Source organism: Streptomyces sp. NPDC030799 (assembly GCF_055572255.1).
This window is the reverse complement of the sequence record NZ_JBVIDS010000002.1, coordinates 152417-208765: the sequence shown is the minus strand read 5'-3', so window position 1 is coordinate 208765 and position 56349 is coordinate 152417. Positions and strand designations below refer to the sequence as shown.

The 56349-nt window shown below is 72.0% G+C and carries 54 protein-coding genes and 1 pseudogene (2 of these 55 only partly in view); 34 read left to right on the top strand and 21 right to left on the bottom strand.

Annotated features, from left to right (window positions below; all coding sequences use genetic code 11):
• From ACZ41I_RS04865 to ACZ41I_RS04840, 6 genes are all read left to right on the top strand, one after another.
• Positions 1 to 57 carry the 3' end of a hypothetical protein gene (locus ACZ41I_RS04865; RefSeq protein WP_468513162.1) on the top strand. 2220 nt of this gene lie to the left of the window's left edge, so 57 of the gene's 2277 nt are visible here — the last part of the coding sequence; its start codon lies off the left edge, out of view; it ends in the stop codon at positions 55 to 57.
• Positions 54 to 1199: a hypothetical protein gene (locus tag ACZ41I_RS04860; protein WP_468513161.1), complete on the top strand. Its 1146-nt coding sequence runs from the start codon at positions 54 to 56 to the stop codon at positions 1197 to 1199. Before ACZ41I_RS04865 ends, ACZ41I_RS04860 begins: the two co-directional genes overlap by 4 nt.
• Before the next feature lie 98 nt (positions 1200 to 1297).
• Positions 1298 to 2197: a hypothetical protein gene (locus ACZ41I_RS04855; protein ID WP_399763132.1), complete on the top strand. Its 900-nt coding sequence runs from the start codon at positions 1298 to 1300 to the stop codon at positions 2195 to 2197.
• A gap of 41 nt (positions 2198 to 2238) precedes the next feature.
• Complete coding sequence (locus tag ACZ41I_RS04850) at positions 2239 to 2742, top strand: hypothetical protein (RefSeq protein WP_399763134.1); 504 nt, start codon at positions 2239 to 2241, stop codon at positions 2740 to 2742.
• Positions 2743 to 2754: 12 nt separating this feature from the next.
• Positions 2755 to 6207: a CHAT domain-containing protein gene (locus ACZ41I_RS04845; RefSeq protein ID WP_468513160.1), complete on the top strand. Its 3453-nt coding sequence runs from the start codon at positions 2755 to 2757 to the stop codon at positions 6205 to 6207.
• Between the two features lie 32 nt (positions 6208 to 6239).
• Entirely contained in the window at positions 6240 to 8144 is a 1905-nt protein-coding gene (locus ACZ41I_RS04840; protein ID WP_468513159.1) for a caspase family protein, read from the top strand.
• Between the two features lie 345 nt (positions 8145 to 8489).
• Here the strand turns inward: ACZ41I_RS04840 and ACZ41I_RS04835 are convergent, their stop codons facing one another.
• The 6 genes from ACZ41I_RS04835 to ACZ41I_RS04810 all read right to left on the bottom strand — a co-directional run bounded on the left by ACZ41I_RS04835 (position 8490) and on the right by ACZ41I_RS04810 (position 14879).
• Positions 8490 to 9869 carry a DEAD/DEAH box helicase gene (locus ACZ41I_RS04835; protein ID WP_468513425.1) on the bottom strand — a complete coding sequence of 460 codons (1380 nt, stop codon included), beginning with the start codon at positions 9867 to 9869 and terminating at the stop codon, positions 8490 to 8492.
• A 349-nt stretch (positions 9870 to 10218) separates the two neighbouring features.
• Positions 10219 to 11205 carry a L,D-transpeptidase gene (locus tag ACZ41I_RS04830; RefSeq protein WP_399763140.1) on the bottom strand — a complete coding sequence of 329 codons (987 nt, stop codon included), beginning with the start codon at positions 11203 to 11205 and terminating at the stop codon, positions 10219 to 10221.
• 228 nt (positions 11206 to 11433) lie between these two features.
• The gene (locus ACZ41I_RS04825; protein ID WP_468513158.1) at positions 11434 to 12051 is read right to left on the bottom strand and encodes a LysE family translocator; all 618 of its coding nucleotides are present in this window, start codon (positions 12049 to 12051) and stop codon (positions 11434 to 11436) included.
• Positions 12051 to 13145 (bottom strand): histidinol-phosphate transaminase, encoded by a 1095-nt coding sequence (locus ACZ41I_RS04820; protein WP_468513157.1) that lies wholly within the window; start codon positions 13143 to 13145, stop codon positions 12051 to 12053. The genes ACZ41I_RS04825 and ACZ41I_RS04820 overlap by 1 nt, the downstream gene beginning before the upstream one ends.
• Before the next feature lie 9 nt (positions 13146 to 13154).
• Positions 13155 to 13928, bottom strand: coding sequence for an alpha/beta fold hydrolase (locus tag ACZ41I_RS04815; RefSeq protein WP_363218648.1), 774 nt, complete (start codon positions 13926 to 13928; stop codon positions 13155 to 13157).
• A 36-nt stretch (positions 13929 to 13964) separates the two neighbouring features.
• Positions 13965 to 14879 (bottom strand): phytanoyl-CoA dioxygenase family protein, encoded by a 915-nt coding sequence (locus ACZ41I_RS04810; RefSeq protein ID WP_399763144.1) that lies wholly within the window; start codon positions 14877 to 14879, stop codon positions 13965 to 13967.
• Between the two features lie 254 nt (positions 14880 to 15133).
• Between ACZ41I_RS04810 and ACZ41I_RS04805 the strand changes: the two genes are divergently transcribed.
• The 7 genes and pseudogenes from ACZ41I_RS04805 to ACZ41I_RS04775 form a co-directional block, all read left to right on the top strand.
• Positions 15134 to 16165: a hypothetical protein gene (locus ACZ41I_RS04805; RefSeq protein WP_399763146.1), complete on the top strand. Its 1032-nt coding sequence runs from the start codon at positions 15134 to 15136 to the stop codon at positions 16163 to 16165.
• Positions 16166 to 16707: 542 nt separating this feature from the next.
• Positions 16708 to 17997: a helix-turn-helix domain-containing protein gene (locus tag ACZ41I_RS04800; protein ID WP_468513156.1), complete on the top strand. Its 1290-nt coding sequence runs from the start codon at positions 16708 to 16710 to the stop codon at positions 17995 to 17997.
• 90 nt (positions 17998 to 18087) lie between these two features.
• Entirely contained in the window at positions 18088 to 18945 is an 858-nt protein-coding gene (locus tag ACZ41I_RS04795; protein ID WP_399763149.1) for a fumarylacetoacetate hydrolase family protein, read from the top strand.
• A 35-nt stretch (positions 18946 to 18980) separates the two neighbouring features.
• Positions 18981 to 19754, top strand: a complete 774-nt coding sequence (locus ACZ41I_RS04790) for an SDR family oxidoreductase (RefSeq protein ID WP_468513155.1) — start codon at positions 18981 to 18983, stop codon at positions 19752 to 19754.
• 108 nt (positions 19755 to 19862) lie between these two features.
• On the top strand, positions 19863 to 20498 hold the full coding sequence (locus ACZ41I_RS04785) for a DedA family protein (protein ID WP_468318340.1): 636 nt from the start codon (positions 19863 to 19865) through the stop codon (positions 20496 to 20498).
• Positions 20499 to 20561: 63 nt separating this feature from the next.
• A complete protein-coding gene (locus ACZ41I_RS04780) occupies positions 20562 to 20702 on the top strand; it encodes a hypothetical protein (protein WP_399763151.1) in 141 nt (46 codons plus the stop codon).
• 231 nt (positions 20703 to 20933) lie between these two features.
• Positions 20934 to 21362 (top strand): annotated as a pseudogene (locus ACZ41I_RS04775) (WD40 repeat domain-containing protein); the annotation flags it as partial.
• A 209-nt stretch (positions 21363 to 21571) separates the two neighbouring features.
• Here ACZ41I_RS04775 and ACZ41I_RS04770 read toward each other — a convergent pair.
• The gene (locus ACZ41I_RS04770) at positions 21572 to 22060 is read right to left on the bottom strand and encodes a hypothetical protein (protein ID WP_468513154.1); all 489 of its coding nucleotides are present in this window, start codon (positions 22058 to 22060) and stop codon (positions 21572 to 21574) included.
• Positions 22061 to 22216: 156 nt separating this feature from the next.
• Here ACZ41I_RS04770 and ACZ41I_RS04765 point away from each other — a divergent pair, with 156 nt between their 5' ends.
• Entirely contained in the window at positions 22217 to 22576 is a 360-nt protein-coding gene (locus ACZ41I_RS04765; protein WP_363219009.1) for a DUF779 domain-containing protein, read from the top strand.
• A 108-nt stretch (positions 22577 to 22684) separates the two neighbouring features.
• Positions 22685 to 23923, top strand: coding sequence for a phosphodiester glycosidase family protein (locus ACZ41I_RS04760; RefSeq protein ID WP_468513153.1), 1239 nt, complete (start codon positions 22685 to 22687; stop codon positions 23921 to 23923).
• 12 nt (positions 23924 to 23935) lie between these two features.
• On the opposite strand, the gene ACZ41I_RS04755 is transcribed toward ACZ41I_RS04760, so the two are convergent.
• The 5 genes from ACZ41I_RS04755 to ACZ41I_RS04735 form a co-directional block, all read right to left on the bottom strand.
• On the bottom strand, positions 23936 to 24130 hold the full coding sequence (locus ACZ41I_RS04755) for a hypothetical protein (RefSeq protein ID WP_363219008.1): 195 nt from the start codon (positions 24128 to 24130) through the stop codon (positions 23936 to 23938).
• A 194-nt stretch (positions 24131 to 24324) separates the two neighbouring features.
• Positions 24325 to 25398, bottom strand: a complete 1074-nt coding sequence (locus tag ACZ41I_RS04750) for an acyl-CoA dehydrogenase family protein (RefSeq protein WP_399763158.1) — start codon at positions 25396 to 25398, stop codon at positions 24325 to 24327.
• Entirely contained in the window at positions 25395 to 26576 is a 1182-nt protein-coding gene (locus ACZ41I_RS04745; protein WP_363219006.1) for an acyl-CoA dehydrogenase family protein, read from the bottom strand. Before ACZ41I_RS04745 ends, ACZ41I_RS04750 begins: the two co-directional genes overlap by 4 nt.
• Entirely contained in the window at positions 26573 to 27538 is a 966-nt protein-coding gene (locus tag ACZ41I_RS04740) for an NADPH:quinone oxidoreductase family protein (RefSeq protein ID WP_363219005.1), read from the bottom strand. Before ACZ41I_RS04740 ends, ACZ41I_RS04745 begins: the two co-directional genes overlap by 4 nt.
• A gap of 107 nt (positions 27539 to 27645) precedes the next feature.
• Positions 27646 to 28221, bottom strand: a complete 576-nt coding sequence (locus ACZ41I_RS04735; protein WP_363219004.1) for a helix-turn-helix domain-containing protein — start codon at positions 28219 to 28221, stop codon at positions 27646 to 27648.
• A gap of 196 nt (positions 28222 to 28417) precedes the next feature.
• Between ACZ41I_RS04735 and ACZ41I_RS04730 the strand changes: the two genes are divergently transcribed.
• The 7 genes from ACZ41I_RS04730 (at position 28418) to ACZ41I_RS04700 (ending at position 35236) form a co-directional block, all read left to right on the top strand.
• Positions 28418 to 29956, top strand: a complete 1539-nt coding sequence (locus ACZ41I_RS04730; protein ID WP_468513152.1) for an ATP-dependent DNA ligase — start codon at positions 28418 to 28420, stop codon at positions 29954 to 29956.
• Complete coding sequence (locus ACZ41I_RS04725; RefSeq protein ID WP_468513151.1) at positions 29953 to 30426, top strand: NUDIX hydrolase; 474 nt, start codon at positions 29953 to 29955, stop codon at positions 30424 to 30426. The genes ACZ41I_RS04730 and ACZ41I_RS04725 overlap by 4 nt, the downstream gene beginning before the upstream one ends.
• A 76-nt stretch (positions 30427 to 30502) precedes the next feature.
• Entirely contained in the window at positions 30503 to 31888 is a 1386-nt protein-coding gene (locus ACZ41I_RS04720) for an NADP-dependent succinic semialdehyde dehydrogenase (protein ID WP_399763170.1), read from the top strand.
• A gap of 25 nt (positions 31889 to 31913) precedes the next feature.
• On the top strand, positions 31914 to 32147 hold the full coding sequence (locus ACZ41I_RS04715; protein WP_031160188.1) for a DUF6213 family protein: 234 nt from the start codon (positions 31914 to 31916) through the stop codon (positions 32145 to 32147).
• A 281-nt stretch (positions 32148 to 32428) separates the two neighbouring features.
• Entirely contained in the window at positions 32429 to 33493 is a 1065-nt protein-coding gene (locus ACZ41I_RS04710) for a type III polyketide synthase (protein WP_363218999.1), read from the top strand.
• A complete protein-coding gene (locus ACZ41I_RS04705) occupies positions 33490 to 34707 on the top strand; it encodes a cytochrome P450 (protein WP_363218998.1) in 1218 nt (405 codons plus the stop codon). The genes ACZ41I_RS04710 and ACZ41I_RS04705 overlap by 4 nt, the downstream gene beginning before the upstream one ends.
• Positions 34708 to 34714: 7 nt before the next feature.
• Positions 34715 to 35236, top strand: a complete 522-nt coding sequence (locus ACZ41I_RS04700) for a cupin domain-containing protein (protein WP_363218997.1) — start codon at positions 34715 to 34717, stop codon at positions 35234 to 35236.
• A gap of 6 nt (positions 35237 to 35242) precedes the next feature.
• Here ACZ41I_RS04700 and ACZ41I_RS04695 read toward each other — a convergent pair whose 3' ends face one another.
• Positions 35243 to 36469, bottom strand: coding sequence for an acyl-CoA dehydrogenase family protein (locus ACZ41I_RS04695; protein WP_399763177.1), 1227 nt, complete (start codon positions 36467 to 36469; stop codon positions 35243 to 35245).
• A gap of 168 nt (positions 36470 to 36637) precedes the next feature.
• Between ACZ41I_RS04695 and ACZ41I_RS04690 the strand changes: the two genes are divergently transcribed.
• Positions 36638 to 37282 (top strand): TetR/AcrR family transcriptional regulator, encoded by a 645-nt coding sequence (locus ACZ41I_RS04690; RefSeq protein ID WP_363218993.1) that lies wholly within the window; start codon positions 36638 to 36640, stop codon positions 37280 to 37282.
• Between the two features lie 70 nt (positions 37283 to 37352).
• Here ACZ41I_RS04690 and def read toward each other — a convergent pair whose 3' ends face one another.
• A complete protein-coding gene (gene def / locus ACZ41I_RS04685) occupies positions 37353 to 37892 on the bottom strand; it encodes a peptide deformylase (RefSeq protein WP_363218992.1) in 540 nt (179 codons plus the stop codon).
• 152 nt (positions 37893 to 38044) lie between these two features.
• Here def and ACZ41I_RS04680 point away from each other — a divergent pair, with 152 nt between their 5' ends.
• The 9 genes from ACZ41I_RS04680 to ACZ41I_RS04640 all read left to right on the top strand — a co-directional run bounded on the left by ACZ41I_RS04680 (position 38045) and on the right by ACZ41I_RS04640 (position 48071).
• Positions 38045 to 39283, top strand: a complete 1239-nt coding sequence (locus ACZ41I_RS04680; RefSeq protein WP_363218991.1) for a MurT ligase domain-containing protein — start codon at positions 38045 to 38047, stop codon at positions 39281 to 39283.
• A 20-nt stretch (positions 39284 to 39303) separates the two neighbouring features.
• Complete coding sequence (locus ACZ41I_RS04675; RefSeq protein WP_363218990.1) at positions 39304 to 40032, top strand: type 1 glutamine amidotransferase; 729 nt, start codon at positions 39304 to 39306, stop codon at positions 40030 to 40032.
• Positions 40033 to 40232: 200 nt separating this feature from the next.
• Positions 40233 to 41258 carry a 6-phosphofructokinase gene (locus ACZ41I_RS04670; protein ID WP_363218989.1) on the top strand — a complete coding sequence of 342 codons (1026 nt, stop codon included), beginning with the start codon at positions 40233 to 40235 and terminating at the stop codon, positions 41256 to 41258.
• A 163-nt stretch (positions 41259 to 41421) separates the two neighbouring features.
• Positions 41422 to 42372 carry a cytochrome c oxidase assembly protein gene (locus tag ACZ41I_RS04665; RefSeq protein ID WP_399763183.1) on the top strand — a complete coding sequence of 317 codons (951 nt, stop codon included), beginning with the start codon at positions 41422 to 41424 and terminating at the stop codon, positions 42370 to 42372.
• A gap of 254 nt (positions 42373 to 42626) precedes the next feature.
• Positions 42627 to 42794 carry a hypothetical protein gene (locus ACZ41I_RS04660; RefSeq protein ID WP_399763186.1) on the top strand — a complete coding sequence of 56 codons (168 nt, stop codon included), beginning with the start codon at positions 42627 to 42629 and terminating at the stop codon, positions 42792 to 42794.
• A 37-nt stretch (positions 42795 to 42831) separates the two neighbouring features.
• Positions 42832 to 43317, top strand: coding sequence for an Lrp/AsnC family transcriptional regulator (locus ACZ41I_RS04655; RefSeq protein WP_363220966.1), 486 nt, complete (start codon positions 42832 to 42834; stop codon positions 43315 to 43317).
• Between the two features lie 154 nt (positions 43318 to 43471).
• Positions 43472 to 44281, top strand: coding sequence for a dimethylargininase (gene ddaH, locus ACZ41I_RS04650; RefSeq protein WP_363220967.1), 810 nt, complete (start codon positions 43472 to 43474; stop codon positions 44279 to 44281).
• Positions 44281 to 45501: an ornithine--oxo-acid transaminase gene (gene rocD, locus ACZ41I_RS04645; protein ID WP_468513150.1), complete on the top strand. Its 1221-nt coding sequence runs from the start codon at positions 44281 to 44283 to the stop codon at positions 45499 to 45501. The genes ddaH and rocD overlap by 1 nt, the downstream gene beginning before the upstream one ends.
• Before the next feature lie 116 nt (positions 45502 to 45617).
• On the top strand, positions 45618 to 48071 hold the full coding sequence (locus tag ACZ41I_RS04640) for a SpoIIE family protein phosphatase (RefSeq protein ID WP_468513149.1): 2454 nt from the start codon (positions 45618 to 45620) through the stop codon (positions 48069 to 48071).
• A gap of 67 nt (positions 48072 to 48138) precedes the next feature.
• Here ACZ41I_RS04640 and ACZ41I_RS04635 read toward each other — a convergent pair whose 3' ends face one another.
• A complete protein-coding gene (locus ACZ41I_RS04635; protein WP_399763193.1) occupies positions 48139 to 48771 on the bottom strand; it encodes a DUF305 domain-containing protein in 633 nt (210 codons plus the stop codon).
• A 96-nt stretch (positions 48772 to 48867) separates the two neighbouring features.
• Positions 48868 to 49275, bottom strand: coding sequence for a DUF6153 family protein (locus tag ACZ41I_RS04630; RefSeq protein ID WP_468513148.1), 408 nt, complete (start codon positions 49273 to 49275; stop codon positions 48868 to 48870).
• Positions 49276 to 49485: 210 nt separating this feature from the next.
• Here ACZ41I_RS04630 and ACZ41I_RS04625 point away from each other — a divergent pair, with 210 nt between their 5' ends.
• Positions 49486 to 50214: a lysophospholipid acyltransferase family protein gene (locus tag ACZ41I_RS04625; protein ID WP_468513147.1), complete on the top strand. Its 729-nt coding sequence runs from the start codon at positions 49486 to 49488 to the stop codon at positions 50212 to 50214.
• A gap of 58 nt (positions 50215 to 50272) precedes the next feature.
• The gene (locus ACZ41I_RS04620) at positions 50273 to 51295 is read left to right on the top strand and encodes an NAD-dependent epimerase/dehydratase family protein (RefSeq protein ID WP_468513146.1); all 1023 of its coding nucleotides are present in this window, start codon (positions 50273 to 50275) and stop codon (positions 51293 to 51295) included.
• Between the two features lie 62 nt (positions 51296 to 51357).
• On the opposite strand, the gene ACZ41I_RS04615 is transcribed toward ACZ41I_RS04620, so the two are convergent.
• The 5 genes from ACZ41I_RS04615 to ACZ41I_RS04595 form a co-directional block, all read right to left on the bottom strand.
• Complete coding sequence (locus ACZ41I_RS04615; protein ID WP_363220058.1) at positions 51358 to 52953, bottom strand: alpha/beta hydrolase; 1596 nt, start codon at positions 52951 to 52953, stop codon at positions 51358 to 51360.
• Positions 52954 to 53104: 151 nt separating this feature from the next.
• Positions 53105 to 53863 (bottom strand): urease accessory protein UreD, encoded by a 759-nt coding sequence (locus tag ACZ41I_RS04610; RefSeq protein WP_468513424.1) that lies wholly within the window; start codon positions 53861 to 53863, stop codon positions 53105 to 53107.
• Positions 53860 to 54537: an urease accessory protein UreG gene (gene ureG, locus ACZ41I_RS04605; protein ID WP_363220056.1), complete on the bottom strand. Its 678-nt coding sequence runs from the start codon at positions 54535 to 54537 to the stop codon at positions 53860 to 53862. The genes ACZ41I_RS04610 and ureG overlap by 4 nt, the downstream gene beginning before the upstream one ends.
• A 178-nt stretch (positions 54538 to 54715) precedes the next feature.
• Complete coding sequence (locus ACZ41I_RS04600; RefSeq protein ID WP_468513145.1) at positions 54716 to 55390, bottom strand: urease accessory protein UreF; 675 nt, start codon at positions 55388 to 55390, stop codon at positions 54716 to 54718.
• Positions 55391 to 55402: 12 nt separating this feature from the next.
• A protein-coding gene (locus ACZ41I_RS04595) for an urease subunit alpha (protein WP_468513144.1) crosses the window boundary here: on the bottom strand, positions 55403 to 56349 show its 3' portion. Its footprint extends 775 nt past the window's final position; only the last 947 of its 1722 coding nucleotides appear in the window; the start codon falls outside the window, past its right edge — the gene reads right to left on this strand; its stop codon occupies positions 55403 to 55405.

Genomic DNA, 56349 nt, shown 5'->3' with positions numbered 1-56349 from the left:
GCGGTGGAGTCGGCGTGCCGGACCGTCCAGAAGACACTGGAAGGAGCGGCGGCATGAGCCCGACCGACCACCCGGCACCTGAGTTCAAGATCGGCGTACTGGGTCCCAGCCGGGTCGGCAAGACCTCACTCATCGCGTCCATCCTGGCTGACAGCTCTCGCTTCCTCGGCGGGACCAAGGTGACGCTCAGGCCGCGGACCACGGACACCGAGATCCGCATCACGAACCGGCGCGACGATCTGGACGGTGCCGTACTCGCCGGGCACTTCGACCATGTCGCACTGGCCGGGACCCAGGAAGCGACCCGCTTCGACCTGGCGCTGGAGACCGGGGCATCGGGTGCCGGCCTCCGGCTGACCCTGCTCGACTTCCCCGGCGGTTGGCTGAAGGCAGCCAACCGCCCGCCTGAGCAGGAGGAAGAGTGGCAGAAGTGCCGCGAGTTCATGGCGGAGAGCAGCGTGCTGCTCATCCCGATCGACGCGACCGTGCTGATGGAGGCGTCCACCCCTCGGCACCGGCGGGCGCTCCCCGCCACACTCAACACCGCCGAGGTGCAGTCCGTCGCCGAGGCCTGGGCCACGGAACGGCTGATGCGGCCGGACGAACCCGCACTGGCGATCCTGGTGCCGGTCAAGTGCGAGAGCTACTTCGCCGACAACGGCGGAACCGTCGCGGCCGGCCATGTGCTGCTCGAGACGGTGCAGCAGGTGTACGGGAACGTCCTGGACGTCATACGAGCCAACGACCCCAACGCGAAGATCTTGTACTGCCCCGTGGACACCCTGGGCTGTGTGGAGCTGCGCAGCGCCGAGTGGGAACCCGCGCCCAAGGGGCCGGGCGGACTCTCGTTCGAAGCCAGGTTCAGCATCCGCAAACCGGCCAGGATTTCGGTGCGCGGCGCGGAGGACGTGCTGATCGCCATATGCCGGCTGCTCACCTCCGCCCGCCGGGAGACGGAGCAGGAAGAAGTCATCCGACGGCAGGAACTGGCGCTCCGTGCCGAGGCGCTCGCCCGGCAGCCGGAAGGCTTCCTCCGCAGCATCTGGCTGTGGGCCAACGGCACGATGGCCGCCCGGCGGGAGGACGCGGACGACAAATCACGGCTCGCCGAGATCAGCCGGAGGCGGGCCCTCCTCCTCGCCGAGGCCGTCGACGCATTGGCGAGGCGCACGTACAGCGACCGTGTCAGGAGGCTCTAGCCGGTGCGTCAGCCCACACAACAGCCCGTGCGAGAGCCCACGCGGCACCCCACGACGCCAAAGCCCACGCGACGACGGCCCTCCGGGGAAGGGAATCGATGGACGGATATGTGATGTCCCGCGGCCGGGACCGGGATCGGGACTACGGCTTCCTCGGCGCCGCGCCCCCCGTCGCATGGTGGCGGTCCTATTCGCGCGTCGCCGACTTCGAGTACCCGACACTCCTCGTCGAGTCGGACGCCCGCGGCTGGCGAGCCTACTTCAGCGGCATCCGCTCGGAGCGGACGGACGCGGTGGGCACGCCCCTGCGCTTCACTCTGGTGCTGTCCGGCGGCCCGGCGGACGAAGCGGCCCCGCGGGTCGCCCGGTTCGCCACCCAATGGCTGGAGGACATCGCCGCCCGGCGGCCCGCGGGCGCGGTGGCCGGGTGTCTGGACCGCCACTTCCCGGCCGACGACGTCGACCGGTTGCTGGAGCTGCGCGACGCCGCCGCGGTGGACGAGACCCGGCGGCGCCTGGAGGAGGCCCTGGCCGAACCGGCCGGGCCGGCGGGCAGTGAGAGGACCGGAGACGGCGATCCCGGCCACGGGACGCCTCGCTCCGGGCCCCCGTCCTGGATCAACACGGTGCGGGACGGCCTGTCGCGGGAGTGCTTCGCCGTACGCGTCGGGGAGTTGCTCTCCGGCACTCGGGGCCGTGCCCTGCTCCTGAACCTGGCCACAGAGGCGGGGGATGTACCGGACGCCGGCCCGGACGGCCGGGTGGCGGCGCTCGTCGTCCACGCGAAGCAGGACTTCGGTCCGGGGCCGGTGGCGATTCCGGGAAAAGTCCGGGGCCTGGTGGAGGCCGGGCCGGTGCGCGGGACGCCTCTCGGGTTCTGGCGGAGCAGGAGCACCGGGCAGAAGGCACTGATCGCGCTGGGGGCGATCGTACTGGCGGCGGCCGTGGGAGCGGCGGGCCACGCCGTGGGGACCTGGAACCTCTGGGACCTGTTCTAGACGAGGGGCCGGGAGACGGCCCGGCCGGGTCGCGGCGCCTGGTGATTCGGCTCCCGGAGGACGGCGTCTCCTGTGTGTTCACCGTGGACTGGCACCGTCCGCCACCGGAGGAGGGTACCGGGCGGGCGGAGTTCGCGGCGCGGCAGGACTGCCCGGCCGCGGCCGGACTGTCGGGGGTTCTGGAGGTCGTGGTCCATTCGTGTCTGCCCGGCGCCGGCCCGGTCCTCGGCGGAGTGGGCAAGCTCCTCTCGGCGGTCCACAGCGCCACCCAGATGCGCCCGGACAAGGCGCTCGACGAGGCGGCGGACGGCCTCGGCGAACTCATGAAGCTCGCGGACCTGCGGACCAGGGTCGACCTGACGGTGCGCTTCCACGCGGCGAACGGACGGCCGTCCACCGCGCACCGGCTGACCGGCCGGGCGGCGCCGCCGCTGGCGGACACCGACCGGGCGGTGGAGTGGGACGACTTCCACATCCGGATACCCGGCTCCCCCGCACGCCGGCGGGCCGTCCTGACCCTCTCCCTGCCGCCGATACCCCGATGAGGAGGCCCCCGCGTGGTGGTGGTGACCCGTGACCTTCTGCTGTCCCTTCTCCTCGCCGGGCACGGCACCACCCCGCCCGGCGGCGTCCCGCCGGCGGAACGCCCCCTGGCCGAGGCGGCAGCCGCGCTCGCCGCAGGCGAACCGAAACACGCGCTGAGGGCCCTGGGCTCCGGCGCGGGACCGGCCACCGCCGCCCCGCGCACGGCCGTCCACGACGTGGCGAACGCGCTCCGCGTCGCCGCGCTCGCCCAGGACCTCAACTGGTTCCCGGGCGACGGCGGGGCGGTGATGTCCGAGGAGGACATCGACCGCGCCGCCCGCCCGGTGCCCCGTCCGGTGGCCGACCCCGACGCCGTCCTCCTCTTCCTGGTCGCCGCCCGACTGATACCCGACATCCGGAGCGCCCGGGCCGTCGCTGACAACTCCCGGGCCACCCAGGACGTCCTCTCGGCTCGGAGGGCGCTGGACCAGCTCACGGCGCGGGATGCCCAACTGGCCACGCTCGCGTCGCCGTCAATACGCGCCCATCTGTGGATCGCCGCGGCGGACGTGGCCCACCGTGCCGGGCTCGTGGACGAGACGGCGGCGGCCCTGACGACCGCCCGGTCCCTCGCGGGCGCCGAGCCGGCGGCCCTCGCGCGGCTGGCCACTCTTGAAGGCGACATGGCGCTGGAGCCCATGTCCCGGCCCGAACTGCTCGGCCTGCGCCTGGACATGGACCTCCCTTGCCTCGTCCCGCCCGATACCGAATCGGCGCGCGCACACTACGCCCGTGCCGATGCCCTGTTCAGCCGGGTCGGCTCCGGCGGTGGGCGCGCCGCCATCGCACTGCGGCGGGCGCATCTGGCCCGTCGTGCCGACGACTTCACGACGTGTGCGGCGTTCCTGGACGCGGCCGGGCGCGCTGCGCGGGAGTCGGGTGCCGGAGCGCTCGCGCGGCTCGTGGAGGCGCACTGGGCCGTCGACCGGATCGGTCGCGGCGAGGACGTCCCGGCCGACGCGCTCGACGAGCTGTCCCGCTGGTCCCGGACCGACGGGAGCGGCAGCTTCGCCCGCGGTCTGGTCCGGCTGCTCGTCGTGCGCTCCCGCACCTGGCGGGACCGGGGTGCGGCCCTGCCGGCGCTGCGCTGTCTGCGGCTGGCGCGTCGCCTGTCCGTGTCGCTGGACGCGGCGGCGGAACGCGAACTCGTCGAACGGGCCCACGTCGAGCTCGCGGACCGGCTCAACGTCCGCCGGGCATCGGCCGTGTTGCTGGCCGCCGACACCGCGGAGGCGATCGCCGGGCTCGGCGACGGGCCCGTCGCCGAACTCGCCTTCGGGCGCGCCGCGAGCCTGGCGATCACCTTCGACAACACCGCCCAGGCCCTGGGAGACGCCGACTTGGCCGTCGTCGACGCGGCGCGGCTGGAGGAACTGTGCCGGCTGTCGGCGCGCGTCACCGACGTTTCGCCGATGGGCACGCGGATCATCGCCATGGTGCGTGCCGCCGCCCGCGAAGCGGCCCTGATGCTCCCCTACCACGAGGGGCAGCGGGCGCTGGCCGCCGGGTACCGCGACGAGGCCCGCCGGCACTTCGCCCTGGCGCTCGCGGCGGCTGAGCGGGAGGGGAACGACTTGCTGCGGTGCCTCCTGCGATACCTGCTCGACTGCCGGGAGAAGGCCCACGAGGTCGCACTCGACCTGTTCCGCCGTGGTGATCTGCACCCCGACCACGCGGTTTCCCTGTTCCTCCGGCTGGCCGACCCGGCCACCGCGGACCGGGCGCTGGCCGAGCTCGACCGGGTCGGCTGGGCCGGCCCGCCGGACCGGCCGTGGGCGGACCCGGCCCGCCGGGCGGAACTCGCGATGGCCCTGGGCCGGCACCGCGAAGCGGCCCGGCTCTCCGACACGGCCCTCGGCCTGTTCGAGCGGCACGCCGCCCAGCTGGTCCGGGACCCGTTGCGCAGCGCGGCCACCGATCACGTCGATGTGGCCGGGATGTTCCACACGGCCGTCCGCGCCCATCTCGCCCTGGCGTCGGAGCACTCGGACGGTGCCGCGCTCGCCGCCTCCTTCGAACTGTCCGACCGCTGCCGCGGTTTCGCGGTCGACACCCTGCGCTCCCTGGTCGGGCTGGCTCCCGGGCCCGCTCGGGAGGCCGCGCGCGGCTGGCTGCGGGCCGGCTCCCGATGGGCGGCGGCGTACCAGGAGCTGACGGGCGCGGCGCTCACCACGGAGCCCGTGGCCGGCCGCACCGGTTCCGACCTGCGCCCGCGGGTACTCGGCGCGGAGGACGCGCTTGACGCGGCGGAGTCCGAGGTGGGCCGCCACGCGCCCGCGCTGCTCATGCGGCACCAGGAGGAGCGGGGCGCGCTGCTGGAAGAGGTGCGGGCGGCTCTGCCCGCCGACGCGGCCCTGCTCATGTACGAGTCGTTCGACCAGGAGCTGCTCGTCTGGTCCGTCGAGCGGGACCGGGTCCACCACCGGGAACTCCCCGTCCGCGCACGGGATCTCGCCTGTGACGTACGTGCGTTCCACACCGCGTGCGCCACCGGTGGCGTGGACCGGGTGGGGGCGGCGGCCCTCGCGGAGCGGCTCCTCGGGCCCGTTGCCGCCGCGGTCGACGCCGGTCGGCGGCTGTACGTCGTCCCCCATGGAGCCCTGTCCCTGCTGCCGTTCCACGTGCTGCCCCACCGCGGCCGGCCACTCGGTGTGTCCCGGACGGTCTCGTACCTGCCGTCGGCCGCGCTGCTGACCCTGCCCAGGGCCGGCGAGCGGCCCCGGCCCGGCGCCCCGGCGCTGCTCGTCGGCGACCCCGCATACGCCCCGGACCGGGGGCTGGCCCGGTTGCCGGGCACGGCGACGGAGGTGGCCGCCGTCGCGCGCATACTCGGAACGGGTCCTCCGTTGACGGGGGCGGGGGCGACGGCGCGGAACGTGGCCGCCAGGGCGGCGGGCGCCTCGGTGCTCCACTTCGCGACGCACGGTCTGGTGGACGAGCGCGGCCCCGACCTCGGCCGTGTCGTCCTGGCCGGTCACGACCAACTGGCCGTCGGCGACTTGATGGGACTCGACCTGACCGAGGCCCTGGTGGTGCTTTCGGCGTGCCACACAGGGCGCGGCACCGCCACGATCGGCGGTGACGTCGTGGGCCTGACCCGGGCCGCGGTGACGGCGGGCGCCCGGCACGTCGTCGTCTCGCTGTGGCCGGTGGACGACGAAGCGGGCTGCCTGACCATGGTCGCGCTGTACAAGCGACTGGCCGAGGGCCGGGGGGTGGCCGAGGCCCTTGCCGCCGCCCAGCGCTGGGTGCGCGATCAAGGCGCGGCGGGCCGGCACGCCGCCTACGAGGCGCTGCGGGCACAGGAGGGCACTGCGACGGCGGCACCCTGGGCGAGGGACGGCCAGGTGCCGCCCTTCGCACGGGCGGAGGACCGGGACGACCTGCCCTACCACTGGGCACCGTTCGTCCACATCGGCGGCTGACGGGCGGACCGACCGACCCGGAGAGGACGGACATGCACAAAAGGGCATTGCTGATCGGGTGCCAGACCGAGGGCCTCACAGGTGTGGACGCCGACGTGGAGCTCATGGACGGCGTGCTCACCCCCTTCGGGTTCGAGACCACCCTGCTCACCGGCGAACGGGCGACGCGCCACGGCATCGAGGACGCGTACCGGAAGCTGATCACCGACAGCCGGCCCGGGGACGCCGCCCTGGTCTACTACTCCGGGCACGGCGGCCGCGCCCGCAACCCGGCGCCTGCGGACGACCCTTCCGTACCGGCCTGGCTCCCCTACCTGTGCCCCCAGGACCTTGGGGGCACAGGGTTCCGCGGCCTGCTGGCCGCCTCGCTGAGCCGGTATCAGGAGCAGCTGACCCGGCGTACGGCGAACGTCACGACCGTCCTCGACTGCTGCTTCTCGGGACGCATGGCCCGCGGCCGGTCCCTGCCCAAGGCGCACCCACGGCCGGAAGAGACGCCCTGGGAAGAAGTGCGCGGAGCCTGGGAGGCGGAACGTGCCGCGTTTTGCGGGGTCGGTGTCCCTGCCGTGGACGCCAACCCCCTGGCCGTCCGGCTCGTGGCCTGCGCCCCGGACCAGAGCGCGTCCGAGACCGACGTGCCCGGCCTCGGACGCCATGGGGTGCTCACGGCCTCGCTGGCCCGGCTGCTCCGCCGCCCCGGCAGCTCACGCCTGACCTGGCGTCAGCTGATCGAGCAACTGCGTCCCGCCGTCGCTCATCTCGAACCCTTCCAGCGCCCAGACGTGGAGGGTCCGGCGGACCGCTTCCTGTTCGACGTGCGCGAGACGTCGGGCAGCGGCGTCCTGCCCGTACTGACCGCGGGAGACGGAGTGTTCATCGACGCCGCAGAGCTCTTCGCGATCGAGGAGGGCGACGTCTACGCCCTGGTGGGGCCTGACGGAGAGGCCCGCGCAGCGCTCGCGACGGCGGTGGTGGAGCGCGTCACCGACGGCCGGGCCCGGCTGCGGCCGGTGGCCGGTGCCCCGGCGTTTCCTCCGCTGCCCGAGGGGACCGAGGCCCATCCCCTGCGGGTGTCCCTTGGGCGCAGGGCGGTCGCCGTCGTACCGGCGGATCATCCGGACCGCGAACGCACGGCCCGGGCCCTCATGAGCTCGGCGCGCGTTCGGGTCGTGGGGGCGCGGGAGCCCGTGATGGCCACCGTCGTCCTGTCCGAGGACGGCATCGGACTGCTGGACGGGGTGGGCGAGCCGCTGGTGGACCCTCCCCGGGCCCGTACTGCGGAGGCACTCGAACTGACCGGCGCCGACCTGCGGCGTTTCGCGAGGGCCGCACAGGTGCGGGAGCTGGTCTCCGGCACGGGGCCGGCAGCGCTCGACGGCGGACTCGACTTCGGTTACACACGGCTCCTGCCCGACGGCTCCGAACGGCCGCTGGAGCGTTCCGGCGAGCATCTCTTCCGCGGCGACCAGGTGGTCGTCCGAATCCGCAACCGGGGAACGGCCCGAAGGTTCGTCTCCGTCTTCGACATCGGTCTGCGCGGCGCGATCTCGTTGCTGACCACCAGCGAACGGTCCGGGGTCGGCGTCGGTCCCGGCGAGTGCTACGAGCTCTACCGGCACCCGCGGACGCACGAACTGGCCGGCATCACCCTCTTCTGGCCGGACGGCCTGCCCGAAGGTTCCCCACGACCGGGCACCTTCCTGGCCGTCGTCACCAACCGCCCCCAGGATCTCTCCCGGCTGGCGCAGGAGGGCGTCAAGCACACGCCCGAGGCCCGTGACTCGTCCCTGCAGCGCCTCCTGGGTGATCTGCTGGACGGTGTGCGCGACGGGCGCGGTCCCGCGTGGGCCGACGGACAGAACCAGTTGGTCCGGTACCAGGTGGAGCGGTTCGAGGCGTACCTCCACCCGGAGCGGCGCGCGGATCCGCGGTTCTGACCGCTGGGGGGAGGTGCTCACGCAAGCGAGGCGAAACGCCAGACGTACCTCTTCTGCCAGGACGTCTCGACGGCGTGGGAGTCGGCTCGCGGTGGTCGCTCACGCCGGTCGAGACAGTCGGACCGGACCACAGCGGGCGGAGCTGAGTCGCATACCTGCCTGAGCGTCGCATCCTCCTGCCGCTGTTGCCCCACCAGTCTCGCAAGCACGTCCTTGGCATCCGCCGGCTGTCCGGTGCTCGCCTGCCACCGTCGCGGATGACGACGCCACGCCCACTCCGCCAGTGTGCTTCCTCTGTAGCCGCCCGGCCGGGGCAGCGACGCGACCGCCTCGGGAGAAGCGGTCTCAGCCGCCCCGCCGCACCCGGGCCGACTTGCGGGCCTCCGCGAGCTTGCGCGCCTCGCTGCTCTTTCGGGAGGACCTGCCGCCGGAGCCGCCCTTCGCGTCCTTGGTGCTGCCCAGGCCGCGGAAGGGGGTGTTGTGGTTCTTGGGGCGTGGTACGGCCGGCCCGCCGTCGAGAGGATTCCCGGAGGGGGCCCTGGCGCCGGTGATCCGGCTCAGTTCCGCCTCGCCGGACCGCACTTTGGTGACCTTGGGGGCGACGTCGGCGTCCGCCATGACCTGGCTCGTCTCGCGGCGCTGTCCCGACAGGGCGAGTGTCACGACGGTGCCGGAGCGGCCGGCCCGGGCCGTGCGGCCGGCGCGGTGCAGATAGTCCTTCGGGTCGGTGGCCGGGTCGACGTTGACCACGAGGTCGAGGTCGTCGACGTGCAGGCCCCGTGCGGCGACGTTCGTCGCTACCAGAGCGGTGACCTGCCCGTTCTTGAACTGGGCCAGGGTCCGGGTGCGCTGCGGCTGGGACTTGCCGCTGTGCAGGGCGGCGGCGGCCACGCCGCTGGCCCGCAGATGCCGCGTGAGCTGGTCGACGCCGTGCTTGGTGTCCAGGAACAGCAGGACGCGGCCGTCCCGAGCGGCGATCTCCGTGGTCACGGCGTACCGGTCCGGGCCGTGCACGACGAAGACGTGGTGCTCGATCGCGGAGACCGCGCTGGACGAAGGGTCCACGGAGTGGACGGCGGGGTCGCGCAGGTAGCTCTGCACCAGCTGGTGGACGTCGCGGTCGAGGGTGGCGGAGAACAGCATCCGCTGCCCGTCGGGACGCACCTGGTCCAGGATCTCGGTGACCTGCGGCAGGAATCCCATGTCACACATCTGGTCGGCCTCGTCCAGGACCGTGATGCGCACCCGCCCCAGCCGGCAGCCCTTGCGCCCGACGAGGTCGTGCAGCCGACCGGGCGTGGCGACGACGATCTCGGCGCCATCCCGCAGCACGGCGGCCTGCCGTCCGATGGACACTCCGCCCACCACGGTCGCGAGCCGCAGCCGCAGCGCCTCGGCGTACGGGGTGAGCGCCTCACCGACCTGCTGTGCCAGCTCCCTGGTGGGCACCAGAACGAGCGCCAGCGGCTCTTTCGGCTGCGCGCGCCGCCCGGCCGTCCGAGCGAGCATCCCCAGGCCGAAGGCGAGCGTCTTGCCGGATCCGGTGCGGCCCCGGCCCAGGACGTCCCGTCCCGCGAGCGCGTTCGGCAGCGCCGCCGCCTGGATGGGGAAGGGCACAGTCACACCGTGCTCATCGAGCGCCCGCAGAACCTCGGCCGGCAACCCCAGCTGTGCGAAGGACGCCGCCGTGGGCACTGCCGAAGCGGCGCCCGACGCCTCGGACACATCGTTGTGCTGCCGGGCATCGGCACATGCTGATTCGCTCACAGAGAGCCTTCCTCCGAAGGGACCGTACCGGGGAAGGCGCGGCAGGGACGCGGCCACCAGCCAGAGACACCGAACGGAGCACCGACACAGCGACGCCGCAAACGCGCAACGCTAACACGGGGCGCGCCGCCCGGGCCTCCCGTGATCGCGCCGCTCAGCTGACGAACGACAGCCGGGCCTGCCTGTGCGGATCGCCTCGACGTGCCTGGACCCCAGGGCCTCCACCTGTGAGGCACGAAGGCGGCCGGGCGGGGCTGGGAGCCCGGCCCGGCCTCGCCCGCTCCCACCGCGGAGCCTGGGGCTTGCCTCACAGCGTCGAGGTCGTGCCCTCCCCGGACGCGCTGCCCGCGAGCCACTGGTCCCAGCCCAGGTTGAAGGCGGCGTAGCCATTGTCGGCCGAGGCCTTGGCACGGGGCGAGCCGGTGATGGTGACGGGGTCGCCCTGCTTGATCTGGCCGTAGAACCACTTGGCGTCCGACATGGACAGGTGGACGCAGCCGTGCGAGCCGCGGGCGCTGCCGCTGCCCGGGTTGGGGTCGCCGGTCGAGTAGTGCACATAGGTGCCGGACTGGGTCAGGTGGACGTCCCAGGGCAGCGTCAGGTCGTAGTAGTTGGGGCTGCCCTTGTCGCAGCTGATGCCGACGCTGCAGGAGGTCATGTGGACCTTCTCCTGCTTGTCGATGACGGCCATCGTGCCGTTCCACGTCGGATACTGGGCGCTGCCCGCATTGATCGACAGAGTGCGTACCGGCTTGCCGTTCCGGGACACCTTCATGGTGTGGCCGGTCACCGAGACATCCGCGCGCACGTCGTCGCCGATCGTGAAGGTGTGCGTGTAGTTGCGCACGCCGTAGCGTCCGTTGCCGTTGCTGACGCCGTTCATGTCGGCGTCGATCTTCACCTTCGTACCGGAAGGCCAGTACGTCTTCGGCCGCCAGTCGGCGCGCTTGTCGCCGAACCAGTGCCAGGCGCCGACCACCGGCTTCGAGGCGCTCACCTTCATGTGCTTCTCCACGGTGGCCCGTGCCTTTGCCGCCACCGGGTTGGTGAAGACCACCGAGATCGGCATGGCCACGCCGACCGTGGTTCCCGACTGCGGGGTGATCGTCTCCAGCAGCATCGGCGGACCGGCGGGCTTCGTCGGTGACGGGGAGGCGCTCACACTCGGCTTGCCCGAAGCCTTCGCGTCGTCCCCGCCCGCCTTGTCACTGCCACCCCCACCGCAGGCACTCGCGCCCACCAGCATCGCACCGGTGACGAGTGCGATCCCTATGCCGCCCTTGCGCCGTCCCACGACCTGCCCCGCTCTCTCGCTCTTCGCCCCTGAGGGGCCCGACTCTCCTGTCAGACAGCGAGAGCACGGTCCACAGTTGCACGCGTCGCGTAAAACATGTCTCAAAACTCTGCGGACCTGGCGGGCTCCGGGCGGGCCGTCGGACCGGACCCCTCGGGAGGCAGACGAAGCGCCGCCGGAGCCGCCCCGGGCGTACGACGCCGGAACCGCCCGGGCCGGCGCGGGTCGTCAGCCCTCGAACGCGACGCCGACGCCGAGCAGGACCAGCACCAGCCCGGTGACCAGGCGCAGCCCGCGTTGTACGGCCGGCCGGGCCACCAGCGCCCGGCCGCGGCTGACGCCCCAGGTGAACAGCAGGTACCAGCAGGCGTTGACCGCCCCCCACAGCGTGCCCAGCAGCGCCATCGACATGAAGACGGGGCCGTGGGCGGTGACGAACTGGGGCAGCACCGAGACTGCGAAGACACCGGACTTCGGATTGCCGAGCTGGGTCGCCAGCCCATTGCCGAAGGCGCTCCAGCGCCGGTCGCGCCGACCGGCCCGGTCGGCCGGCGGTGCGGTGGAGCGGAACGCGCGGATCGTGTTGATCCCGAGGGCGACGAGCATGACGCCGCCCGCGACGCGGATGGCGGTGTAGACACCCGGGTGGGCCAGCAGCAGGGTGGACAGTCCCGCGGCCGCGGACAGGGCCCAGACGACCAGGCCCAGCGCGTTGCCGACGATGGTGGGCCGGGCGAGGCTCATCCCGCCCTCCAGGGTCTGACGGGTCATCAGCGCCTGTCCGGCGCCCGGGAGCATCGCCAGCAGCCATGTCGTCACGAAGAAGAGCGGCAGGTGAGTGGGCACTACGGCAACCTCTCGCGCACCGCCGCGAGGAACACGTCGTTCTCCTCCGGCGTTCCCACGGACACCCGCAGCCAGGAGGGCACCCCACTGTCGCGGACGAGGGCACCCCGTGCGGTGATCTCCCGCCAGGCCCGGTGGCTGTCCCGGAACCGGCCGAACTGGACGAAGTTCGCCTCGGACGCGGTCACTTCGTAGCCGGCGGCCACCAGCGCCCGGACCATCCGGTCCCGTTCGGCGGTGATGCGCCCGACGTTGGCCAGCAGGGCCGGGGCGTGCTCCAGCAAGGTCAGCGCGATGGCCTGCGCCGGCGCGGACAGGTGGTAGGGCAGACGGACGAGCTGGACGGCGTCCACGATCGCCGCCGTGCCGACCAGGTAGCCCAGGCGCAGCCCGGCGAGGCCCAGTCCCTTGGACAGGGTGCGCACCACGACGAGCAGCGGCCGGTCCTCGATCAGGGGCAGCGCGGAGGGCGTGCGCTGGAAGTCGACATACGCCTCGTCGAGGATCACCAGGGCGGGCCCGGCGGCCTGTGCCGCGTCGTACAGCGCGCTCACGGTGTCGGGCGAAAGCCCGTTGCCGGTCGGGTTGTTGGGCGCGGTGAGGAACACGACGTCCGGCCGGTGCTCGGCGATGGCCGCGCGGGAGGCGTCCACCGAGACGGTGAAGTCCTCGGCCCGGGGGGCGGAGATCCAGCCGGTGCCGGTGCTGCGCGCGATCTCGCGGTGGACCGCGTACGAGGGCTCGAAACCCAGGGCGGTCCGCCCGGGGCCGCCGAACGCCTGCAGGAGCTGTTGGATGACCTCGTTGGAGCCGTTGGCGGCCCATATCCGGCGCTCACTCAGCGGTAAGCCGGTACCGGCTTCGACGTGCTTGGCGAGCGCGGTGCGCAGGGCCACGGCGTCGCGGTCCGGGTAGCGGTTCAGGCCGCGCAGCACGGGACCGAGTCCGGCCAGGATCTCGTCCACCAGCCCGTCGGGCAGGGGGTAGGGGTTCTCATTGGTGTGGAGCCGGACGGGGACGTCGATCCGTGGAGCGCCGTAGGCGGTCAGGCCCTTCAGCTCGGCGCGGATCGGCAGATCCTCGATGCTGGCCATGGAAGTCCTTCAGTCGATGAAGTCCGACACGAGAGGTCCGGCGACCGCCCGGAACTCCTCGAAGTACGCATGCCGTGCCCCCTCCAGCAGTTCGAGCCGCGCCCCCGGGATGCGCCGCGCCAGCAGCGCGGCGTTCGCCGTGGGGTTGAGCAGGTCGTCGCTGCCGTGCACGACGAGGGTGGGGCAGGAGATCCGCGGCAGGGCGTCCCAGGTGTCGTGACCGTCGCTGGCCACCAGGTGCCGCCTGCGTGCGAAAGCCGGCATCGCGGGGTCGCCGAGGGTGCGGTAGGGGCCGGGATGGGCGGCCCGCCAGGCGGGGGTGTACATCAGGTCGAGCAGCGCCTCGCGCCGGGCGGCCGGATCCGGGGCGGCCAGCGCCCGGCGCACGGTGTCGTCGCGCTCGACCGCGTGCGGCCCTCCGGGAGAGGTGCACCCGAGGACGAGGGACCGCACGCGGTGCGGCTGGTCGAGGGCCAGCCACTGCGCGACGCGGCCCCCCATCGACGTGCCGTACACGTCGGCCCGTTCGATCCCGAGCTCGTCGAGGACCGCGCGCACGTCGTCGGCGAGCAGCCTGGTGCTGTAGGGCACGTCCGGCTTGTCGCTGTCGCCGGTGCCGCGGTAGTCGACGGTGAGGGTGCTGCGGGTGCCGTGGAAGTCGTCGCGGACGCCGTCCCACCAGTGGTGGTTGTTGGCCTGGCCGGCGAGCAGGATCAGCGGGGAACCGGTCCCCCGGAGCTGGTAGGCGATGCGTGTCCCGTCCGCGGCCTTGGCGTACGACATGCCCATGGTCCCTTCCCTCGGATGTCCCCGTGGACGCTACAGCGTGGCGCCCGCGGGTGAGTCCGGCTCCGCCTCGTGCGCGAAGTAGCCGGTGGCGACCTTGCGGCCGGAGCGGAGGTGGGCGCCCTCCTGGATCTCGAAGAGCGAGTTGAACTCGGCCGCGGCGAGGGGGAGCCGCCAGGTCCCGGCCTCGCTGCGGGCGGTCTTCGACACCTTGCCGCGGACCAGCATGGCCGTGGGCTCGTTGTGCGCGGCGTGCGGGCCGTAGTAGAGCGGGAAGGCGTCGGCGGCCCGGTAGGCGGGGATGAAGACGCGGCGGTAGCGGTCGGAGGTGTTCTTCTCGGACGCGTGGACGGCCAGCGGGTGCAGGAAGACGACGGTACCGGCGGGTCCGGGGCAGTCCTGGACCGTGGACTCGTCCACGCCGACGCCTTCGAGGGTCGCGATCTTCCCGCCGAAGTGGCCGTCGACCTCGTGGCTGAGCAGCCCCTTCTTGTGGGCGCCGGCGGCCACCTTCAGGCAGGCGTTCTCGGGGCTCGCGTCGTCGAGGTAGATGAGCGAGGCCACCAGGTCGGTGTTGGAGTGCGGGTAGTAGGCGAAGTCCTGGTGCCACTCCACGACGCTGCCGACGCGGGGCGCCTTCACGTTGAGCTTGGAGTACTGCAGGATCAGGTCCTCGCCGATGAGGTCGGCGACCGCGTCGAGAAGGCGCGGGTGCTCGGCCAGTTCGGCGAACACCTTGTCGCGGCTCGTCGGCGCCCAGATGCGACGCGCCTTGGAGGCGTCGCCCGGCTCCGTCTCGGCCACGGAGTTCAGGTCCGGACTTGAGATCAGCTCGCCGACGACCTCACGGGCACGGTCGATGAGGTCGCTCTCGAAGAGTCCTTCGACGACCAGGAAACCGGTGTCCCGGTAGGTTTCGATCTGGCTCTCGGAGAGGACGTTTCCCATGAAATTCGCTCTCTTTCCGGCAATGGCCGCGAGGGATCTGGTGCTGCCCGTTCCATCGACACAGGGACGGAAAGGCTCTGGGGTATCGAGTCTGACACCGCAGGGTGGCGCACACAAGGTTCAACTGGGTTCGTCGGGCGGCACCTTGAAGAAATCGAATGGCATCGAAGCTGCCTCTTGCAGTGCCCCTTCACACCTTTCGCCACGCATAGCGTGAGGTTCTCCACGCGACTTTCCTACGGCTAGGGAGTGCCATGACCGGCGTCTCGCAAGAACCTGCTGTCCGTACGAACGCGACGGCAGTGGAGATTCTTGACTGCACGCTTCGGGACGGAAGCTATTCCGTGAACTTCGCGTTCAAGGAAGAGACCATCAGAGCGGTTCTGGCCGGCCTGGAGAGGTCCGGTATCGGGCTGATCGAACTCGGGCACGGTCTGGGCCTCAATGCGGGGGAGGCGCTGTCCCAGCCCAGCCTGGTGCCCGACGACGAGTGCTTCGTGATCGCGACCGAGACACTGGACCGGGCCTCCTGGGGCATGTTCTGCATCCCGGGGCTCGCCGAGCCGGACCATCTGACGCGCGCCGCCGAGGCCGGCATGGGGTTCGTCCGGATCGGTGTGGACATCACCGACGTGGGCCCGGCCGAGCCGTTCGTCGCGCTGGCGCAAGAGCTGGGCCTGCGGACCTTCGTGAACCTGATGAAGACCAACGTCCTCGGCCCGGACGGGGCCGTGGCGACGGCCCGGCGGTGCGCCGCGTTCGGGGCGGACAGCGTGTATCTGGTCGACTCCGTGGGCGGCTACCTGCCGCACGAGGTGGCCGAGCTGTTCGGGCGCGCCGCCACGGAGGTGCCCGTCCCGCTCGGCTTCCACGGCCACGACAACCTGGGGCTCGCCAACGCGAACGCCCTGGCGGCGGCGACGGCCGGGGCACGCTTCGTGGACACCACCCTGGACGGCATCGGCCGGGGGGCGGGGAACACGGTGACCGAGTCCTTCGCCGCGACACTGACCCGCCACCAGGGTCCGACCGGGTACGACCACCGCGCGCTTGCCCGGCTGAGCGAGAGCGTCGTACGCCCCCTCGCGCGGCTGCACGACGACCGGACGTTCCAGGTGATGGGCGGGCTGACGCAGACCCATTCGAGCTTCTTCCCGCTGATCACGCACTGCGCCGAGGCCGCCGGGGTGGACGTCTTCGAGCTGATGGCGGCCGTCGCCGAGGTCGAGCGCGTCCGCCCCACGGAGACCCTCGTGAAGGAGATCGCCGCCGGCCTGCGGCAGTGAGGACCGCGTTGCGGAACGATGCGATCCGGCCAGCCGCAGGGGCTTCTCAGGCGACCGGTCCGCACTCCCCCGGCGCACCGTACGTACGGAAATCAACAGAACCCTACGACTGGAATAATCAACCATAAGGGACATTTCCCTCTGAGCACTGCCGGCGCGAGGCACTCGGCCACGGTCACAACTGCCGTTGTGCCTCCCGCCGCGCGGGTGGCTTGATAACCGGGGTTTTCCAGAGGCAACCGCTGCCGTTAGGGTCGATACCGTCGGAACAACGACTCGGTCCGCAGCCGCACGGGTCATCGCACAAGGAGTGTGCATGGCAGACCTTTTCGACGATCCCAGTACGGAATGCGTTGCCCTTGTGAAGAGCACCACCGGCCTCGTCGGCGAACTTCTCGGCTGATCCACCGCACCACCTTCATCCGGCTTACGGGGGCCAGGAGAATTCCCTACCGGGAATGGCTGCCGACCGCACCCGAAACCGTCACCCACCCTATTTCCGACGGCGGGCGCAGGTAGACACATCTGGAGCACTTGAGAAGATGATCAACTGGGCGAATGTCGAGGAATTCGGAGTCCAGCTTCAGCGTTATCGCAAGAGAGCCCGACTGAGCCAGAAGATCTTGGCCGACCTCTCCACGGTGAGCGTGCGGGCCGTCCGCAACCTGGAGCTCGGGCAGGTCGCCGCCCCGCGCCGGGAGACCGTGCGGCTGCTCGCCGACGCCCTCCGGCTGACCACGCACGAGCGGCTGTCGTTCGAGCTGGCGGCGGGCGGCGAGGTCGACGAGGCGCTGTTCGGAACCCTCAGTCTGCCGACGGACGTTCTGGCCCGCCCGCTCGTCGGACGCACCCGCGATCTCGACGCGCTCATGCGCCGGCTGCTGAACGACCAGCGGCGTCTCATGGTCCTGTGCGGATTCGCGGGCGTCGGCAAGACTCACCTGGCCGCCGCCGCGGCCCGTTCCGTCCAGGCGGCGACGGCGACGTCCGTGCTCTGGGTCCGGTTGCAGCAGGACGCCGACCGGGGCCCGCTCCAGACGGCGATCGCCGACCTGCTCGTCGGGGAGGGCGCGGGTGCGGGCAGGCTCGCCCGGCAGATCGGCGACCGCGCCACCCTGCTGGTCCTCGACGGCAACGACAGCGGCGAGGTGCGCCGCGAGACCGTGTGGACCCTCATCCGTGAGTGCCCGCGTCTGACCGTCCTGGAGACCAGCCGCGTCCCCCATGACGTCTCGGACCACCACAGGTTCCTGGTGACCCCGCTGGCCATCTGCCGGCCGGGAGCGCCACAGGCCGACGCCGCGAGCGCGCCCGCACTGGACCTCCTGCTGCGGCGCTTCGCCGACATGCGGCCCACCTTCCAGCCGGACGAGGGCGAGGTGCGCAAGCTCGCGGAGGTGTGCGGCAGGCTGGACGGTCTGCCGAGCGCCCTGGAGTCCGCCGCCTTCTGGGCGACGGTGATCTCCATCGACGAGCTGCTGACCATGGCACGGGACGAGCCGGAGGCCGTGGCCAGCCACCCGGCGACGCGCACCGACCCCGTGGCGGCCGCGCAGCGCATCCTGGGCCAGCAGACGCCCGCCGCCCAGGACGTGGCGCTGCGGCTCGCCGGCTGGTCCGAGGGCTGGACCATCGACCAGGTCGTGAGACAGTCCCGGCTGCCCCGGGCGCAGGCGGCCCTCGCCGTGCAGTCGCTGCTGCACGCCGGCCTGATCACGGAGCTTCAGTCGAAGCCGGGCGGCCCCGTCCGCTTCACGCTCCTCCATCTCGTCCGGGTCGCGCTGCACGCCCGTTTCCCGCACGTCCCGCAGCTCACCCTGGCCGCGGGCTGACCGACCGGACCCGCCGGTCCACGCGCCCGCCGATCCGCCTTCGTTCACTGACCGCCCGTCAATTCCTCTCACAGCAACCGGAGTAGTCGCATGCGCCTGTGCACCATGACCCTGGACGGCCAGGAGGACGTCGGCATCGCGGTCGACGGCGGGATCGTCCCGCTCAGCACCGTCGCCGAGCTGACCGGGGCCACGCTCGGCCCGACGCTGCTGGACGTCGTCGTCGGCGACCGGCTCGGGCGGATCCGGGAAGCGCTGGCCGATCCCGAGCTGCGGGCCAAGGCCGTACGGTCCGCCGAGGTGACCTTCGGACCCCTGTACCGGAATCCGCCCAAACTCTGGGGCGTCGGGCTGAACTACCGGCGGCACGCCGACGACCTGGAGGTCGAGCAGCCCAGCGGCACCCCCGGGTCGTACCTGCGCCCGAGCAGCTGCGTCATCGGCCACGGCGACGAGATCGTCCTGCCGGTCCAGTCGGACCGCGTCACGGCGGAGGCGGAGCTGGGTGTGGTGATCGGGCGGACCTGCCGGGACGTCGCGCCGGAGGACGCCGAGTCCGTCATCTTCGGCTACACGACCGTGCTGGACATGACGGCCGAGGACGCGATCCGCATCAACCCGCGCTACATCCCGTGGTCCAAGGCGTTCGACACGTTCTGCAGCCTGGGCCCCTGGGTGGTGACGCCGGACGAGGTGGGCGAGCTGGCCTCGACACGGATCGCCACCGTGGTGAACGGGCGGACGATCGCCACCAACCAGGTGTCGGCCATGATGCGCGACCCGCACTGGCAGGTCGGCCACTTCTCCGGCGGCATGACGCTCGACGCCGGGTCCGTCATCGCCACGGGGACGCCCGGGGCCGGGGTCATCCGGGACGGCGATGTCGTGGAGGCCGTGGTCGAGGGGATCGGCACGCTCCGGAACACCGTGCGCCAGGCCACCCGGTAGCCGAAGAAGCGGCAGGAGCCCGGGGAGGGGCGGCAATGGATCTGGGTGTATCCGGACGGACCGCGCTCGTGTGCGCGTCCACGGACGGTCTCGGCCGTGCGGTCGCCGAGGCGCTCGCGCACGAGGGCGCCGACGTCGTGGTGTGCGGCCGTCGCGCGGAACTGGCTCGCGACATCGCGGCGAAGCTGCCCTCCGCCGTCGGCATCGGCGTCGACCTGCTGGCGCCGACGGGCGCGGCCGAACTGGTGGAGCGGGCCACCGCCGCGTTCGGGCCGATCGGCATCCTGGTCCTCAACGGCCCGGGGCCCCGTCCCGCGCCGGTCACCGGCATCGAGGCCGACGAGCTCGGCGCGGCGGTCGACTCGCTGGTGACGGCGCACCACCGTCTGCTGTCCCGCACGCTGCCGCACATGCGGCAGCAGCGGTGGGGGCGGGTGCTCGCCATCGGGTCCAGCGCGGTGGTCGCACCCATCGCAGACCTGGCGCTCTCCGGTGTCGGCCGCACCGCGCTGGCCGCCTATCTGAAGATGCTCGCCACCGAGGTGGCCTCCGACGGAGTGACCGTCAACATGCTGCTCCCCGGGCGCATCGCCACACACCGTGTGGAGCAGCTGGACGCGGGGCGCGCCGCCCGGTCGGGCCGGACCGTGGAGGAGGAGCGCGCGCAGTCCGCCGCCCGCATCCCGATGAACCGGTACGGCACGCCGGAGGAGTTCGCGCGGTGCGCCGCCTTCCTGTGCAGCGACGCGGCGGCCTACGTCACGGGTACGGCACTGCGCTGCGACGGCGGGCAGTCGCCGGTCCTGTGAGTACGACACCTCGGGGCGGGCGGGTGTTCTCGGGGCGGGCGTTTTCGGGGTGGGCGGGTGATGCTGGTGAGCGGACAGCCCTGCGAGAAGGGCAGGAGGCTCGACCAGGTGACCGCCGTCAACCCGATGAACAGCGCCTCGGTGCTGGCCGCCTTCGGCGCGCTCGGCGTCCTGGTGGTGGTCTTCGCGGAGTCCGGCCTGCTGGTCGTCGGTTTCTTCCTGCCCGGTGACACCCTGCTGTTCCCGGCCGGAGTGCTGTGCGCCGGCACCGCGCAGCAGGCGCCTCGGCTGGCGCTGTGGCAGGTGCTGCTGTGCGCGGCCGTCGGGGCGGTGGCCGGCGGGCAGGTGGGGTATCTGATCGGGCGGCACGGCGGACGGGCCCTGCTGGCCCGTACCTCCAGCCGGCGGGTGAAGGCGGCGGCCGTGCGGGCCGAGAGGCTGCTGGCGCGGTACGGCTACGGGAAGGCACTGGTCATCGGGCGGTTCGTGCCGTTGCTGCGGACGGTGCTGCACCCCGTGGCCGGGGTGCTCGACGTGCCCGTGCGGCCCTTCACGATCTGGCAGACCGTGGGCGGGGTGCTGTGGTCGCAGCTGCTCGTCCTCGCCGGCTACACCCTCGGTGCCTCGGTCCCGCACGTCGACGACTATCTGCTGCCGCTGGTCGCCGTGGTCGTGGTCCTGTCGATGCTGCCCCTCCTGGCCGAGGCACGCCGAGCCCGCCGAGCCCGCCGAGCGCGCCGCTGATAGTGCCCCGTGGCAGTCGGGGCCGCCGCCGGCCAGGCGGTGCCGTTGTCGAAGGTCCCGTCCATGAACAACTGCACCCCGGCCATCCACCGCGGCGCGCCGCCGGTGCCCCGGAGCCGGACCGGCTCGGCCACGGCGTCCTCGTCCGCCCCGGCCCGGCGCCAGGACGCGATCCGCGGCCGCAGGGGCAGGCTGTGCCGGTGAGTCCGGGCGCGGCCAGGGCGCGCGGCACCTCGGCCTCGGTGGGCCGGGGACGACAGCCTCGCCGGGTGCGCAGGCGGCGTCCGCCGGCACCAGCCCGGTGGGCCGGTCATCGGAATCGCAGACGATCAGCGCGCCCTACGTGAACCGGCTGGGACCGCCGATGTCCGCGCGGTGCAGCGCGCGCTCGCCGTCCGGCGCCGAGTGCGCGTCGAACAGGTCGACGAGGCGGAAATGCCGTCGGGCACTGAGCCGGGGTCCAGGCCCCCAGCCGCGCGGCCAGGCGCCCGCCGCAGCCCTCGTACCGCCGTGGCCGGCGCGGTCCGTACGGCGGTCAGACCCTGGCAGCCGGACAGGTCGACGCCCATGGTGCGGTCGGCGCCGGACATCGGATGCAGACGGCCCTCGGTGCGGCCCGCGGTCACCACCGCCCCGCGCAGGTCCACGACCCTGCTGCCGGGTCCGGCGAGGACACGGGCCTCCCGGTCGCCGTCGGACGGCCGCTCACTGGCCGCCGGTGATCCGGGGGGCCTGGTGCGGCTGTCGGACACCGTGACGGGCGCACCACGCGCCCGCCTCGCCGGCCACCACGGGCCTGTGCATGCGGTGGCGTTCGGCCCGGACGGGCGCGTGGCAGCCGCCGGCAGTGACGACCACACGGTGCGGCTGTGGGATGCGGCCACCGCGAGGACCGGGCCCTCTTCACCGGGCGGGAAGCCGATCCGCCCGCTCTCCGCGCCGAGAGCGGTGTGCGTAAGCGGCCCCGCCCCTCCCGGGGCCGAGCAGCCGGAGAGCAGGCCGGCGACATCTGCCTTGGCCCTGCCGGCCGGTCTGGTGGTGCCCTCGGCGGCGTACGCACTGCGCCGCGCGGCTCAGCGCAGGCTGCGGTTCTTGGGGCGTTTGCGGTTGACACGGGCGGGGCGCTGGAGCGTGGCCAGTTCGCCGATCTCCGCGCGGACATGGGGCGGGTCACCCCGGCGGGAATCGCCCGCGCACCACCAGCACGGCCGTCCGTCGGCCTCCCGCGGGTGCATGCCGAGGTCATGGACGGTGCACAGGGGCCACGCCCGCCACAGACACTCCGTCACCGTCTCCTGGACGGCGTCGGCGACGGCCGTCAGGGCCTCGGCGGCGGACTCCGTCGGGAGCAAGGAGGCGCCATGCGCTTCGCCGTCGGCGAGAGCCACATGGACGTGCTCGTCCAGGCCTCCGGCCTCGGGGTAGGCGATCAGGCGCAGCGGACGCTGTCCGGGGACGGTGACCGCCAGATCGCGGTTGACGGTCGCCAGCGCCTCGTCCCACAGCGGATATTCACCGGCGAGCACGAGGCGCGGCTCGGGCAGACCGAGGAAGGCGCACATGAGCACATCCTCACAAACGCACGGCGCACTGCTGCGGCCACCACGGCCGGCATACCGGCGACAGGGCCCAAGGACGCGTGCTGGACGGGCACATGACGAACCGTGAGACTGGACGGATCCGGCACCCCGCGCCCCGGTTCTTCAGGACGGTGACCCATGGATGAGGCACTCCCCCGCGTCGAACTCACCCCTCGGGCCGCGGATCTGGTGCGGCGACTGCACGCCGACCACGGTCCGCTGATGTTCCACCAGTCCGGCGGCTGCTGCGACGGCAGCGCGCCCATGTGCTACCCGGACGGCGAGTTCCGTACCGGCGACTCGGACGTGCTGCTCGCGGAGCTGGCGGTGGACGGGGTGACCGAGCCCGTCACCTTCTGGATGTCCCGGAGTCAGTACCAGGCGTGGAGCCACACCCGGCTGATCGTGGACGTCGTCCCCGGACGGGGCAGCGGCTTCTCACTGGAGGCACCCGAGGGGGTGCGTTTTCTCACCCGTTCTCGCGTAGTCGACGCCTAGTCGGCCCGGTGCTCGCCGCGCTCTGGTCCACTGCCCCGTAGAACCCGTACGGAACCTGTACGGCCATATCCGTACGCAGGGACAGTTGACGAGACATCAGGGGGCACGGTGACCAGACGTCGCAGGTGTTCGGCAGCGGGCAGAGCGGTTCTCACGGTGGTCACGGCGTTCGGTGTGCTGGCCGGTGCGGCCCTGGCGGGGGCGGCGCCGGCCGGTGCGGTTCCGGCCGGCGAGCGGATCGCTCCGGGCGTCACCTACCGGCAGTTCGACGTCGACGCGGCCGCGGGCACGGCACACGCCCATCTGCTCACGGTCGATCTGGCCGATCCGCATGTCCGCGTGGGCCTGCTGCACCCGGGCGCGGTGGCGGCCCGGGCCACCGTCTCCGGGATGGCGGACTCGGCCGGGGCGGTCGCCGGGGTCAACGGTGACTTCTTCCACATCACCGAGACCCAGCATCCGGGCGTGCAGGCCACCGGCGCGAGCGTCGGACCGGCGATCGCGGACGGGCAGGTGCTGAAGGCGGCGGTGCCGGACGGGCAGCGGTTCGGGCCCACGCTGCCGCCGGGGACGAGCACCCGGGACGTCTTCGGCGTCGGCACCGACCGGCGGGCCCGGCTGGACCGCCTCTCCCTCGTCGGCCGCGTCGCCACGCCGGAGGGCACCTTCCCGCTGAAGGGCCTCAACCAGTACGCGCTCGCGCAGAACTCCGTCGGCGCCTTCACCTCACGCTGGGGCAGCGCCTCGCGGATGCGCGCCGTGTGCGGCAGCGACATCGAGCGGTCGGCGCCGTGCAGCACCGACACCCACGAGGTGAGGGTCCAGGGCGGCCGGGTGGTCTCCGCCTCCGACACGCCGGGAAGCGGGGCGATCCCGGCGGACACCACGGTCCTCGTGGGCCGCGAGGAGGGTGCGCAGCGGCTGCGCAAGCTGTCCGTCGGTGACGCGGTGACCGTGACGCACACCCTGGCGGCGGCCTCGTCCAGGGTGCCGTACGCGTTCGCGATCGGCGGGTTCCCCGTCCTGCGGCACGGCAAGGCGCTGTCCGGTCTGGACGACGTCACCTCGACGGTGCGCACGGTCGTGGGCTTCAGGGGCGGCGGACGGCAGTTGCTGATCCTGGCGCTGGACGGGGCCGCCGCCTATCGGACCGGCCTGACGGTCGCGGAGGAGACCGACGTCATGCGTCTGCTGGGCGCGTCCGACGCGTTCAACCTCGACGGCGGCGGTTCGACGGAGCTGGTCACCCGTGACGACGGAGCGCGCGCCGTGACGGTCCGCAACCATCCGAGTACGGGCACCGAACGCCCCGTCGCCAATGGGATCGGCGTCTTCTCGACCCCCTGAGCCAGGGCTGATTCAGGGCCGCAGGCCGCTCACCAGCTCGGCGGTCGTCATGAGCCCGCTGTGGATGGTGGGCGCCATGCTCGTGCCGGCCAGGAAGAAGCCGAGCAGCATGCAGACCAGGGCGTGGGACATCTTCAACGCGCAGTTGCGAATGAAGATCACGGCCAGGATCAGGAGCAACAGCACCACAGAGATGGAAACGGCCATCGGGAACCTCCTCCGCCACGCCCGTTGAGCGCGTTCGGCCGCAAGTGTGGCGTAGCGGAGGGTTTGTCCGGGCGGCTGACGTGTCCCCCAAACGTGTGGTGTCTCGCGCTCGGGCGGGCGTCGGGGAAGGCCTCGGACCTGCCAGACCGGCGCAGAAGCCCACCCCGGGTGGGGCGGGCTTCACGCGCTCGGTGTCAGGGTGCCTGGAGGTCGACCAGTTGGGCCAGCGCCTCCCGATGGGCCCCCGCCGTGCCGTAGGCGATGGAGTCCGCCTTGGCCCGCTTGAGGGACAGGTGGACCGGGTGCTCCCAGGTCATGCCGATCCCGCCGTGCAGTTGCAGCGCCTCCTCGGTGGCGTGGACGGCGACGGGCGCCGCGTACGCCTGGGCGACGGCGACCGACACGTCGGTGTCCTCGCCGGAGGCCAGCGCGTCGGCGGCCGCACGGGCCGCCGCCCGCAGGTTGACGACCTCCAGCCACAGCTGGGCGAGCCGGTGCTTGAGCGCCTGGAATCCGCCGACCGGCCGGTTGAACTGCTTGCGCTCCTTCAGGTAGCGGACCGTCTCGGTCAGCGCCCAGTCGGCCACGCCGAGTTGCTCGGAGGCCAGCAGCCCGGCGGCGGTGCGCAGCGCCCTCCGTACGGCGGGTTCCGCGTCGCCGACACGGCGGCCGGGAGCGCCCTCCAGGCGTACCGCCGCCAGCGGCCGGGTCAGGTCCAGGGAGATCTGCGGGGTGATCGTCACGGCGTCGGCCGGGACGGCGTACAGGCCGCCGTCGTCGGCCGGGACGAGCAGGACGTCGGCCACGGCCGCGTCGGCGATGCCCGTCAACTCGCCGTGCAGGGCGCCGTTCTGCAGCCGCACGGTCTTCACCTCGGCGCCCGGGGCCGTGTGCAGCCCGACCGCGAGGGCGCCGATGGTCCGGCCGGAGGCCAGCTGCCCCAGCAGTTCCTCGTCACCGCAGGCCAGCAGGGCCTCGGTGGCCACGACCGCGCTGGTGAGATAGGGCACGGGTGCGACCGCCCGGCCCAGCTCCTCCAGTACGACGGCGACTTCGCGGGGTGAGGCGCCCTGGCCGCCCTGCTCGTCGGGCACCAGGAGCCCGGCCAGGCCCATGCCCTCGGCGAGGGACTTCCACAGGGCGAGGTCGTGCGGGGTGTCCGACTCGACGCGGGCGATGACGTCCGTCGGTGCGCAGTGGTCCGTGAGCAGGTCGCGGACGGCCGCCCGCAGCGCCTCTTCCTCCTCCGAGTACAGCAGGTCGGTCATCGGGCCAGGTCCTTCCATGCGACGTCCTTGTCGGTGCGCGGCTCGGCGGGCAGGCCGAGGACCCGTTCGGCGACGATGTTCAGCAGGACCTCGCTGGTCCCGCCCTCGATGCTGTTGCCCTTGGAGCGCAGATAGCGGTAGCCGGCGTCACGGCCGGTGAAGTCGACCAGCTCCGGACGGCGCATGGTCCAGTCGTCGTACCACAGGCCCTCTTCGCCGCGGAGTTCGACCTCCAGGCCGCTGATCTCCTGGTTGAGGCGGGCGAAGGCGAGCTTCATGCCGGAGCCCTCGTAGCCGGGCTGGCCGGCGACGAGCTGCTGGCGCAGGCGTTCGGCGGTGAGGCGGGAGACCTCGGCCTCGACCCACAGCTTGAGCAGCCGCTGGTGCAGCTCGTGGGTGCGCAGTTCGGGGCGTTCGCGCCAGGTCTTGGCGACCGGGCCGATCATGCCGCCCTCGCGGGGCAGAGCCATGCCGCCGATGGAGACACGCTCGTTCATCAGCGTGGTCTGGGCGACCCGCCAGCCGTCGCCGACCGCGCCGAGGCGGCGGGTGTCGGGGATGCGGACGTCGGTGAGGAAGACCTCGTTGAACTCGGCCTCGCCGGTGATCTGGCGCAGCGGCCGGACCTCGACGCCCGGGTCGGTCATGTCGCAGAGGAAGTAGGTGATGCCGGCGTGCTTGGGCACGTTCGGGTCGGTGCGGGCGATGAGGATGGCCCAGCGGGCGATGTGCGCGCTGGACGTCCACACCTTCTGCCCGTTGACGACCCAGTCCTCGCCCTCCCGTACGGCCCGGGTGCCGAGCGCGGCGAGGTCGGAGCCGGCGCCGGGCTCGCTGAACAGCTGGCACCAGACCTCCTCCCCGGTCCACAGGGGCCGCAGGAAGCGCTGCTTCTGCTCGTCCGTGCCGTACTTGAGGATCGTCGGCGCGGCCATGCCGAGGCCGATGCCGATGCGCCGGGGGTCGTTGTCGGGGGCGCCCGCGGCCTCCAGTTCGGCGTCCACGACGGCCTGCAGGGCGCGTGGGACGCCCAGACCGCCGAGGCCCTCCGGGTAGTGGACCCAGGCGAGGCCCGCGTCGAAGCGGGCGCGCAGGAAGTCCAGGCGGTCGGTGCTCGCAGGGGGATGCGCGGCCAGCAACTCCCGTGTACGGCGGCGCAGTTCTTCGGCGTCGGTCATGCTGTCTCCTCCATCACCACGGCGATCCGGCCGGTGGAGCGGCCGTCCGCCACCTTCTGCACGGCCACGGCGGCCTCGCTCAGCGGCACCCGCTCGCTCACCAGGGGCTTGATCGCGCCCCGGGCGGCCAGCTCGGTGAGCTGCTCGTGGCACTGCAGGATCAGCTTCGGGTTCTTGGTGTTGTACAGGCCCCAGTGGAGGCCCAGGATCGAGTAGTTCTTCACGAGGGCGTGGTTGAGGGCGGGGCTCGGGATGGTGCCGCTGGCGAAGCCGACGACGACGATCCGGCCCTCGAAGGCGACGAGCTTGGCGGACTGGGCGTAGGCCTCGCCGCCGACGGGGTCGTAGATCACGTCCGCGCCCCGGCCGCCGGTGGCCTCCTTCACGGCCGCGATCACGTCCTCGCTGCGGCGGTCGACGACCACGTCACAGCCCAGCTCACGGGCCACGGCGGCCTTGTCCGCGCCGCCGACGACACCGATCACGGTGGCGCCGGCCGCCTTGCCGAGCTGGACGGCGGCGCTGCCGACACCGCCGGCGGCGGCGTGCACGAGCAGGGTCTCCCCCGCTTCCAGACCGGCCCGTCGGTGCAGGCCGAACCAGCCCGTCTGGTAGCCGATGTGCAGCGCGGCGGCCTCGGCGTCGTCCAGCGACTCGGGCGCGGGCAGCAGGGCACGGGCGTCGGCGAGCGCGTACTCGGCGAAACCGCCGTACGGCAGCGCCGGGTTGGCGATCACGCGGCGGCCGTCCTCGGTCTCGCCGCAGATCTCCACGCCGGGTGTGAAGGGCAACGGCGGGCGCACCTGGTACTGGCCGCGGCACAGCAGCGCGTCCGGGAAGTTGATGTTGGCGGCGCGCACGCGCAGCAGCACCTGCCCGTCACCCGGTGCGGGCCGCTCCACCTCCGCGAGGCGCATCACCTCGCTCGGCTCGCCGTTCTCGTGCACTTGCCATGCCTGCATGCGGGGCCTCCACGGGACTGCTTCGTCTGACCGGGTCCGACGGCATACTAAGCGGTCGCTTGCCCATCAGGGAACAGGCGGCCGCACCCCGGCTCGCGTCGCGTGGGTCACGTCCGGGACGCCGGCCGCGCCCGTACGTGCATCCGCTCGCCCTGCGGCCCGAACAGACTCAGGAACTCCACCGGACCCTCGCCCGTCGACCCGAACCAGTGCGGCACGCGCGTGTCGAACTCGGCGGCCTCCCCCGCGGAGAGCACCACGTCGTGCTCGCCGAGGACCAGCCGCAGCCGGCCCGACAGCACATACAGCCACTCGTAGCCCTCGTGGGTGCGCGGATCCGGCTCCTGCTCGCGCTGCGGCTCCAGCACCTTGAAGGCCTGGAGGCCGCCGGGCTGGCGGGTGAGCGGCCAGTGGGTGCGCCCGCCCCGCACGATCGGCTTCGACCGCACCCGCGGATCCCCCACCGGCGGCGCGCCGACCAGTTCGTCCAGCGGCACCTGGTGGACCCGGGCGATCGGCAGCAGCAGTTCGAGGCTGGGTCTGCGCAGGCCGGACTCCAGCCGGGAGAGGGTGCTCACGGAGATGCCGGTGGCCTCGGACAGCGCGGCCAGGGTCACCTCCCGCTCCTTGCGGATGCGCCGCAGCCGGGGCCCCACCCCCGCGAGAACGTCGTCGGAACTCATGCCGGTATTGCAGATTCGGCAAACACGTTTGTCAATACCGCAGCGCCGGAGCAACGGTCGGGGACGGAGGTGGTCGGACCATCGACGAACGCGGGCTGACGACTGTCGCGGTCAACCACGGCGCACCCGTACGTCTCCGCACACCCGCGCCCACCGAACCGCGCACCCGGCGGAGCGTTGGTGCACCCTTGAGGACATGCTGCTGACCCGGCTCGCCCAGGTGTCCCGGGAGGTCGCCGCGACGGCGGCCCGGTCCCGTAAGACAGCGCTGCTCGCCGAGCTGTTCCGGGAGGCGGAGGCGGACGACGTGCCGATCGTCATCCCCTACCTGGCCGGACGGCTGCCGCAGGGCCGGCTCGGCGTCGGCTGGAAGGTGCTCGGCCGCCCGGTGCCGCCGGCCGCCGAGTCCACCCTCACGGTCCGGCAGGTCGACGCGCTGCTCGGCGAGCTGGGCAAGGTGTCCGGTCCGGGTTCGCAGGCGGAGCGGACCCGGCTCGTCGGCGAGCTGATGGGCGCCGCCACCGAGGACGAGCAGCGTTTCCTGCTCGGTCTGCTCACCGGCGAGGTGCGGCAGGGCGCGCTGGACGCCGTCGCGGTGGAGGGCCTCGCCCAGGCCACGGACGCGGAGCCGGCCGCCGTACGCCGGGCGGTGATGCTCGCCGGGTCGCTGCAGACGGTCGCCCAGGCCCTGCTCGCCGAGGGACCCGGGGCGCTGGACCGCTTCCGGCTCACGGTCGGCCGGCCCGTGCTGCCGATGCTGGCGCACAGCGCCTCCTCGGTCGCCGAGGCGGTGGAGAAGCTGGGCGCCTGCGCGGTGGAGGAGAAGCTGGACGGCATCCGGGTGCAGATCCACCGGGACGGCGACACGGTCCGTGTACACACCCGCACCCTGGACGACATCACCGACCGGCTGCCCGAAGTGACCGTTGCCGCGCTGCAGTTGGGGGGTGAGCGGTTCATCCTGGACGGTGAGGTGATCTCCTTCGACGCGGCCGGACGGCCCCGGTCCTTCCAGGAGACGGCGGGCCGGGTCGGCTCCCGCACGGATGTGGCGAAGGCGGCCGAGGAGGTCCCGGTCTCCCCCGTCTTCTTCGACGCCCTGTCCGTCGACGGCACCGACCTGCTGGACCTGCCCTTCGCCGAGCGGCACGCACAGCTGGCCCGGCTGGTGCCGGAGCCGATGCGGGTACGCCGGACGGTCGCCTCGGGACCGGAGGACATCGCGGTGGCGGAACGGTTCCTTGCCGAGACGCTGGCCCGCGGGCACGAGGGCGTGGTGGTCAAGGCGCTGGACGCGCCGTACAGCGCGGGCCGGCGCGGCGCCTCCTGGCTGAAGGTCAAGCCCGTCCACACCCTCGACCTGGTGGTGCTGGCCGCCGAGTGGGGGCACGGCCGCCGCACGGGCAGGCTCTCCAACCTCCACCTGGGTGCCCGCAACCCCGACGGCAGCTTCGCCATGCTCGGCAAGACCTTCAAGGGCATGACCGACGCGATGCTCGCCTGGCAGACCGAGCGGCTGCAGGAGCTGGCGGTCGAGGACAGCGGCTGGGTGGTCCGGGTGCGCCCCGAACTCGTCGTGGAGATCGCCTACGACGGCCTCCAGCGCTCCTCCCGCTATCCGGCCGGCGTCACCCTCCGTTTCGCCCGTGTGGTCCGCTATCGCGAGGACAAACGCCCCGAGGATGCCGATACGGTGGAGGCCCTGCTGGCGGCGCACCCGGAGGTCAAGCCGTGACGGTGCGTGCGACGCGGCGCAGCGCGGGACTGCTGTTGTTCCGGCACACCGATGAGGGACTTGAGGTGTTGCTGGGCCATATGGGAGGCCCGCTCTGGGCGAAGAAGGACGCGGGCGCCTGGACCGTGCCCAAGGGCGAGTACGAACCGGAAGAGCCCGCCTGGGAGGCCGCCCGGCGGGAGTTCCAGGAGGAACTGGGGCTGGCGCCGCCCGACGGGACGGCCGTACCGCTGGGCGAGGTCGTGCAGAAGAACGGCAAGATCGTCACCGCGTGGGCCGTCGAGGCGGACCCGGACCTGACGGGCTTCAGCCCCGGCACCTTCACGATGGAGTGGCCGCCGAGGTCCGGCCGGGTGCGGGAGTTTCCGGAGCTGGACCGGGTGGAGTGGCTCGGTCTGGAGCGGGCCCGTGAGCTGGTCATCGCGGCGCAGACCGCGTTTCTCGACCGGCTGGCGGAGCACTCGGGCTGAACAGGGGCCTTTCGCGTTGCGGCTTGCCCGGCCGCGCGCGAAGGTCGAAGCAAGCCCGCTCCCAGGGAGGTCAGCCATGCCCATCGCGACGGTGAACCCGGCGAACGGCGAGACGCTCAAGACGTACGAGCCCATGGATGAAGAGGAGCTGGAACGCCGGCTTCAGCTCGCCGAGGCCACGTTCCGCACGTACCGGACGACCACCTTCGCCGACCGCGCCCGGCTGATGAACGAGGCCGCCGGCCTGCTGGACGAGGATCAGCAGGAGATCGCCAGGGTCATGACCACCGAGATGGGCAAGCCGATCAAGCAGGCCCGCGCGGAGGCCGCGAAGTGCGCCAAGGCGATGCGCTGGTACGCCGAACGCGCCGAGGGTCTGCTGGCCGCCGAGGAGCCCCCGGAGTCGGACGTGAAGGACTCCGGCGCCTCCCGGGTCCGGGTCCGCTACCGGCCGCTCGGCCCCGTCCTCGCGGTGATGCCGTGGAACTTCCCGCTGTGGCAGGTGGTCCGGTTCGCCGCGCCCGCGCTGATGGCGGGCAACGTGGGCCTGCTCAAGCACGCTTCCAACGTCCCCCAGACAGCCCTGTACCTGGAGGACCTGTTCCACCGGGCGGGCTTCACGGAGGGCTGTTTCCAGACGCTGCTGGTCGGCTCGGCCGCGGTGGACGACATCCTGCGCGACGAGCGGGTGAAGGCGGCGACGCTGACGGGCAGCGAGCCCGCGGGCCGGGCGGTCGCCTCCACCGCCGGTGAGATGATCAAGAAGACGGTGCTGGAGCTGGGCGGCAGCGACCCGTACGTCGTCATGCCCTCAGCCGACCTGGACCGGGCGGCCCAGGTGGCGGTGACCGCGCGGGTGCAGAACAACGGGCAGTCCTGTATCGCGGCCAAGCGGTTCATCGTGCACACCGACGTCTACGACACGTTCGCCGAGAAGTTCGTCGCCGGTATGAAGGCGCTCAAGGTCGGTGACCCGCTGGAGGAGGACACCGAGGTCGGGCCGCTCTCCAGTGAACAGGGGCGCAGCGATCTGGAGGAGCTGGTCGACGACGCGAAGCGCAGCGGCGCCGAGGTGCTGTGCGGCGGCGAGCGGCCGGACGGGCCGGGCTGGTACTACCCGCCGACCGTGCTGGCCGGGATCACCCGGGAGATGCGCATCCACCGGGAGGAGGCGTTCGGACCGGTGGCCACGCTGTACCGGGCCGACGACGTGGACGAGGCACTGCTCATCGCCAACGACTCGCCCTTCGGGCTGAGTTCCAACGTGTGGACGCGGGACGAGAGCGAGGTGGAGCGGTTCACCCGCGACCTGGAGGCCGGGTCCGTGTTCGTCAACGGGATGACCGCCTCCCATCCGGCGTTCCCGTTCGGCGGGGTCAAGCGGTCCGGGTTCGGGCGTGAGCTGTCCGGGCACGGAATCCGCGAGTTCTGCAACATCACCACGGTTTGGCAGGGTGCGTGAGCGCTGCGCGGCTAGCATCCGGTTTGTGAACGGCGAAGTGACTCTGCCTCTGATCGTGGACGACCGTGGGGCCCTGCAGGTGGCTGCGGCCGACGTGAGTAAGTTGCTGCGGACCGTGGGCGCTCGGTGGCTGCATCTGGTCGACGGCGGGGAGCCGGGGCTGGACGAGGACACGGTGGCCGCTTTGACCATTGAGCTGGCCAAGCTGGCGGACCGCATCGACGTGGCGTGCATCGCGCACAGCAGCGGGGCGCCCTAGGGGGTGCCGACCGGCCTGATCCAAACGACACCCCCTAGGCCGCCTTGCGGGCTGCCGCACCGCTGCCCCACTGCTTCCCCGCCGTAACAGTCGTCATCGAATTTCCCCTCGTCCGGCGGTGGAATTCGCCCTTCGAGCCTCCCCCTGGGTCCCCGATTCGGAGTAACCCAACGCGAGATCGTCGTCCTCCTGGGTGACGGTGGGGGGAGCACCCACAAGAGGTGAACCACCTTCTGGCCGGTGGGCGAAGGCCCGCCGAAAGCGGAAAGCAGGGACGGTTCATGGCGACTTTGTGCAGACCCTCGGTGTCGGTCCCGGAGCACGTGATCACGATGGAGGAGACGCTGGAGCTGGCGCGCTCCCGCCACGCGGACCACCCTCAACTGGCACTCGCGCTGCGCCTCATCGAGAACACGGGCGTCAAGACCAGGCACATCGTGCAGCCCATCGAGGAGACCCTGAAGCACCCGGGCTTCGAGGAGCGCAACAAGCTCTACGAGGCCGAGGCCAAGGCCCGGGTCCCGGCAGTGATCCAGCGGGCGCTGGACGACGCGGAGCTGCTCACCAGCGACATCGACGTGATCGTCTACGTGTCGTGCACGGGCTTCATGATGCCCTCGCTGACGGCGTGGCTGATCAACGAGATGGACTTCGACTCCACCACCCGCCAGCTCCCCATAGCCCAGCTGGGCTGCGCGGCCGGCGGGGCGGCGATCAACCGGGCGCACGACTTCTGCTCGGCCTACCCGAACGCCAACGCGCTCATCGTGGCCTGCGAGTTCTGCTCGCTGTGCTACCAGCCCACCGACCTCGGCGTCGGTTCGCTGCTCTCCAACGGCCTGTTCGGCGACGGCATCGCCGCCGCCGTCGTACGCGGAAACGGCGGTACGGGCGTGCGTCTGGAGCGAAACGGCTCCTACCTGATCCCGAAGACGGAGGACTGGATCGCCTACGACGTCCGGGCCACCGGCTTCCACTTCCTGCTGGACAAGCGGGTGCCCGCGACCATGGAGCCGCTCGCCCCGGCGCTGAGGGACCTGGCCGGCATGCACGGCTGGGACGCGTCCGACCTGGACTTCTACATCATCCACGCGGGCGGGCCGCGCATACTCGACGACCTCAGCAAGTTCCTGGAGGTCGAGCCGCACGCCTTCCGGTTCAGCCGGGCCACGCTCACCGAGTACGGCAACATAGCCAGCGCCGTCGTCCTGGACGCGCTGCGCCGGATGTTCGACGAGGGCGGCGCCGAGGACAGGGCGCGCGGTCTGCTCGCCGGGTTCGGCCCCGGCATCACGGCCGAGATGACGGTCGGCCGCTGGGTCAACGGGAACGGCGACCCGCGATGACCGAGGAGATGACGCTCATCGAGGCCCCGCCCCCGATCCGGCAGTGGCCGGCGCTCGACCTGACCGGGACGGATTTCGACCCGGTGCTGACCGAGCTGATGGGCGAGGGACCGGTCACCCGCATCGAGCTGCCCAACGGCGAGGGCTGGGCCTGGCTGGTGACCCGGTACGACGACGTGCGCATGGTCGCCAACGACCCGCGCTTCAGCCGCGAGGCGGTCCTGGAGCAGTCGGTCACGCGACTCGCCCCGCACTTCATCCCGGACCGCGGCGCGGTCGGCTTCCTCGACCCGCCCGACCACACCCGGCTGCGCCGTGCGGTGGCCGCCGCGTTCACCGCGAAGGGTGTGGAGCGGGTACGGGAGAAGGCACGGGCCATGCTGGACGAGCTGGTCGACGAACTCCTGCAGGACGGGCCGCCCGCCGATCTCACCAGTGCGGTGCTCAGCCCGTTCCCGATCGCGGTGATCTGCGAGCTGATGGGCGTCCCGCCCTGCGACCGGCACACCATGCACACCTGGACCCAGCTGATCCTGTCCTCCTCGCACGGCAAGGAGGTCAGCGAGAAGGCCAAGCGGGACATGAGCGCCTACTTCGGCGACCTCATCGGACTGCGCGAGAACAGCACGGCCGAGGACGTCACCTCACTGCTCGGCGCCGCGGTGGGCCACGGCGAGGTCGCCCTGGAGGAGGCCGTCGGTCTGGCCGTTCTCCTCCAGATCGGCGGCGAGGCGGTCACCAACAACAGCGGGCAGATGTTCTACCTGCTGCTGACCCGCCCCGACCTGATGGAACGGCTGCGCGCCGAGCCGGGGATCCGGCCGCAGGCCATCGACGAGCTCCTGCGCTACATCCCGCACCGCAACGCGGTCGGGCTGTCCCGGATCGCGAGGGAGGACGTGGAGATCAAGGGCCACCGCATCCATGCGGGCGACGCGGTCTATGTCTCCTACCTGGCGGCCAATCGCGACCCGGACGTCTTCCCCGACCCGGAGACCATCGACTTCTCCCGCAGCCCGAACCCGCATGTGGCGTTCGGTTTCGGCCCGCACTACTGCCCCGGCGGCCAGCTCGCCCGGCTGGAGTCGCAGTTGCTGGTGAACGCCCTGCTGGACCGGGTTCCGGGCCTGAAGCTGGCCGTACCGCCACAGCAGGTGCCCTTCAAGAAGGGCGCGCTGATCCGGGGTCCCGAGGCCCTGCCGGTGACCTGGTGAGCCACCGATGACACAGACCGAGGGACTGCTCGTGCCGCCGGGCCACGGCCGGGTCGTGGCGGCACCGGCGCAGCGTGTGACGTTCAAGGTCACCGGCGCCCACTCGCGGATCGCCTCCACCTTCGAGGTGGAGGTCCCGCCGGGCTTCGACGTGGGCGCCCATGTGCACACGCGCAGCGAGGAGCTTTTCTACGTCCTCGACGGCGAGCTGGACGTGCTCGCCTTCGAGCCGCGCATCCGCACACCGGACAACTGGCAGAAGTGGGAGTCCAGTTCGGGCAGCCGGGTGGTGCGGGCGACTCCCGGCACGGTCATCGTCGTACCGCCGGGGTGCCCGCATGCGTTCGCGAACCCGACGGACACCCCCGCGAAGATGTTCTTCCAGGCGAGCCCGCCACCGGATCACGAGCGCTATTTCGAGGAGCTGCTGGAGATCCTGGGCGACGGGGGTCCGCCGGACCAGGAGGCGATCGAGGCGCTGAGGGCGAAGTACGACATCGAGCAGCTCACACCGCTCAGGCATCGGTGAGTGTCCTTACCGGATGGGCATCCCGGCCAGGGTCCGCGCGATGACGAGCCGCTGGATCTCGCTCGTACCCTCGAAGATCGTGTAGATCGCGCTGTCCCGGTGCATCCGCTCGACCGGGTACTCACGGGTGTAACCGTTCCCGCCCAGAATCTGGATCGCCTGAGCGGTGACCTTCTTCGCGGTCTCACTGGCGAACAGCTTCGACATCGACCCCTCGGCCGCGGTGAACGGCCTGCCGTTGACCGCCATCCACGAGGCCCGCCACACCAGCAGCCGGGCGGCGTCGATCTGCGTCCGCATGTCCGCGAGCTGGAAGGCCACTCCCTGGTTGTCGATGATCGGCCGCCCGAACTGCTCCCGGGTCCTGGCGTAGTCGAGGGCGACCTCGTACGCGGCCCGGGCCGTGCCGACCGCCATGGCGCCGACCGCGGGGCGGGAGGCCTCGAAGGTCGCCATCGCCGCGTTCTTGACGCGCTCGCCGCCCGCCTTGGCCTTCTCGCGGGCCCGCGCGAGCCGCTCGTCCAGCTTCTCCTTGCCCCCGAGCAGGCAGGAACCAGGGACGCGGACGTTGTCGAGGATGACCTCGGCGGTGTGCGAGGCCCGGATGCCGTGCTTCTTGAACTTCTGGCCCTGGGCGAGACCCGGCGTGCCCGGCGGGACGATGAAGGAGGCGTGGCCCTTGGAGCCCAGCTCCGGGTCGACGCAGGCCACGACGACGTGGACGCCCGCGATGCCGCCGTTGGTCGCCCAGGTCTTCGTGCCGTTGATCACCCACTCGTCCTTGGCCTCGTCGTACACCGCACGCGTGCGCATGGAGGCCACGTCGGAGCCGGCGTCGGGCTCGGAGGAGCAGAACGCGGCGACCTTGACGTCGTTCTGGTCGCCGTACATCTGCGGGATCCAGGTGCCGATCTGTTCCTCGGTTCCGTTGGCGAGAACGCCCACGGCGGCGAGACCCGTGCCGACGATGGAGAGGGCGATGCCCGCGTCGCCCCAGAACAGCTCCTCCATGGCCATCGGAATGCCGAGGCCGGTGGGGTCGAAGTACTGCTGTGCGTAGAAGTCGAGGGAGTAGATGCCGACCTTCGCGGCCTCCTGGATGACCGGCCAGGGAGTCTCCTCGCGCTCGTCCCACTCGGCGGCCGCGGGGCGGATCACGTCGGCGGCGAAGCCATGGAGCCAGTCCCGGACTTCCTTCTGTTCGTCGTTCAGCTCCATGGTGAACTCGGCCATGTCCCCTCCAGCGGCGGCGATGCGGTGTTACTAGCGGTAACCCGAGTCTGTTACTGACGGGTAGGAAAGTCAACCGCAGATGGCGCCCGGCATCCCGTTCGATGTCAGGGGCACAGTCAGTGTTAGTTTGCGCAGGCGTCATCGAATCAGCACGGGTGGGGAGAGCACATGGACACCACACAGCGGACCGATCAGCAGCGGTCCGCCGACCGACGACGGCGCGAGCTGCTGGAGGCCGCCGACCGGGTGGTGCTGCGCGACGGCCCGCAGGCGTCGATGAACGCGATCGCGGCGGAAGCGGGGATCACCAAGCCGATCCTTTATCGCCACTTCGGCGACAAGGGCGGCCTTTACGCGGCTTTGGCCAAGCGGCACACGGATGCACTGCTCGATTCACTGCGGGCGGCGCTGGACGCTCCCGCCGAGAGGCGCGAGCGTGTCGAATCCACGCTGGACACCTACCTCGCGGCGATCGAGGCCAGGCCTCAGGTCTACCGGTTCCTGATGCATCCCGCGGAGGGCGGCGCCGGGGGCGACCAGGGGTTCGATGTCGGAAAGCATTCAGCTCCGCTGCTTCGGCGGATGGGTGAGGAGCTGGCCCAGGTCATCGAGGAGCGGGTGGATCTCGGACCGGAGAGTCAGCAGCTGGCGCGGGTGTGGGGGCACGGCATCGTCGGGATGATGCATGCGGCCGGCGACTGGTGGCTGGGTGAACGTCCTTGCTCCCGGGCCGAGTTGGTGCGGTCTCTCGCGGATCTGCTGTGGGGGCGTCTTGCGGCTGCGGGGGACAAAATGGGGGGTCCGGGGTTCTGACGGTCGCTCCCCGTGTGCGGGTGCGTGGGGGTTGCTCGTGCAGTCCCCCTCGCCCCTGAGTCGGACCGGTTCACCGGCGCCATGCAGCCCTGGAGATCTGCCTCGTCAATCTCCGCTTCCGCCACCCCGCCAGGTGATCGGCGTACACCCGGCCCTCCAGGTGGTCGCACTCGTGCTGAAGGCACCGTGCGAAGAAACCTGTGCCATGGATCGTGACCGGCTCTCCCGTCATCGTGAAGCCCTCGACCACCGCATGGTCGTAGCGCTCGGTCCCCGCTTCCAGGCCCGGCAGGGACAGGCAGCCCTCCGGGCCCCGGACGACCACGCCGTCCGTCTCCACCAGTCGCGGGTTCACCACATGCCCGAGGTGGCGCACATCGTCATCATCCGGGCAGTCATAGACGAACACCCGCAAAGCCACCCCCACCTGATTCGCCGCCAGACCCACCCCCTGCGCCGCGTACATCGTGGCGAACAGATCCTCCACGAGTGCCGCCAGGCCGGGGCCGAAGTCGGTGACTTCCCGGCATTGCTCGCGCAGCGGTGCGTCTCCGAGCAGGGAAAGAGGCCGGACTCGCCCGTGGGCGCCCGGGATCGTGCCGTGTCGCATAGCGGCAAGGGTACGGTTCCTTCAGCTCATGCCCGCCGCACAGGCGTGGGCCGGGATTCGGGTGTGCGAATGGATCTCGATAGGCTTCAGGTCCACACCACGTTGCCGGATGGCCCCAGGCGCGGCGCGTACGCAAGGAGGATCGAGAACTGATGGCAGGCAACTCGGACCCGCTCACGCCGCGGGCCAAGCTGGCCGTGACCGCGGGCAAGGCGGTCGCTGCGGCATCACGTGCCGCGGGGCGCGGCAGCGGGTCGGTGATCGGTGGCCGGGTCGCGCTGAAACTCGACCCCGATCTGCTCGGACGGCTCGCCCAGAACCTGGACGTCGTCCTGGTGTCGGCCACCAACGGCAAGACGACGACGACCCGGCTGATCGCCGAGGCGCTGCGCGCCGCGGGCCCGGTCGTGTCGAACGCCCTCGGCGCCAACATGCCGGCCGGTATCACCTCCGCGCTCGCGGGCGGCTCGGAGGCGAAGTTCGGTGTCATCGAGGTCGACGAGAAGTACCTGGCCGGTGTGGCCAGGGACACCAGCCCCAAGTGCATCGCCCTGCTCAACCTCTCCCGCGACCAGCTCGACCGTGCCGCCGAGACCCGGATGCTCGCCGAGAACTGGCGCGAGGGCCTCGCCGGCTCCAAGGCCGTTGTCGTCGCCAACTGCGACGACCCGCTGGTGGTGTGGGCCGCGTCCTCCTCCCCGAACGTGGTCTGGGTCGCGGCCGGGCAGATGTGGAAGGACGACGCCTGGTCCTGCCCGTCCTGCGGTGGCGTGATGCAGCGCCCCGGGGACGACTGGTTCTGCGGTGAGTGCGGGTTCCGGCGGCCCACGCCGACCTGGGCGCTGTCCGGTGATCATGTGCTGGACCCGCACGGGTCCGCCTGGCCGATCCATCTGCAGCTTCCGGGCCGCGCCAACAAGGCGAACGCGGCCAGCTCCGCCGCCGTCGCGGCCGTCTTCGGGGTGCCGCCGCAGGTCGCCCTGGAACGGATGTACCAGGTGCAGGCCGTGGCCGGACGTTATGACGTCGTGCAGTTCCAGAACCGTGATCTGCGCCTGCTGCTGGCCAAGAACCCGGCCGGCTGGCTGGAGACGTTCTCCCTGATCGACCCGCCGCCCGCCCCGGTGATCCTGTCCGTGAACGCCCGCGGAGCCGACGGCACCGACACCTCCTGGCTGTGGGACGTCGACTACACCCGGCTGACCGGCCACCCGATCTTCGTCATCGGTGACCGGAAGCTGGACCTCGCTGTCCGCCTGGAGGTCGCGAACCAGCACTTCCAGGTCTGCGAGGACCTCGACCAGGCCGTGCAGATGTGCCCGCCGGGCCGTATCGAGGTCATCGCGAACTACACCGCGTTCCAGGACCTGCGCCGCCGCGTCGGCAACTGATCTTCGAAAGGCGATCACTCATGAGCGACAACCAACTGCGGCTGGTGTGGATCTACCCGGACCTGCTGAGCACCTACGGCGACCAGGGCAACGCCCTCGTCGTGGAGCGCCGGGCGCGGCAGCGCGGCCTGGACGTGGCCCGGCTCGACGTGCGCAGCGACCAGCCGGTCCCGACCTCCGGCGACATCTATCTGATCGGCGGCGGCGAGGACCGTCCGCAGCGGCTCGCGGCCGAGCGGCTGCGCCGTGACGGGCATCTGCAGCGGGCGGTGCAGAACGGCGCGATCGTCTTCTCCGTCTGCGCCGGCTACCAGATCCTCGGCCACGAGTTCGTCAACGACCTCGGCCAGCGCGAGCCCGGCCTCGGCCTGCTCGACGTGGTCTCGGTGCGCGGCGAGGGCGAGCGGTGCGTCGGTGACGTGCTCGCCGACATCGACCCGCAGCTCGGGCTGCCGCAGCTGACCGGCTTCGAGAACCACCAGGGCGTGACCCACGTCGGCCCGAGCGCCCGGCCCTTCGCCCACGTGAAGGTCGGCAACGGCAACGGCACCGGGGACGGCACGGAGGGCGCGTACAACGGGACCGTCTTCGGTACGTACATGCACGGCCCGGTCCTCGCCCGCAACCCGCAGATCGCCGATCTGCTGCTGAAGCTGGCGCTCGACGTCAACGCGCTGCCGCCGGTCGACGACCGCTGGTACGAGGCGCTCCGCAACGAGCGCATCGCTGCTGCGCAGCAGCCTGCGTAAGCGCCGCTCCAGCGGGAGTTCAGCGGGTCCCGGCAGGCTCGTGGCGGGCCCGCCTGACAGGCCGTCCGCTCACATGTGCGGGCGCGTCCAGCAGGCGGACGCCCGCTACGGCGCCACCCCCTCACGCCGGTAGGGTGGCCGGGAATCCGCCGGACAACGTGGTCCGGTTACCCGGCCCACGTTGAGAAGGTATTCGGGCTATGCGCATTGGTGTCCTCACGTCCGGCGGCGACTGCCCCGGCCTGAACGCCGTCATCCGGTCCGTCGTGCACCGTGCCGTCGCCGACCACGGCGACGAGGTCATCGGTTTCCGGGACGGCTGGAAAGGCCTCCTGGAGTGCGACTATCTCAAGCTCGACCTCGACGCCGTGGGCGGCATCCTGGCGCGCGGCGGCACCATCCTCGGCTCCTCCCGGGTGCAGCCCTCGCATCTGCGGGACGGCGTGGAGCGGGCGAAGGGCCATGTCGAGGAGCTCGGCCTGGACGCGATCATCCCGATCGGCGGCGAGGGCACGCTGAAGGCGGCCCGGCTGATGTACGACAGCGGGCTGCCGATCGTCGGCGTGCCGAAGACCATCGACAACGACATCGCTGTCACGGACGTCACCTTCGGCTTCGACACGGCCGTGGGGGTGGCGACGGAGGCGCTGGACCGGCTGAAGACGACCGCCGAGTCCCACCAGCGCGTGCTGGTCGTGGAGGTCATGGGCCGGCACACCGGCTGGATCGCGCTGCACTCCGGCATGGCGGCCGGCGCCCACGCCATCGTCGTCCCGGAACGGCCCTTCGACATCGAGGAGCTGGCGGCCAAGGTCGGCGAGCGGTTCGACGCGGGCAAGCGGTTCGCGATCGTCGTCGCGGCGGAGGGGGCCAAGCCGAAGGCCGGCACGATGGACTTCGACGAGGGCGGCAAGGACATCTACGGCCACGAGCGCTTCGCCGGGATCGCCCGGCAGCTGTCGGTCGAGCTGGAGCACCGGCTCGGCAAGGAGGCGCGGCCGGTGATCCTCGGACATGTGCAGCGGGGTGGCACGCCGACCGCCTATGACCGGGTGCTGGCGACCCGTTTCGGCTGGCACGCGGTGGAGGCCGTGCACCGCGGTGAGTTCGGCCGGATGACCGCCCTGCGCGGGACCGACATCGTCATGGTGCCGCTGGCGGAGGCCGTGGAGACGCTGAAGACGGTACCCTCCGGGCGCTACGACGAGGCGGAGTGCGTTCTCTGAGGTTCCGCTGATCTGCCGGGTGCGGGTCGTGCGTGGCTTGTCGCGCAGTTCCCCGCGCCCCTGCGGTTGTTGCAGCCGACCCCGGTCACGGACGTGGCCGGGGTCAGCCGTACCCTGAGTGCGGACAGAAACCGCACAACCCCCACGAATCAGGAGCCGCCGGATGGATCACAGCGGGCACGGCATGATGATGGATCTGCCGCCGTTCACGCTGGGGCGGGGGCTCCAATGGTCGGCGGACCCCTTCTTCCTCGTGGCCTGCCTGCTCGGGCTGGGGCTGTACGGCTGGGGTGTCGTACGGCTGCGGCGGCGCGGCGACGCGTGGCCCGTCGGCCGGACGGTGGCGTACGTCGTCGGTGTGCTCACCATCGCCCTGGTCATGTGCACCAGGCTGAACGACTACGGCATGGTGATGTTCAGCGTGCACATGGTGCAGCACATGATCATCAGCATGCTGTCGCCGATCCTGATCCTGCTCGGCGCGCCGGTCACGCTGGCCCTGCGTGCGCTGCCTACCGCCGGCCGGGGCCGCAAGGGCCCGCGCGAGCTGCTGCTGGCACTGCTGCACAGCCGCTACATGCGGATCATCACCCACCCGGCGTTCACCATCCCGCTGTTCATCGCCAGCCTCTACGCGCTCTACTTCACCCCGATGTTCGACTCCCTGATGGGCTCCAGGGCCGGGCACATCGCGATGATGGTGCACTTCCTCGCGGTCGGGGTCGTCTTCTTCTGGCCGATCATCGGTGTGGACCCCGGTCCGCACCGGCCGGGGCATCTGATGAGGATGCTGGAGCTGTTCGCCGGCATGCCGTTCCACGCGTTCTTCGGTATCGCGCTGATGATGGCGTCGACGCCGATGGTGGAGACGTTCAGGAACCCGCCGGCCTCGCTCGGCATCGACGCGCTCTCGGACCAGAACGCGGCCGGTGGTATCGCCTGGGCGTTCAGCGAGATCCCGTCCGTGCTGGTGCTGATCGCACTGCTGTTCCAGTGGTACCGCTCCGAGCAGCGGCAGGCCAAGCGCAAGGACCGGGCCGCCGACCGGGACGGCGACAAGGAGCTGGAGGCGTACAACGCGTATCTGGCCTCGCTGAACTCCCGCGAGGGCTAGGGGGTGTTGTTTGGATCGGGCCGGCCGTGACGAGCGGTGCCGGCCGGCGGACCCGAGCGGGGTCTGGTGCGTGCAGCTGCAAGGCGGAGGAGGGAGTCGACGCGGAGCGTCGGCGAGTGACGACAACGCGGCAGATGTGCGTGCCAGACCCCGCGACGCCGGGGTGATCCACACGACACCCCCCTAGGGGGTGTCCCCTCCGGGCGGGATCGGGGGCACCATGGTCAGGGACGGACCACGAGGAGGGTGTCGCGATGCCCGGTTCCACGAACGGTTCCACCAAGGTGATGGGGGCTCTCACGGTCGGCGGGCTCGTCGTCGTGACCGCCTACACGGTCGCCCTCGGCAGCAACGGCTGGCTGTGGTTCGGCTGGGTGGTGCTGGGTCTGCTGACGCTCGCCATGGTCGTCACCCAGTCGTGAGGTCTCCCGCCCTGCTGGTCTGACCTACAGTGCCCGCATGAACAGCAGGACACCCTCGTTCGACGACCTCGACCGCAAGATCATCACCGCGTTGATGGCGAACGCCCGGACCAGCTTCGCCGAGATCGGCGCGGACATCGGGCTGTCCGCGACGGCGGTCAAGCGGCGCGTGGACCGGCTGCGGGAGACCGGGGTGATCACCGGGTTCACGGCGACGGTGAAACCCTCGGCGCTCGGCTGGCGCACCGAGGCGTACGTCGAGGTCTACTGCGAGGGCGCGGCCCCGCCCCGGCGGCTGGCGGAGGTCGTGCGCAACCATCCGGAGATCGCGGCGGCGATGACGGTCACGGGTGGCGCCGACGCGCTGCTGCATGTGCGGGCGCGGGACGTGGAGCACTTCGAGGAGGTGCTGGAGCGCATCCGCGTCGAACCGTTCATCCGGAAGACGATCAGCGTGATGGTGCTGTCCCACCTCCTCCCGGAAAGCCCGGAAGCGGGCGCCACCCATGCGGCACCCGAATGACCGGAAGTATGCGCAGGACTGGTGCGTGAAGCAGCCGAAGAACGCAGCGATGCTGCACGTATGCGCAGGTATTTTTCCTTGTCGACCGTCTGCCTCCCTTTCTACCGTGGATCACATCCCCAAGTGACACACAGCAAAGCGGAGGAAACCCTCTGTGTCCGAAAGCCGTGTACAGCGCCCTCGGCGCTTTCTCGTCTGTGAACCCAGACATTTCGCCGTGCAGTACGCGATCAATCCGTGGATGCATCCCGACAAGCCCGTCGACGTGGACCTCGCCCAGGAGCAGTGGCAGACACTGATCCGCGCCTACCGCGCCCACGGGCACACCGTCGACTCGGTCGAGCCGGTCCCCGGACTGCCCGACATGGTCTTCGCCGCCAACGCGGCGTGCGTCGTCGGCGGCCGGGTCTTCGGATCGCTGTTCCACGCGCCGGAGCGGCGTCCGGAGTCGGTGCACTACGACACCTGGTTCAAGGCGGCGGGCTACGACGTGTACCGCCCCGAGTCGGTGACCGAGGGCGAGGGCGACCTGGTGTGGACGGGCCGGTACGTGCTCGCCGGCACCGGGTTCCGCACCACACGCGAGGCGCACCGGGAGGCGCAGGAGTTCCTCGGCCACCCGGTGATCGGCCTGACCCTGGTGGACCCGTACTTCTACCACCTGGACACGGCGCTGTTCGTCCTCGACGACGACAACATCTGCTACTACCCGGAGGCGTTCTCGGCGGGCAGCCGTGAGGTGCTGCGCCGGCTGTACCCGGAGGCGGTGCTCGCCACCCGGGAGGACGCGATGGCGTTCGGTCTGAACTCCGTGTCCGACGGCCGCAACGTCTTCATCGCGCCCCGCGCCGAGGCGCTCGCCGACCGTCTGGCCGGCCACGGTTACGTCCCCGTCCCCGTCGACCTGTCGGAGTTCCACAAGGCCGGCGGTGGCATCAAGTGCTGCACCCAGGAGATCCGCTGATGAGCGCACCCGCGCGTTCGCGTACGTCCGCCGACCTGATCCGCGCGGAGGAGCCCGTCCTCGCGCACAACTACCACCCCCTGCCCGTGGTGGTGGCCCGGGCCGAGGGCACATGGGTGGAGGACGTCGAGGGCACCCGCTATCTCGACATGCTCGCCGGATACTCGGCGCTCAACTTCGGCCACCGGCACCCGGCCCTGACCGAGGCCGCGCACCGCCAGCTCGACCAGCTGACCCTCACGTCCCGCGCCTTCCACAACGACCGGCTCGCGGAGTTCGCCGAGCGGCTCGCGCAACTGACCGGCCTGGACATGGTGCTGCCGATGAACACCGGCGCCGAGGCGGTGGAGAGCGGCATCAAGGTGGCCCGCAAGTGGGCCTACGACGTCAAGGGCGTCCCGGCCGGCCGGGCGACGATCGTGGTCGCGGCGGACAACTTCCACGGCCGTACGACCACCATCGTCAGCTTCTCCACGGACGAGACGGCCCGCACGGGCTTCGGGCCGTTCACGCCCGGCTTCCGGATCGTGCCGTACAACGACCTGGCCGCGCTGGAGGAGGCCGTCGACGAGACGACGGCAGCGGTGCTCATCGAGCCGATCCAGGGCGAGGCCGGCGTCATCATCCCGGACGCCGGCTATCTGGCAGGGGTACGGGAGCTGACCCGGATCAAGGGCTGCCTGTTCATCGCGGACGAGATCCAGTCCGGCCTGGGCCGTACCGGCCGCACCCTCGCCGTCGAACACGAGGACGTCGTCCCGGACGTGCTGCTGCTCGGCAAGGCGCTCGGCGGCGGGATCGTACCGGTGTCGGCGGTGGTGGCCCGGCGCGAGGTGCTGGGGGTGCTGCACCCGGGTGAGCACGGCTCGACCTTCGGCGGCAACCCGCTCGCCGCCGCGGTCGGCACCGCGGTGGTCGGGCTGCTGGAGACCGGCGAGTTCCAGCGGCGGGCCGCCGAGCTGGGCGTGATCCTGCGGGACGGGCTGACCGAGCTGGTCGGCAAGGGCGTCCTCGGCTTCCGGGCACGCGGCCTGTGGGCGGGCGTCGACGTCGACCCGGCGATCGGCACCGGCCGGGAGGTCAGCGAGCGGCTGATGCGGGAAGGGGTCCTGGTGAAGGACACCCATGGCTCCACGATCCGGCTGGCGCCTCCGCTGACCATCACGGCGGAGGAACTGCGCTCCGCGCTGGCGGCGCTGGAGAAGGTGCTGGGTTCCTGAGCCCGGCGGGGGGCGGCCGTACACCGCCCCCCGTTTCCCGTCCTCCACCCGATGGCCGAAGCGTGAGGATGGAGACATGGGGTGGTAGACCACTCTCAGCGACAGAGAGGTCGGCCGTGGGCACTCACGAGGAGCGGGACGTCGCCCGGCACCGGTTCGACGTGGCGGATGCCGCGCCCCTGCTGCTCGACGCACGGGGCGTGGTGACCGGCTGGACGCCGGACGCCCAGCGACTGCTGGCCTACCGGGCCGCCGAGGTGGTGGGCACCGGGGTGACCGGCCTGCTGTCCGCCGAGGACGCCGCGCGAGTGCCCGAACTGGCCGAGCGGTGCCGCAAGGACGGCGGCTGGGCGGGGCTCCTGACCGCGCGGCGCAAGGACGGGTGGCCGGTCCGGGTGATGGTGCGGGTCACTCCGGCGGTGGAGCCCGGCGGCGCCCCGCACTGGCTGGTGCTGCTCTCGGAGATGTCCGGGGCTCGTGGCTGGGACATGAGCCGTGCGGTGCTGGAGCAGATGGTGACCGACTCCCCCGTCGGCATCGCGATCGTGGACACCGATCTGCGGTGCGTGTGGTCGAACGCGGCCCTGGAGCGGTACGGCGGCGGCTCGGCGCGGGAGCGGCTGGGGCGCCGGCTGGCGGAGATCCAGCCGGGCATCGACTCCGCGGGCATCGAGGCGCAGATGCGGCGCGTGCTGGAGACCGGGCGGCCGGTGGTCGGGTACGAACATGTGGGCCAGGTGCGGTCCGCGCCGCACCGGGAGACGGCACACATGATGTCGTTCACCCGCCTCGACGACGACCGGGGCCACCCGATGGGCGTGTACTACACCGTCGTCGACATCACCGAGCGGTACCGCGCCCGGCAGCGGCTGGCCCTGCTCGACCGGGCCGGCGAGCAGATCGGCCGCAGCCTGGACATCGTGCGCACCGCGCAGGAACTGGCCGACGTGGCCGTGCAGGACTTCGCCGACTTCGTCAGCGTGGACCTGCTGGAATCCGTGCTGCGGGGCGCGGAGCCCGAGCCGGTGCCGCTCGGCGACACGGATCAGGTGCCGCTGCGACGGGCCGGGCACCAGTCGGTGAACCCCGGGGTGCCCGAGGCCCTCGCCCGGATCGGCGAGGTGGCCACCTACCTCGCCGGATCACCCCCGATCCGCTGTCTGACCACGGGCCGGTCCTGGCGCGAGGAGCGGCTCGACCCGCTGGCCAGGGAGTGGGCCACCGACCTGCTGGGCGGCCGGGAGGCGACCTTCCTGGAGCTGGGCCTGCACAGCGTGATGATCGTGCCGATCCGCGCGCGGGGCGTCACGATGGGCGTCACCACCTTCTTCCGGCGCCACCGTCAGGAGCCGTTCGACGAGGACGACCTGAGTCTCGCCGAGGACCTGGTCTCCCGTGCGGCGGTCTGCGTGGACAACGCCCGCCGCTACACCCGCGAGCGGGACGCGGCCCTGGTCCTGCAGCGCAGCCTGCTGCCGCACCTGCTGCCCGAGCAGGACGCGGTGGAGGTGGCCGCCTGCTACCGGCCGGCCGACGAGCTGACCGGCCTGGGCGGCGACTGGTACGACCTCATTCCGCTGTCCGGGGCGCGCGTGGCCCTGGTCGTGGGCGAGGTGCCGGGGCACGGGATCGACGCCGCCGCGGGCATGGGCGGCCTGCGGACCGCCGTACGCACCCTCGCGGCGCTCGACCTGCCGCCCGAGGAGGTCCTCGCGCACCTCGACGACCTGGTGGCCCGCACGGCCCGTGAGGAAGGCGTGCCGCCGTCGGCGGATGCCGGCATGCGGGCGGCGGGTCCCGAGTGCGTGTACGTCGTCTACGACCCCGTCGACGGGCGGTGCACGATGGCCTCCGCCGGCCATCCCGCGCCCGCGGTCGTCCTGCCCGACGGCACCGTCGGCTTCGTCGACCTCCCGCGGGGATCGCCGCTCGGGGTGGACGGTCCGCCCTTCGAGGCGGTCGAGCTGACCCTTGCCGAGGGCAGCACACTGGTCCTGCACACCGACGGGCTGCTGGTCCGCGGGGGCGACGACAGGGCCGTCGCGGCGGACCGCGACCGGCTGCGCCGTGCCCTGGAACGACCCGCCTCCTCGCTCGAACTGCACTGCCGGGCCGTGGTGGACGCCCTCCTCCCTGACCGGCCGTACGACGACGTGGCCCTGCTGATGGCCCGCACCAGGCTGCTGGGCGCCGACCGGGTCGCCGACTGGGACCTGCCCGCCGACCCGGCCGTGGTCGCCGACGCCCGCAAGGAGGCCGACCGGCAGCTGGCCGAGTGGGGTCTGGAGGAACTGGCGTTCACCACCGAACTGGTCGTGAGCGAGCTGGTCACCAACGCGATCCGGCACGCCGAGGGCCCCGTCCGGCTCCGGTTGATCAGGGACCGGGCCCTGATCTGCGAGGTCTCCGACAGCGGCGCCACCGCACCCCATCTGCGGCACCCGCGCACCACGGACGAGGGCGGCCGCGGACTGCTGCTGGTCTCCCAGTTCACCCAGAGGTGGGGCACCCGCTTCGTGCCCGGCGGGAAGGTCATCTGGGCCGAGCAGTCCCTGACGGATCCGCCATGAACGATGCGGCCTCGGCACGGGCGGGGGCGCGGGCCCCCGCCCGTCGTTCGTCGGCTCCCGCCGTCCGTCAGCGCTTGCCGAGGAGCTTCTTCATCTCCTTGATCTCGGCGTTCTGCGCGGTGACGATGGCGTCCGCCATGGTCTTGGCAGGCCCGTAGGCGCCCTTGTTCTGCTCGGTGCCGGCCATCTCCACGGCGCCCTGGTGGTGCTCGACCATCAGGGACAGGAACTTCGTGTCGAAGTCCGTACCCTTCGCCTTCTTCAGCTCGCTCATGTCACCGTCGCTCATCATCCCGGGCATCCCGGCCATGCCGGACATCCCGGAGTGCCCCGAGTGGTGCATGCCGGCCATGGGCACCTGCTCACCCCAGGACTTGAGCCAGCCGGTCATGGTGCGGATCTCGGGGTCCTGTGCCTTCTCGATACGGGTGGCGAGGTCCTTCACCTGCGCCGAGGAGGCCCGGCCGGCGGCGAGCCGCGCCATCTCCAGGGCCTGCTGGTGGTGCGGAATCATGCCCTGCGCGAACGTGACGTCCTGCGCGTTGTGCGCGGTGCCGGCCGATGTGCTCGGGGAGGCCGACGGCCCGTGGGCGGCGCGGCCGTCGACGTCACCGCTGCCACCGCAGGCGGTGAGGACGAGGGCGGCGGTCACGGCCACCGCGGCCAGGGCGGCACGGCGCGTCGAAGTACGGCTGGTCATGCTGGAACTCCTGTGTTTCTCAAGGGATTCGGGAAGGCGGGAGCACGACCGCGAGCGCTCCGCCGGCAGGCGGGCGGCTGCGGCCGGCAGGGCCTTCTAGATCCGCAGGAGTTGGAGTTCGGCCAGAGAGGGCGGGGCGCGGGCGCCGTCCGGTGCGCTGCCCGCGCGGGAACGCGAGCAGCGGACCGGTGCGGGAGCCGTCACCGGGTCCGGGACGAGTGCGGGCAGCTGGGGGCCGCCGTTCACCGCGCCCGAGGCACAGGTGGGGTCCGCGTGGTGCAGATGGCTGCCGCCGCAGTGCCCGTCGCCGCCCGGACAGTCGTCCTGCGCGGAGACGACGACAGTGCCGGTGAGATGTGCGCTGCGGCCGTGCTCCGCCCGTCCCGTACCTCCGCCGGGCGCCAGGGCGTGCATGCCCAGCAGCCCGGCCAGCACCGCGAGCACGAGCAGCGCACGCCACCGCCGCTGCGGCGGGTGCGGGGCGTACGGTGCGGTGCTGGGCATCGGCCCCATCGTACGGGGACCGATCCTGGCGTCCGCGCGGGGCTCGCCACACGTCCGGCGCCGGAGGCTCGCCCGACGAGCGGGCCCGCGCGGCGGGGCCGGGGCCATCGACCCGTGTGCGCTGGTCGAGGACGGCATGAGCACGGCCTGTTGCGGTTACAGATGACCACAGGCGCACGCGGGGTGGCCTGGAGGAGTGAGGGGCGAGCCGTGTTCTATTACCTGCTCAAGTATGTGCTGCTGGGGCCCCTGCTGAGACTCGTCTTCCGGCCCCGGATCGAGGGCCTGGAGAATGTGCCGGCGTCCGGCCCCGCGATCGTCGCCGGGAACCACCTGTCGTTCTCCGACCACTTCCTGATGCCGGCGATGCTGAAGCGACGCATCACCTTCCTCGCCAAGGCGGAGTACTTCACCGGCCCGGGGCTCAGGGGCCGGCTCACCGCGTTCTTCTTCCGCAGTGCCGGGCAGATCCCGGTGGACCGCTCGGGCAAGGAGGCGGGTCAGGCCGCGATCCGCGAGGGCCTCGGCGTGCTGGGCAGGGGCGAGTTGCTCGGGATCTATCCGGAGGGCACCCGTTCGCACGACGGCAGGCTCTACAAGGGCAAGGTCGGCGTCGCCGTGATGGCGCTGAAGGCCGGGGTGCCGGTGGTGCCGTGCGCGATGATCGGCACGTTCGAGGCCCAGCCGCCCGGGAAGGTCATCCCGAACATCCACCCCGTCACCATCCGCTTCGGCAAGCCCCTGTACTTCTCCCGCTACGCCGGCATGGAGCGGGAGAAGGCCGTCCTGCGGGCCGTCACGGACGAGATCATGTACGCGATCCTGACGCTGTCCCAGCAGGAGTACGTCGACGAGTACGCGGCGGTCGTCAAGGCGGCACAGGCGGCGCAGGCGGCCGAGAAGAAGGAACGCAGGTTCCCGCGGGCACCGCTGAGCTGACCTCTGCCGTCGGCAGAAGGAAGGTGCCCGGGGCTGCCCGGCTGCCTAGGCTCGCCGTATGAAGAGGGCTGTGGTGACAGGGGCGAGCGGGCAGATCGGCCGCCCGACGGTGGCCGCGCTGGCGCGGGACGGATGGGACGTGACGGCCGCCTCGCGCGGCGGCGGGCGGGACACGGCGTGGGACGCCGGGGTACGGACGGTGCGGCTGGACCGGGCCGACGACACGGCCCTGGCCGCGGTGGTCGGCGACGGCTGCGACCTGCTGGTCGACATGGTCGCCTATGACGCCTCGCACGCCCGGCAGTTGACGTCCCTTGCGGGCCGGATCGGCTCGGCGGTCGTGATCTCGAGCGTGTCGGTGTACGACGACGGCTCCGGCCGGAACTTCGACACACTGCACGAGCCGGGCGGCTTTCCCGCCTACCCGGTACCGGTCCCCGAGACACAGCCGACGGTGGCACCGGGCGAGGCGTCGTACAGCACCCGGAAAGTCGCGCTGGAGCGTGAACTCCTCGCTGCCGGTGGCGAGTTGCCGGTCACGGTGCTGCGGCCGGCCGCGGTGCACGGGCCGTACAGCCCGCTCCCCCGCGAGCTGTACTTCGTGAAGCGCAACCTGGACGGCCGGCGCAGCCGGGTGCTCTCCCACCGGGGCGAGAGCCGGTTCCATCCGTCGAGCGCGCGGAACATCGCCGAGCTGGTGCGACTGGCGGCGGCCCGGCCCGGCACCCGGGTGCTCAACGCCTGTGACGGCGAGACGCCGACGGTCGCCGGGATCGGCGCGGCGGTCGACGCGGTGATGGGCGTGGAGACGCGGACGACACTGCTCGACGGGCCTCCCAGGGACTCGGTCGGCGGGACACCGTGGTCCGTGCCGCACCCGGTCGTCTTCGACATGTCCCTCGCCGAGCGGGAGTTGGGCTACCGGCCGGTGGTGTCGTACGCCGACAGCCTGCCGGAGACGGTCGAGTGGCTGACCGGTGTGCTGGCCGGGCGCGACTGGCGGGAGTGCTTCCCGCTGCTCGCCCGGACGTATCCGGACCTGTTCGACTACGCGGCGGAGGACGCCCGGCTCGCGGCATGAGCTTCGCGGCATGCGCGAGGGGCGGCCGGTGGATCCGGCCGCCCCTCGTCACCGTGGGACTGTTACGGCTTGGGCGTGGCGTGCGGGGTGCAGGTCACGTCCGCGGTGTCCAGCTTGCCGTCGATCAGGTAGGCGTCGACGCGCTGGTTGATGCAGGGGTTGACCAGGCCGGTCACACCGTGGGAGCCCGCGTCCTTCTCGGTGATCAGGCGGGAACCGGCGAAGCGCTTGTGCAGTTCGACGGCGCCCTCGTAGGGAGTGGCGGCGTCCCGGGTGGACTGCACGATCAGCACCTGCGGCAGGCCCTTGTGGGTCTTCACCTGGACCGGGGTCTGCTGCTTGGCCTGCCAGGTGGCGCACGGCAGGTTCATCCAGGCGTTGGCCCAGGTCATGAACGGGTAGTCCTTGTTGAGCCGGGTGTTGTCCCGGTCCCACTTCTTCCAGCTGGTGGGCCACTTGGCGTCGGTGCACTCGACGGCCGTGTAGACCGCGTTGCTGTTCTCGGCGGTGATGTTGCCGGCCGTGTTCGACAGGTCGGGGGCGGCGGCGTCGACCAGCGCCTTGGTGTCACCGGCGACGTACTTGCTGAACACCGTGGCGACCGGCACCCACGAGGAGTCGTAGTACGGCGCGCTCTGGAAGAAGGAGATCAGCTCGGCCGGGCCGACGACCCCGCCGATGGGGTTCTTCTTGGCGGTGGCGCGCAGCTGGAGCCACTTGGCCTGGACGGCGGCGCGGGTGGTGCCGAGGTGGAAGGCGGCGTCGTTCGCGGCGACCCAGTCCTCCCAGTCCTTCCAGCGGCCCTCGAAGGCGATGTCCTGGCCCAGGTTGGCCTGGTACCAGATGTTCTCCCGGGAGGGGTTGACCACGCTGTCGACGATCATGCGGCGCAGGTGGCCCGGGAAGAGCGTGCCGTACACGGCGCCGAGGTAGGTGCCGTAGGAGACGCCGAGGTAGTTGAGCTTCTTCTCGCCCAGCGCGGCGCGGATGACGTCCAGGTCGCGGGCGGTGTTCGGCGTGGTCATGTGCGGCAGCATCGCGCCGCTGCGCTCGGCACAGCCATCGGCGTACTCGCGCGCCAGCTTGCGCTGCGCGGTCTTGTCCGCCTCGGTGTCGGGCACCGGGTCCATCTTCGGCGCCTTGACGAACTCCTGCGGGTCGATGCAGGAGATGGGGGCGGAGTGCCCGACGCCGCGCGGGTCGAAGCCGACGAAGTCGTAGGCCTTGGCGACGTTCGCCCAGACGGGGTTCTTGTTCGTGACCCGGGTCGGGAAGCGCAGCCCGGAACCGCCGGGACCGCCCGGGTTGTAGACGAGCGAGCCCTGGCGCTCGCTCTTGGTGCCCGTGTTGCCGATGCGGTCGACGGCGAGCTTGATCTGCTTGCCGTACGGATGGGCGTAGTCGACGGGCACGGTGACCCAGCCGCACTGGATGGGCTTGGCGAACCCCCAGTCGGCCGGGCAGTCCTGCCAGTCGATGCCGGCCTTGGCGGCGCGGGCGGCGGCTATCGCGGCGCCCTTGGCCTCACGGTCCGGGCTCGGCCGTCCGGCGGCGCCGGCCGCGGGTGCCGAGACGACGCCGGCGATCAGCGTGGCGGTGACGAGTGCTCCGGCCGAACCGAGCGCCAGCAGGCGGCTCTGCGGTCTGTTCTCCCTCAAGTGGGGCCCCTCCCCCTACATCTGCATCTCTGCGAATGGTCAGGCGGGGATCCTTTCGGCTGTGAGCTGCCTGAGACCAGGGGTGGCCCCGTATCTTTACCAATCCGATAACCGGACGATCATGTTCGGGCCGCGCTGTGCGGAGCGCGCCTCAGCCGAGGTCGCCCAGTGCCTCGTCCAGGACTCGTCGTAGCCGCAACGCGTCGGGCGCGACGGCGCTGACCAGGGCTGCCGGTCCCGTCAGCGGTATCAGGGCGGCGCACTCGCCCAGCATCCGGCCCTCGACCGGCCGATCCGCGAAGTCGGGCCGTACGACGACCAGTTGGCCCACCGCGCGGTATCCCGCCAGGACGGCCGGGCCGTCCCAGCCGCCCGGGGCGCCGGGGCCGTAGGACAGTTCCTGGTCCAGTACCGTCCGGCCCGCGACCCGGACGGTCAGCCGGCTGGTGAGGCGCCCGGGTTCCTCTCCCGTCCGGCCGAGCACCTGCTCCTCGCGCAGGACGAGCCGGGCGCCGGCGGCGAGTTCGGCCCGCGTGGTGACATACAGGTCGCTGCCGCGGGCCGAGATCAACTGCTCGGGCAGCCAGTGCAGTTCGGCGCCGTCGGCCACGTCGAGCCGTACGTCGTAGCGGGCTTCGCCCTTGGCCTGACCCGGCAGGGCGAGGGTGGCGGCGGCCGAGCCGACGTGCAGCCGGGCGCCCTCCTCCACCCGGGCGGTGAGCGTGAAGCGGTCCCCGCCGAGCGGTCCGCTCATCGCACCGACCACCATGACCCTCGCCCCGGTGCCGCCGGCCCGGGTGCGGCGCAGGGCCAGCGGGCCCTCGCCGTCCAGCACGGGCAGCGCGGTGCCGCCGCGGCCGTCGGCCCGGGCGACGATCCGCGCGTCCGCCCGGACTCCGGTGCCGGTCATGCCGTCCACGCGGCGAGCCGCTCCCGTACCCATGCGGCCACATCGGCCACACCGGCCGTGCCGCGCAACGACTGGAAGACCACCGGGAGTCCGGCGCGCTGGGCCTTGGCGTCGGCGGCCATCCGGGTGAGGTCGGAGCCGACGTGCGGGGCGAGGTCGGTCTTGTTGACGACGAGCAGGTCGGCCGTGGTGACGCCGGGGCCGCCCTTGCGCGGGATGTCGTCGCCGCCGGCCACGTCGATCACGAAGATCTGCGCGTCCACCAGGCCTTTGGAGAAGGTCGCGGTGAGGTTGTCACCGCCGGACTCGACGAGGATCAGGTCGAGCGGGCCGACCGCGTCCTCCAGGTCCTCCACGGCTTCGAGGTTGGCGGAGATGTCGTCGCGGATCGCGGTGTGCGGACAGGCGCCCGTCTCCACGGCCGTGATCCGCTCGGGCGGCAGCACGGCCTCCCGGAGCAGGAACTCGGCGTCCTCACGGGTGTAGATGTCGTTGGTGACGACGGCGAGCGACAGCTCGTCGCGCAGGGCCCGGCAGAGCGCGGCGACGGTCGCGGTCTTCCCGGAGCCGACGGGCCCGCCGAGCCCGATGCGCAGGGCGCGCCGGGTTCCGTCGGGGCGGTGGGCGTCCGCACTGACGGCGGCGGGGCCGGAGTGGGTGTGGTCGAGGTGCATGACAACGGCTCCATTTTCAGCCAGGTCCGGCATCAATCAGCCCGTCCGGGGTCCCCTCTGGGGGAGTCCGAGGACGAGGCCGTTCAGGCCGATCGGGGGTCCAGGGGGCGAAGCCCCTGGCGGGGTCGAAGGGGCAGAGCCCCTGGGGTGGGACGGGCAGGGGCGGCGGGGGCGGCCTCTACGACGCGAACAGTCGTACCGGCCAGGCCGCGTGCCACTCCGCACCGACCTCCAGCAAGGGCCCCGACGCGGCCGGCAGCGCGTCGACACCCTCGTCGAGCACCCTCCGCGCCGCCTCCACCGCGGCGTCCGCGACGCGGTCCAGCTCCGGCGCCAGCCGGGCCAGCACACCGGTGGCGTCGAACGGATCGAGGCTCAGCAGTCGTACGGTCGCCGTCGTCGGCCCGCTGACGCTCTCGTACACCGCGCAGTACGCCGCGTCGTCCGGTCCCAGCCCGGCCGCCCGGGCGGCCAGGCCGAGGACCACCGGCTGGTGCGCCCCTTTGGGGAACTGCCGGGCCAGTGCGTCGAGTTCGGCGCAGGGCCAGGTGGCTCTGGCCGCGCGCATCAACTGCCGCCCGAGCCGGCGCGCAGCGGTCCGCAGCGCGGGAGACGGCGTACGGGCGTCCGCCGCCGCGTCCAGGTCCCGCGGGTCCACTCCGCGTACGGCGGCCGCCGCGAGCGCGCCCGCGACCAGCCCGGCGGTGTGCAGCCGGCCCCGGCAGAAGTCCTCCAGGGTCGCGGCGGAGGTGATCCGGCCCGCTTTGACGGCGGCCTCGGCACCGCCGGAGTGCGCGTGCCCTCCGGCGGGGAAGCGGCCGTCGGCCAGGACGAGAAGTGCTGCGCGTGACATCGCGAAACCCCGTCAGAACAGGAAGTAACGCTGGGCCATGGGCAGTTCGGCGGCCGCGGTCGCCTCGACCAGCTCGCCGTCGATGTGCACGGCGAAGCTGTCGGGGTCGATCCGGACGTCGGGCCGGGCGTCGTTCTCGCGCATGTGGGCCTTGGTGACCGCACGCGTGGACTCGATGGCCACGAACCGTTTGCCGAGCCCCAGCCGCTGCGGCAGCCCGTCCTCGATCGCCAACTCGGCCACGAAGTTGACCGAGTTGGCGGCGGGGGCGCGGCCGATCGCGCCGTACATCGGGCGGGGCAGGATGGGCTGCGGGGTGGGGATGGAGGCGTTGGCGTCGCCCATCTGCGCGTAGGCGATCTGCCCGCCCTTGATCACGAGCAGCGGCTTGACCCCGAAGAACGCGGGCTCCCACAGCACCAGGTCGGCGAGCTTGCCGCTCTCGACGGAGCCGATCTCGGCGGCGAGCCCCTGGGCGAGCGCCGGGTTGATCGTGTACTTGGCGACATAGCGCCGTACCCGGTGGTTGTCCGCCCGGCCGTCACCCGGCAGCGCACCGCGCCTGCGCTTCATCACATGCGCCGTCTGCCAGGTGCGCAGGACCACCTCGCCGACGCGGCCCATGGCCTGGGAGTCGGAGGAGATGATGGAGATCGCGCCGAGGTCGTGGAGGACGTCCTCCGCGCCGATGGTGGAGGGCCGGATCCGGGACTCGGCGAAGGCGAGGTCCTCGGGGACCGCCGGGTTGAGGTGGTGGCACACCATCAGCATGTCGAGGTGTTCCTCGGCGGTGTTGACGGTGTACGGCCGGGTCGGGTTGGTGGAGCTGGGCAGCACGTTGGGCTGCGAGACCACGGTCATGATGTCCGGCGCGTGCCCGCCGCCGGCGCCCTCGGTGTGGTACGAGTGGATGCCGCGGCCCGCGATCGCGGCGAGGGTGTCGCCGACGAAGCCCGCCT

Bases quoted from the DNA above. Each gene is read 5' to 3' on its own strand.
- ACZ41I_RS04745 (WP_363219006.1), bottom strand. From the start codon at position 26,576: ATGACCGACGCCGAAGAACTGCGCCGCCGTACACGGGAGTTGCTGGCC.
- ACZ41I_RS04730 (WP_468513152.1), top strand. From the start codon at position 28,418: ATGCTGCTGACCCGGCTCGCCCAGGTGTCCCGGGAGGTCGCCGCGACG.
- ACZ41I_RS04855 (WP_399763132.1), top strand. From the start codon at position 1,298: ATGGACGGATATGTGATGTCCCGCGGCCGGGACCGGGATCGGGACTAC.
- ACZ41I_RS04780 (WP_399763151.1), top strand. From the start codon at position 20,562: ATGAACAACTGCACCCCGGCCATCCACCGCGGCGCGCCGCCGGTGCCC.
- ACZ41I_RS04675 (WP_363218990.1), top strand. From the start codon at position 39,304: ATGAGCGACAACCAACTGCGGCTGGTGTGGATCTACCCGGACCTGCTG.
- ACZ41I_RS04795 (WP_399763149.1), top strand. From the start codon at position 18,088: ATGCGCCTGTGCACCATGACCCTGGACGGCCAGGAGGACGTCGGCATC.
- ACZ41I_RS04635 (WP_399763193.1), bottom strand. From the start codon at position 48,771: ATGACCAGCCGTACTTCGACGCGCCGTGCCGCCCTGGCCGCGGTGGCC.
- ACZ41I_RS04680 (WP_363218991.1), top strand. From the start codon at position 38,045: ATGGCAGGCAACTCGGACCCGCTCACGCCGCGGGCCAAGCTGGCCGTG.
- ACZ41I_RS04810 (WP_399763144.1), bottom strand. From the start codon at position 14,879: ATGGGAAACGTCCTCTCCGAGAGCCAGATCGAAACCTACCGGGACACC.
- ACZ41I_RS04660 (WP_399763186.1), top strand. From the start codon at position 42,627: ATGCCCGGTTCCACGAACGGTTCCACCAAGGTGATGGGGGCTCTCACG.
- ACZ41I_RS04690 (WP_363218993.1), top strand. From the start codon at position 36,638: ATGGACACCACACAGCGGACCGATCAGCAGCGGTCCGCCGACCGACGA.
- ACZ41I_RS04750 (WP_399763158.1), bottom strand. From the start codon at position 25,398: ATGACCGACCTGCTGTACTCGGAGGAGGAAGAGGCGCTGCGGGCGGCC.
- ACZ41I_RS04620 (WP_468513146.1), top strand. From the start codon at position 50,273: ATGAAGAGGGCTGTGGTGACAGGGGCGAGCGGGCAGATCGGCCGCCCG.
- ACZ41I_RS04735 (WP_363219004.1), bottom strand. From the start codon at position 28,221: ATGAGTTCCGACGACGTTCTCGCGGGGGTGGGGCCCCGGCTGCGGCGC.
- ACZ41I_RS04600 (WP_468513145.1), bottom strand. From the start codon at position 55,390: ATGTCACGCGCAGCACTTCTCGTCCTGGCCGACGGCCGCTTCCCCGCC.
- ACZ41I_RS04790 (WP_468513155.1), top strand. From the start codon at position 18,981: ATGGATCTGGGTGTATCCGGACGGACCGCGCTCGTGTGCGCGTCCACG.
- ACZ41I_RS04630 (WP_468513148.1), bottom strand. From the start codon at position 49,275: ATGCCCAGCACCGCACCGTACGCCCCGCACCCGCCGCAGCGGCGGTGG.
- ACZ41I_RS04720 (WP_399763170.1), top strand. From the start codon at position 30,503: ATGCCCATCGCGACGGTGAACCCGGCGAACGGCGAGACGCTCAAGACG.
- ureG (WP_363220056.1), bottom strand. From the start codon at position 54,537: ATGCACCTCGACCACACCCACTCCGGCCCCGCCGCCGTCAGTGCGGAC.
- ACZ41I_RS04765 (WP_363219009.1), top strand. From the start codon at position 22,217: ATGGATGAGGCACTCCCCCGCGTCGAACTCACCCCTCGGGCCGCGGAT.
- ACZ41I_RS04840 (WP_468513159.1), top strand. From the start codon at position 6,240: ATGCACAAAAGGGCATTGCTGATCGGGTGCCAGACCGAGGGCCTCACA.
- ACZ41I_RS04815 (WP_363218648.1), bottom strand. From the start codon at position 13,928: ATGTCGTACGCCAAGGCCGCGGACGGGACACGCATCGCCTACCAGCTC.
- ACZ41I_RS04655 (WP_363220966.1), top strand. From the start codon at position 42,832: ATGAACAGCAGGACACCCTCGTTCGACGACCTCGACCGCAAGATCATC.
- ACZ41I_RS04740 (WP_363219005.1), bottom strand. From the start codon at position 27,538: ATGCAGGCATGGCAAGTGCACGAGAACGGCGAGCCGAGCGAGGTGATG.
- ACZ41I_RS04860 (WP_468513161.1), top strand. From the start codon at position 54: ATGAGCCCGACCGACCACCCGGCACCTGAGTTCAAGATCGGCGTACTG.
- ACZ41I_RS04705 (WP_363218998.1), top strand. From the start codon at position 33,490: ATGACCGAGGAGATGACGCTCATCGAGGCCCCGCCCCCGATCCGGCAG.
- ACZ41I_RS04800 (WP_468513156.1), top strand. From the start codon at position 16,708: ATGATCAACTGGGCGAATGTCGAGGAATTCGGAGTCCAGCTTCAGCGT.
- rocD (WP_468513150.1), top strand. From the start codon at position 44,281: ATGAGCGCACCCGCGCGTTCGCGTACGTCCGCCGACCTGATCCGCGCG.
- ACZ41I_RS04700 (WP_363218997.1), top strand. From the start codon at position 34,715: ATGACACAGACCGAGGGACTGCTCGTGCCGCCGGGCCACGGCCGGGTC.
- ACZ41I_RS04695 (WP_399763177.1), bottom strand. From the start codon at position 36,469: ATGGCCGAGTTCACCATGGAGCTGAACGACGAACAGAAGGAAGTCCGG.
- ACZ41I_RS04670 (WP_363218989.1), top strand. From the start codon at position 40,233: ATGCGCATTGGTGTCCTCACGTCCGGCGGCGACTGCCCCGGCCTGAAC.
- ACZ41I_RS04755 (WP_363219008.1), bottom strand. From the start codon at position 24,130: ATGGCCGTTTCCATCTCTGTGGTGCTGTTGCTCCTGATCCTGGCCGTG.
- ACZ41I_RS04710 (WP_363218999.1), top strand. From the start codon at position 32,429: ATGGCGACTTTGTGCAGACCCTCGGTGTCGGTCCCGGAGCACGTGATC.
- def (WP_363218992.1), bottom strand. From the start codon at position 37,892: ATGCGACACGGCACGATCCCGGGCGCCCACGGGCGAGTCCGGCCTCTT.
- ACZ41I_RS04665 (WP_399763183.1), top strand. From the start codon at position 41,422: ATGGATCACAGCGGGCACGGCATGATGATGGATCTGCCGCCGTTCACG.
- ACZ41I_RS04820 (WP_468513157.1), bottom strand. From the start codon at position 13,145: ATGGCCAGCATCGAGGATCTGCCGATCCGCGCCGAGCTGAAGGGCCTG.
- ACZ41I_RS04805 (WP_399763146.1), top strand. From the start codon at position 15,134: ATGACCGGCGTCTCGCAAGAACCTGCTGTCCGTACGAACGCGACGGCA.
- ACZ41I_RS04770 (WP_468513154.1), bottom strand. From the start codon at position 22,060: ATGTGCGCCTTCCTCGGTCTGCCCGAGCCGCGCCTCGTGCTCGCCGGT.
- ACZ41I_RS04610 (WP_468513424.1), bottom strand. From the start codon at position 53,863: ATGACCGGCACCGGAGTCCGGGCGGACGCGCGGATCGTCGCCCGGGCC.